Annotated in this window: 50 protein-coding genes and 3 tRNA genes (1 of these 53 cut by a window edge); 18 read left to right on the top strand and 35 right to left on the bottom strand. The window is 70.4% G+C overall.

Going from position 1 to position 56,659, the window contains the following annotated elements:
- Positions 1–1,536, bottom strand: partial view of a valine--tRNA ligase gene (locus tag ACH35V_RS40405; protein ID WP_395980183.1) — the 5' portion only. Its footprint begins 1,074 nt before the window's first position; only the first 1,536 of its 2,610 coding nucleotides appear in the window; it begins with the start codon at positions 1,534–1,536; the stop codon falls past the left edge of the window.
- A gap of 154 nt (positions 1,537–1,690) precedes the next feature.
- Between ACH35V_RS40405 and ACH35V_RS40400 the strand changes: the two genes are divergently transcribed.
- Positions 1,691–2,485, top strand: coding sequence for a sensor histidine kinase (locus ACH35V_RS40400; RefSeq protein ID WP_395980182.1), 795 nt, complete (start codon positions 1,691–1,693; stop codon positions 2,483–2,485).
- Positions 2,486–3,145 (top strand): response regulator, encoded by a 660-nt coding sequence (locus ACH35V_RS40395; protein WP_395980181.1) that lies wholly within the window; start codon positions 2,486–2,488, stop codon positions 3,143–3,145.
- A 55-nt stretch (positions 3,146–3,200) separates the two neighbouring features.
- Here ACH35V_RS40395 and clpX read toward each other — a convergent pair whose 3' ends face one another.
- The 4 genes from clpX to tig all read right to left on the bottom strand — a co-directional run bounded on the left by clpX (position 3,201) and on the right by tig (position 7,774).
- Positions 3,201–4,475: an ATP-dependent Clp protease ATP-binding subunit ClpX gene (clpX, locus tag ACH35V_RS40390; protein WP_395980180.1), complete on the bottom strand. Its 1,275-nt coding sequence runs from the start codon at positions 4,473–4,475 to the stop codon at positions 3,201–3,203.
- A 174-nt stretch (positions 4,476–4,649) separates the two neighbouring features.
- The gene (locus tag ACH35V_RS40385) at positions 4,650–5,324 is read right to left on the bottom strand and encodes an ATP-dependent Clp protease proteolytic subunit (protein ID WP_395980195.1); all 675 of its coding nucleotides are present in this window, start codon (positions 5,322–5,324) and stop codon (positions 4,650–4,652) included.
- Between the two features lie 66 nt (positions 5,325–5,390).
- The gene (locus ACH35V_RS40380) at positions 5,391–6,023 is read right to left on the bottom strand and encodes a ClpP family protease (protein WP_395980194.1); all 633 of its coding nucleotides are present in this window, start codon (positions 6,021–6,023) and stop codon (positions 5,391–5,393) included.
- 206 nt (positions 6,024–6,229) lie between these two features.
- Complete coding sequence (tig, locus tag ACH35V_RS40375) at positions 6,230–7,774, bottom strand: trigger factor (protein ID WP_395980179.1); 1,545 nt, start codon at positions 7,772–7,774, stop codon at positions 6,230–6,232.
- A 312-nt stretch (positions 7,775–8,086) separates the two neighbouring features.
- On the opposite strand from tig, the gene ACH35V_RS40370 reads away from it, so the two are divergent.
- Positions 8,087–9,283: a hypothetical protein gene (locus ACH35V_RS40370; protein WP_395980178.1), complete on the top strand. Its 1,197-nt coding sequence runs from the start codon at positions 8,087–8,089 to the stop codon at positions 9,281–9,283.
- Here ACH35V_RS40370 and ACH35V_RS40365 read toward each other — a convergent pair.
- Positions 9,280–11,814, bottom strand: a complete 2,535-nt coding sequence (locus ACH35V_RS40365) for a Tex family protein (protein WP_395980177.1) — start codon at positions 11,812–11,814, stop codon at positions 9,280–9,282. The genes ACH35V_RS40370 and ACH35V_RS40365 overlap by 4 nt on opposite strands.
- A 281-nt stretch (positions 11,815–12,095) precedes the next feature.
- Between ACH35V_RS40365 and ACH35V_RS40360 the strand changes: the two genes are divergently transcribed.
- Together ACH35V_RS40360 and ACH35V_RS40355 are read left to right on the top strand one after the other, a co-directional pair.
- Positions 12,096–13,406 (top strand): sensor histidine kinase, encoded by a 1,311-nt coding sequence (locus tag ACH35V_RS40360; RefSeq protein ID WP_395980176.1) that lies wholly within the window; start codon positions 12,096–12,098, stop codon positions 13,404–13,406.
- Positions 13,358–14,002, top strand: a complete 645-nt coding sequence (locus tag ACH35V_RS40355) for a LuxR C-terminal-related transcriptional regulator (protein WP_395980175.1) — start codon at positions 13,358–13,360, stop codon at positions 14,000–14,002. The genes ACH35V_RS40360 and ACH35V_RS40355 overlap by 49 nt, the downstream gene beginning before the upstream one ends.
- 5 nt (positions 14,003–14,007) lie before the next feature.
- Here ACH35V_RS40355 and ACH35V_RS40350 read toward each other — a convergent pair whose 3' ends face one another.
- A complete protein-coding gene (locus tag ACH35V_RS40350; RefSeq protein WP_395980174.1) occupies positions 14,008–14,427 on the bottom strand; it encodes a cupin domain-containing protein in 420 nt (139 codons plus the stop codon).
- A gap of 61 nt (positions 14,428–14,488) precedes the next feature.
- Between ACH35V_RS40350 and ACH35V_RS40345 the strand changes: the two genes are divergently transcribed.
- Both ACH35V_RS40345 and ACH35V_RS40340 read left to right on the top strand, forming a co-directional pair.
- Positions 14,489–14,995 carry a MarR family winged helix-turn-helix transcriptional regulator gene (locus tag ACH35V_RS40345; protein WP_395980173.1) on the top strand — a complete coding sequence of 169 codons (507 nt, stop codon included), beginning with the start codon at positions 14,489–14,491 and terminating at the stop codon, positions 14,993–14,995.
- A 191-nt stretch (positions 14,996–15,186) separates the two neighbouring features.
- Positions 15,187–16,998, top strand: coding sequence for a glycosyl hydrolase family 18 protein (locus ACH35V_RS40340; RefSeq protein WP_395980172.1), 1,812 nt, complete (start codon positions 15,187–15,189; stop codon positions 16,996–16,998).
- Positions 16,999–17,188: 190 nt separating this feature from the next.
- Here ACH35V_RS40340 and ACH35V_RS40335 read toward each other — a convergent pair whose 3' ends face one another.
- On the bottom strand, positions 17,189–19,741 hold the full coding sequence (locus ACH35V_RS40335) for an ATP-binding protein (protein WP_395980171.1): 2,553 nt from the start codon (positions 19,739–19,741) through the stop codon (positions 17,189–17,191).
- Between the two features lie 114 nt (positions 19,742–19,855).
- Entirely contained in the window at positions 19,856–20,434 is a 579-nt protein-coding gene (locus ACH35V_RS40330; protein ID WP_395980170.1) for a YceI family protein, read from the bottom strand.
- Between the two features lie 62 nt (positions 20,435–20,496).
- On the opposite strand from ACH35V_RS40330, the gene ACH35V_RS40325 reads away from it, so the two are divergent.
- Entirely contained in the window at positions 20,497–20,952 is a 456-nt protein-coding gene (locus tag ACH35V_RS40325) for a winged helix-turn-helix transcriptional regulator (protein ID WP_395980169.1), read from the top strand.
- 6 nt (positions 20,953–20,958) lie between these two features.
- Here ACH35V_RS40325 and ACH35V_RS40320 read toward each other — a convergent pair whose 3' ends face one another.
- A complete protein-coding gene (locus tag ACH35V_RS40320) occupies positions 20,959–21,408 on the bottom strand; it encodes a hypothetical protein (protein WP_395980168.1) in 450 nt (149 codons plus the stop codon).
- Positions 21,409–21,612: 204 nt separating this feature from the next.
- Here ACH35V_RS40320 and alaS point away from each other — a divergent pair, with 204 nt between their 5' ends.
- Complete coding sequence (gene alaS, locus ACH35V_RS40315) at positions 21,613–24,228, top strand: alanine--tRNA ligase (RefSeq protein ID WP_395980167.1); 2,616 nt, start codon at positions 21,613–21,615, stop codon at positions 24,226–24,228.
- Between the two features lie 212 nt (positions 24,229–24,440).
- On the opposite strand, the gene ACH35V_RS40310 is transcribed toward alaS, so the two are convergent.
- On the bottom strand, positions 24,441–26,030 hold the full coding sequence (locus ACH35V_RS40310) for a PQQ-binding-like beta-propeller repeat protein (RefSeq protein ID WP_395980166.1): 1,590 nt from the start codon (positions 26,028–26,030) through the stop codon (positions 24,441–24,443).
- A 529-nt stretch (positions 26,031–26,559) separates the two neighbouring features.
- Positions 26,560–26,633, bottom strand: a tRNA-Pro gene (locus tag ACH35V_RS40305).
- A gap of 139 nt (positions 26,634–26,772) precedes the next feature.
- Between ACH35V_RS40305 and ACH35V_RS40300 the strand changes: the two genes are divergently transcribed.
- A tRNA-Gly gene (locus ACH35V_RS40300) sits at positions 26,773–26,843 on the top strand.
- A gap of 123 nt (positions 26,844–26,966) precedes the next feature.
- Here ACH35V_RS40300 and ACH35V_RS40295 read toward each other — a convergent pair.
- Entirely contained in the window at positions 26,967–27,560 is a 594-nt protein-coding gene (locus ACH35V_RS40295; RefSeq protein WP_395980165.1) for a site-specific integrase, read from the bottom strand.
- 285 nt (positions 27,561–27,845) lie between these two features.
- Entirely contained in the window at positions 27,846–28,094 is a 249-nt protein-coding gene (locus ACH35V_RS40290) for an excisionase family DNA-binding protein (RefSeq protein WP_395980164.1), read from the bottom strand.
- A 457-nt stretch (positions 28,095–28,551) separates the two neighbouring features.
- Here ACH35V_RS40290 and ACH35V_RS40285 point away from each other — a divergent pair, with 457 nt between their 5' ends.
- From ACH35V_RS40285 to ACH35V_RS40275, 3 genes are all read left to right on the top strand, one after another.
- Positions 28,552–29,070 (top strand): hypothetical protein, encoded by a 519-nt coding sequence (locus tag ACH35V_RS40285; protein WP_395980163.1) that lies wholly within the window; start codon positions 28,552–28,554, stop codon positions 29,068–29,070.
- Between the two features lie 707 nt (positions 29,071–29,777).
- Positions 29,778–29,873, top strand: a tRNA-OTHER gene (locus tag ACH35V_RS40280).
- 692 nt (positions 29,874–30,565) lie between these two features.
- The gene (locus ACH35V_RS40275; RefSeq protein WP_395980162.1) at positions 30,566–31,654 is read left to right on the top strand and encodes an amidohydrolase family protein; all 1,089 of its coding nucleotides are present in this window, start codon (positions 30,566–30,568) and stop codon (positions 31,652–31,654) included.
- 313 nt (positions 31,655–31,967) lie between these two features.
- Here ACH35V_RS40275 and ACH35V_RS40270 read toward each other — a convergent pair whose 3' ends face one another.
- Genes ACH35V_RS40270 through ACH35V_RS40260 form a run of 3 tightly spaced genes read right to left on the bottom strand, consistent with a single transcriptional unit; the run spans position 31,968 to position 34,936 of the window.
- Positions 31,968–33,455: a tripartite tricarboxylate transporter permease gene (locus tag ACH35V_RS40270; RefSeq protein WP_395980161.1), complete on the bottom strand. Its 1,488-nt coding sequence runs from the start codon at positions 33,453–33,455 to the stop codon at positions 31,968–31,970.
- A gap of 3 nt (positions 33,456–33,458) precedes the next feature.
- Positions 33,459–33,950, bottom strand: a complete 492-nt coding sequence (locus ACH35V_RS40265) for a tripartite tricarboxylate transporter TctB family protein (RefSeq protein WP_395980160.1) — start codon at positions 33,948–33,950, stop codon at positions 33,459–33,461.
- A complete protein-coding gene (locus tag ACH35V_RS40260; protein ID WP_395980159.1) occupies positions 33,947–34,936 on the bottom strand; it encodes a Bug family tripartite tricarboxylate transporter substrate binding protein in 990 nt (329 codons plus the stop codon). The genes ACH35V_RS40265 and ACH35V_RS40260 overlap by 4 nt, the downstream gene beginning before the upstream one ends.
- 123 nt (positions 34,937–35,059) lie before the next feature.
- Between ACH35V_RS40260 and ACH35V_RS40255 the strand changes: the two genes are divergently transcribed.
- The gene (locus ACH35V_RS40255; RefSeq protein ID WP_395980158.1) at positions 35,060–36,646 is read left to right on the top strand and encodes an ATP-binding protein; all 1,587 of its coding nucleotides are present in this window, start codon (positions 35,060–35,062) and stop codon (positions 36,644–36,646) included.
- Positions 36,643–37,338: a response regulator gene (locus ACH35V_RS40250; protein WP_395980157.1), complete on the top strand. Its 696-nt coding sequence runs from the start codon at positions 36,643–36,645 to the stop codon at positions 37,336–37,338. The genes ACH35V_RS40255 and ACH35V_RS40250 overlap by 4 nt, the downstream gene beginning before the upstream one ends.
- On the opposite strand, the gene ACH35V_RS40245 is transcribed toward ACH35V_RS40250, so the two are convergent.
- From ACH35V_RS40245 to ACH35V_RS40205, 9 genes are read right to left on the bottom strand one after another with little or no spacing between them, the layout of a single operon-like run.
- Entirely contained in the window at positions 37,335–38,117 is a 783-nt protein-coding gene (locus tag ACH35V_RS40245) for an SAM-dependent methyltransferase (protein ID WP_395980156.1), read from the bottom strand. The genes ACH35V_RS40250 and ACH35V_RS40245 overlap by 4 nt on opposite strands.
- Positions 38,114–38,539: an ester cyclase gene (locus ACH35V_RS40240; RefSeq protein ID WP_395980155.1), complete on the bottom strand. Its 426-nt coding sequence runs from the start codon at positions 38,537–38,539 to the stop codon at positions 38,114–38,116. Before ACH35V_RS40240 ends, ACH35V_RS40245 begins: the two co-directional genes overlap by 4 nt.
- Positions 38,539–39,546, bottom strand: coding sequence for an ABC transporter substrate-binding protein (locus ACH35V_RS40235; RefSeq protein WP_395980154.1), 1,008 nt, complete (start codon positions 39,544–39,546; stop codon positions 38,539–38,541). Before ACH35V_RS40235 ends, ACH35V_RS40240 begins: the two co-directional genes overlap by 1 nt.
- Before the next feature lie 57 nt (positions 39,547–39,603).
- Complete coding sequence (locus ACH35V_RS40230) at positions 39,604–40,413, bottom strand: ABC transporter ATP-binding protein (RefSeq protein ID WP_395980153.1); 810 nt, start codon at positions 40,411–40,413, stop codon at positions 39,604–39,606.
- Positions 40,410–41,252, bottom strand: coding sequence for an ABC transporter permease (locus ACH35V_RS40225; protein ID WP_395980152.1), 843 nt, complete (start codon positions 41,250–41,252; stop codon positions 40,410–40,412). Before ACH35V_RS40225 ends, ACH35V_RS40230 begins: the two co-directional genes overlap by 4 nt.
- Complete coding sequence (locus ACH35V_RS40220; protein ID WP_395980151.1) at positions 41,249–42,079, bottom strand: ABC transporter permease; 831 nt, start codon at positions 42,077–42,079, stop codon at positions 41,249–41,251. Before ACH35V_RS40220 ends, ACH35V_RS40225 begins: the two co-directional genes overlap by 4 nt.
- Positions 42,076–42,597, bottom strand: a complete 522-nt coding sequence (locus ACH35V_RS40215) for a DoxX family protein (protein WP_395980150.1) — start codon at positions 42,595–42,597, stop codon at positions 42,076–42,078. The genes ACH35V_RS40220 and ACH35V_RS40215 overlap by 4 nt, the downstream gene beginning before the upstream one ends.
- A complete protein-coding gene (locus ACH35V_RS40210; protein ID WP_395980149.1) occupies positions 42,597–43,679 on the bottom strand; it encodes an LLM class flavin-dependent oxidoreductase in 1,083 nt (360 codons plus the stop codon). The genes ACH35V_RS40215 and ACH35V_RS40210 overlap by 1 nt, the downstream gene beginning before the upstream one ends.
- A gap of 40 nt (positions 43,680–43,719) precedes the next feature.
- Positions 43,720–44,529 (bottom strand): LLM class flavin-dependent oxidoreductase, encoded by an 810-nt coding sequence (locus tag ACH35V_RS40205; RefSeq protein WP_395980148.1) that lies wholly within the window; start codon positions 44,527–44,529, stop codon positions 43,720–43,722.
- 249 nt (positions 44,530–44,778) lie between these two features.
- On the opposite strand from ACH35V_RS40205, the gene ACH35V_RS40200 reads away from it, so the two are divergent.
- Positions 44,779–45,351 carry a flavin reductase family protein gene (locus ACH35V_RS40200; RefSeq protein WP_395980147.1) on the top strand — a complete coding sequence of 191 codons (573 nt, stop codon included), beginning with the start codon at positions 44,779–44,781 and terminating at the stop codon, positions 45,349–45,351.
- 40 nt (positions 45,352–45,391) lie between these two features.
- Here ACH35V_RS40200 and ACH35V_RS40195 read toward each other — a convergent pair whose 3' ends face one another.
- The 6 genes from ACH35V_RS40195 to ACH35V_RS40170 all read right to left on the bottom strand — a co-directional run bounded on the left by ACH35V_RS40195 (position 45,392) and on the right by ACH35V_RS40170 (position 51,898).
- On the bottom strand, positions 45,392–46,129 hold the full coding sequence (locus tag ACH35V_RS40195; RefSeq protein ID WP_395980146.1) for a Crp/Fnr family transcriptional regulator: 738 nt from the start codon (positions 46,127–46,129) through the stop codon (positions 45,392–45,394).
- Between the two features lie 169 nt (positions 46,130–46,298).
- Entirely contained in the window at positions 46,299–47,495 is a 1,197-nt protein-coding gene (locus ACH35V_RS40190; RefSeq protein WP_395980145.1) for a dihydrolipoamide acetyltransferase family protein, read from the bottom strand.
- An 8-nt stretch (positions 47,496–47,503) separates the two neighbouring features.
- Entirely contained in the window at positions 47,504–48,961 is a 1,458-nt protein-coding gene (locus ACH35V_RS40185; protein WP_395980144.1) for an NAD-dependent succinate-semialdehyde dehydrogenase, read from the bottom strand.
- Positions 48,958–49,935 (bottom strand): alpha-ketoacid dehydrogenase subunit beta, encoded by a 978-nt coding sequence (locus ACH35V_RS40180; protein WP_395980143.1) that lies wholly within the window; start codon positions 49,933–49,935, stop codon positions 48,958–48,960. The genes ACH35V_RS40185 and ACH35V_RS40180 overlap by 4 nt, the downstream gene beginning before the upstream one ends.
- Positions 49,923–50,912, bottom strand: a complete 990-nt coding sequence (locus tag ACH35V_RS40175; RefSeq protein WP_395980142.1) for a thiamine pyrophosphate-dependent dehydrogenase E1 component subunit alpha — start codon at positions 50,910–50,912, stop codon at positions 49,923–49,925. Before ACH35V_RS40175 ends, ACH35V_RS40180 begins: the two co-directional genes overlap by 13 nt.
- A 41-nt stretch (positions 50,913–50,953) precedes the next feature.
- A complete protein-coding gene (locus ACH35V_RS40170) occupies positions 50,954–51,898 on the bottom strand; it encodes an NAD(P)-dependent oxidoreductase (RefSeq protein ID WP_395980141.1) in 945 nt (314 codons plus the stop codon).
- Between the two features lie 177 nt (positions 51,899–52,075).
- Here ACH35V_RS40170 and ACH35V_RS40165 point away from each other — a divergent pair, with 177 nt between their 5' ends.
- Positions 52,076–52,981 (top strand): ABC transporter substrate-binding protein, encoded by a 906-nt coding sequence (locus ACH35V_RS40165; RefSeq protein WP_395980140.1) that lies wholly within the window; start codon positions 52,076–52,078, stop codon positions 52,979–52,981.
- A gap of 17 nt (positions 52,982–52,998) precedes the next feature.
- On the top strand, positions 52,999–54,246 hold the full coding sequence (locus ACH35V_RS40160) for a M24 family metallopeptidase (protein WP_395980139.1): 1,248 nt from the start codon (positions 52,999–53,001) through the stop codon (positions 54,244–54,246).
- Positions 54,247–54,480: 234 nt separating this feature from the next.
- Here the strand turns inward: ACH35V_RS40160 and ACH35V_RS40155 are convergent, their stop codons facing one another.
- The 3 genes from ACH35V_RS40155 to ACH35V_RS40145 all read right to left on the bottom strand — a co-directional run.
- A complete protein-coding gene (locus tag ACH35V_RS40155; RefSeq protein WP_395980138.1) occupies positions 54,481–54,942 on the bottom strand; it encodes an NUDIX domain-containing protein in 462 nt (153 codons plus the stop codon).
- Positions 54,943–55,648: 706 nt separating this feature from the next.
- Positions 55,649–56,218, bottom strand: a complete 570-nt coding sequence (locus ACH35V_RS40150; RefSeq protein WP_395980137.1) for a thiamine pyrophosphate-dependent enzyme — start codon at positions 56,216–56,218, stop codon at positions 55,649–55,651.
- The coding region (locus ACH35V_RS40145) for a thiamine pyrophosphate-binding protein (RefSeq protein WP_395980136.1) at positions 56,215–56,659 on the bottom strand (445 nt) is incomplete at its 5' end. The genes ACH35V_RS40145 and ACH35V_RS40150, both read right to left, overlap by 4 nt.

The raw sequence follows: 56,659 nt of genomic DNA, 5'->3' as shown, positions 1-56,659 counted from the left end.
CGGCTGGACGCCGTCCATCGCGTACAGCCCGAACATCATCATCCTGGCGACCCAGAAGAACAGGATGTCGTACCCGGTGACCAGCACGGACGTCGGGTAGAAGCGCTTCAGGTCCTCCGTCTCGTCGGGCCATCCCAGCGTCGAGAAGGGCCACAGCGCGGAGGAGAACCAGGTGTCCAAGACGTCGGTGTCCTGCGTCCAGCCGGCGGGCGGGTCCTCGTCCGCGGCCGGGCAGACGACCTCGCCGTCCGGCCCGTACCAGACGGGGATGCGGTGCCCCCACCACAGCTGCCGGCTGATGCACCAGTCGTGCATGTTGTCGACCCACTCGAAATAGCGGGCCGCCATCTCCGGCGGGTGGATCTTGACGCGGCCGTCGCGGACGGCGTCGCCCGCCTCCCGCGCCAGCGACTCGACCTTCACGAACCACTGCAGCGACACGCGCGGCTCGACGACCGTGGCGCACCGCTGGCAGTGCCCGACCGAATGCCCGTAGGGACGGACCTCCTTGACGATCCGGCCCTGCTCGCGCAGCGCGGCCACGACCGCCGGGCGCGCCTCGAACCGGTCGAGGCCCTCGAACGGCCCAGGCGCGGTGACGACGCCGCGCTCGTCCATGACCGACAGGGACGGCAGCGCGTGGCGCCGTCCGATCTCGAAGTCGTTGGGGTCGTGCGCGGGGGTCACCTTCACGGCGCCCGTCCCGAACTCGGGGTCGACGTGCTCGTCGGCGACGACGGGGATGCGGCGACCGGTCAGCGGCAGCTCGATCTCACGTCCGACCAGGTGCGCGTACCGGGCGTCCTCGGGGTGGACGGCCACCGCGGTGTCGCCGAGCATCGTCTCAGCCCGCGTAGTCGCGACGACGATCGCGTCATCGCCCGCCCCGTACCGGATGGAGACCAGCTCGCCGTCGACGTCCTCGTGCTCGACCTCGATGTCGGACAGGGCCGTCAGGCAGCGCGGGCACCAGTTGATGATGCGCTCCGCGCGGTAGATGAGCCCGTCGTCGAACAACCGCTTGAAGATCGTCCGGACGGCCCGGGCACGGTCGTCGTCCATCGTGAACGCCTCGCGCGTCCAGTCGACGCTGTCGCCGAGGCGGCGCATCTGGCCGAGGATCCGCCCGCCCGACTCCGCCTTCCACTGCCAGACCCGCTCCACGAACGCCTCGCGCCCGAGGTCGTGCCGCGACACGCCCTCCTTGGCCAGCTCGCGCTCCACGACGTTCTGGGTGGCGATGCCCGCGTGGTCCATGCCCGGGACCCACACCGTCGCGTGCCCCTGCATGCGGCGCCGCCGGACGAGCGTGTCCTGGATGGAGTGGTCGAGCGCGTGCCCCATGTGCAGCGAGCCGGTGACGTTCGGCGGCGGGATCACGATCGAGAACGGGGGCCCGTCCTGCCCCGCGGTGAACAGCCCCGCCGATACCCACTTCTCGTAGAGCCGGCCTTCCACGTCCGCCGGTCGGTACTGGGTGGGCAGGTCGACGTCTGCGGCGGCCCCCTGGCCGCGCTGAGTGCTGGGCTGTGTCACGGCTGACGATTCTACGGGGACCGGGGAGGCCGCCGTCCCGCGGTGGCAGGGCGTTTCCCGCCGGGATCGGGACACAGGTCACCTGACACCGGGTCGCCCTGCCGGAAAGGGTTGCCGGGAACACCCGAAACGGAGAGGCGAAGGGAGGGACGGGATGCGAACGGTACTGGCACGCGCAGCCGTGCTGGCCGGCGCGTTCACCGCGGGGGCCGTGGCGGCGCGTGCCGCGACCATCCCTCACCTCCGTCGCCTCACCGCCGACCTGCAGCGATCGCGGGAGCGGATCCTCGCCAGCCGGGAGGAGGAGCGGCGCCGGCTGCGGCACGACCTGCACGACGGGCTCGGGCCGACGCTCGCCAGCCTCGCCATGTCGCTAGACGCGGCCCGGATCACGCTGGCCTGCGAACCGGAACGTGCCGATCCGCTGCTCGCCGACGTCCGGGACCGGCTGGCCTCGGCCGTCGGCGAGATCCGCGACCTGGCGCACGGCCTGCGCCCGCCCGCCCTCGACGACCTCGGGCTCGTCGCGGCCATCCAGTCGTTCGCCGAGGGCTGCTGCGAGCGGGTGGACGTGCGGTTCGACGGCGAGCACCTGGAGCTGCCCGCCGCCGTGGAGGTCGCGGCGTACCGCATCGCTCAGGAGGCGCTGACGAACGTCCGGCTGCACGCGCCCGAGAGCACCGCGACGGTCCGGCTGACGCGGGACGCCGAACTGCACCTGATGGTGGCCGACACCGGCCCCGGCCTGCCCGACTCGTCCCGCAACGGCGCCCAGCAGCGGCGGCGCGGGATGGCGGCGATGAAGGAATGGGCCGCGGAGGTCGGCGGGAGCTGCGCGATCACCGCCCGGAACGGCGGCGGGACCCTCGTCACCGCCCATCTCCCGCTCGCCGCCGCGGCGGCTGCCGCCGGGTACCATCGTCCTTCCACGGGAAGAGGCGGGGCGTAGATGTCGGAGACGATCCGGGTCCTCATCACCGACGACCACCCGGTGTTCAGGCAGGGCCTGAAGGGCCTGCTGCAGGCGCTAGGCGTGGACGTCGTCGGCGAGGCGGAGAACGGTCCGGACGCGGTGCGGCTGTCGGCCGAGCTGCAGCCGGACGTCGTCGTGATGGACCTGCACATGCCCGGCGGCAACGGCATCGAGGCCACCCGCACCATCACCCGGACGAGCCCCCGCATCGGCGTCCTCGTCCTGACGATGTTCCGCGACGACGACTCCGTGTTCGCGGCGATGCGCGCCGGCGCCCGCGGCTACCTGCTGAAGGAGTCCGGCGCGGAGGAGATCGCCCGCGCGGTCCGGGCCGTCGCGGCCGGCGAGGCCATCTACGGCCCCGAGATCGCCCGCCGCGTTCTCACCTACTTCACCGACATGCCCGACCCGCGCCGCGCCGCGTTCCCCGAGCTCACCGAGCGGGAACGGGAGGTCCTCGGGCTGATCGCGCAGGGCCGCAGCAACGGCGACATCGCCGGGACGCTGTTCCTCAGCCAGAAGACCGTCCGCAACCACGTCTCGAACATCTTCATGAAGCTCCACGTCGCCGACCGCGCCCAGGCCATCGTCGTCGCCCGCGAGGCCGGCCTCGGCGAATCAACCACCCGCCACTGACCCCCGACACGCCGAACGCCCCCAACCTTGCGGTCGAGGGCGTTCCGCCGTTCGCCTAAGCCGACTTTTCGCGCGGTTCGCGCTTGGGGCGGTCGCGCGGGACGAGGGTCGGGTTGACGTGCTCCAGGACGGCCTCGCGGGTGATGACGACCCGGGCGACGTCCTGGCGGCTCGGCACCTCGTACATCACCGACAGCAGGACCTCCTCCATGATGGCGCGCAGGCCCCGGGCCCCGGTGCCGCGCAGGATGGCCTGGTCGGCGATGGCCTCCAGCGCGTCGTCGGTGAACTCCAGGTCGACGCCGTCGAGCTCGAAGAGGCGGTGGTACTGGCGGACCAGCGCGTTCTTCGGCTCGGTGAGGATGTTGATGAGCGCCTCGCGGTCGAGGTTGTGCACCGACGTCATGATCGGGAGCCGGCCGATGAACTCGGGGATCATGCCGAACTTCAGCAGGTCTTCCGGCATGACCTCGCCGAGGACGGCCGACGACACCTCGAAGTCGGACTTGGAGCGGATCTGGGCGCCGAAGCCCATGCCCTGCTTCCCGACCCGCGACTCGACGATCTTCTCCAGGCCGGCGAACGCGCCGCCGCAGATGAACAGCACGTTGGTGGTGTCGATCTGGATGAACTCCTGGTGCGGGTGCTTGCGGCCGCCCTGCGGCGGGACGCTCGCGGTGGTGCCCTCCAGGATCTTCAGCAGCGCCTGCTGGACGCCCTCGCCCGACACGTCCCGGGTGATCGACGGGTTCTCGCTCTTGCGGGCGACCTTGTCGACCTCGTCGATGTAGATGATGCCGGTCTCGGCCTTCTTGACGTCGTAGTCGGCCGCCTGGATGAGCTTGAGGAGGATGTTCTCGACGTCCTCCCCCACGTACCCGGCCTCCGTCAGCGCCGTCGCGTCCGCGATCGCGAACGGGACGTTGAGGAGTTTGGCGAGCGTCTGCGCGAGGAGCGTCTTGCCGGATCCGGTGGGGCCGAGCAGCAGGATGTTCGACTTGCCGATCTCGACCGGGTCGTCCCGGCCGGTCTCGCCCGACTGGATCCGCTTGTAGTGGTTGTAGACGGCGACGGACAGCGCCTTCTTCGCCGTCTCCTGCCCGATCACGTAGGAGTCGAGGAACTCGTAGATCTCCCGCGGTTTGGGCAGGTTGTCCCACTTGAGGTCGGAGGTCTCGGAGAGCTCCTCCTCGATGATCTCGTTACAGAGATCGATGCACTCGTCGCAGATGTACACGCCCGGACCCGCGATGAGCTTCTTGACCTGCTTCTGGCTCTTTCCACAGAACGAGCACTTCAGCAGGTCACCGCCGTCGCCGATGCGTGCCACCCAACTGTCTCCTTTTCGTGGGGCCGACCGCCATGCAGTTTGCGGCGCAGCTCGGTTGCGTCCCGAAGGCTCTCGACGTTGGTTTCGACGTTACCGCCTCCAACGGACTTGGGAAGCCCCTCGCCCGGAAGTGTGACGACCGGGCTCGGGGGTCTCCCTCGTCCTCGTGCCGTCTCAGGACGACACTACCTCGGCCTTGCGCTTCCTGCTGGCGAAGACGTCGTCGATGAGACCGTAGTCCTTCGCCTCCGCCGCCGTGAGGATCTTGTCGCGCTCGATGTCGCGGCGGACCTGCTCGATGGTCTTGCCGCTGTGCTCGGCCAGGATCGTCTCCAGCAGCTCCCGGATCCGCATGATCTCGCGGGCCTGGATCTCGATGTCGCTGGACTGGCCGTAGGTGCCCTCGGTCGCGGGCTGGTGGATCAGCATCCGCGAGTTGGGCAGCGCGGCGCGCTTGCCCGGCGTCCCCGCGGCGAGCAGCACCGCCGCGGCGGACGCGGCCTGGCCGATGCAGACCGTCTGGATGTCCGGCTTCACGAACTGCATCGTGTCGTAGATCGCCGTCATGGCGGTGAACGAGCCGCCCGGCGAGTTGATGTAGATGCTGATGTCGCGGTCGGGGTCGATCGACTCCAGCGTGATCAGCTGGGCCATCACGTCGTTGGCGGACGCGTCGTCGATCTGGATCCCGAGGAAGATGATCCGCTCCTCGAAGAGCTTGTTGTACGGGTTCATCTCCTTGACCCCGTACGTGGTGCGCTCGACGAACGAAGGGATGATGTACCGGCTCTCGACCGGCGCCGGGGACCCGCCCGCCTGGCCGCCGTCGCGGTGGACGCCCGGGACCAGATCGGTGAAGCCGGGTCGGATGAGGTCGCTCACTGTGTGCCTCCGATAAATGATCAGGTCGGGTCGTCAGGAGACCGTGCCCTGGGAGGGCACCTGGGTGGCGCTGAGCACCACGTGGTCCACCAGCCCGTAGTCCTTGGCCTCGTCGGCGGTGAACCAGCGGTCGCGGTCGGAGTCGCGCTCGATCTGGTCGAGCTGCTGGCCGGTGTGCTCGGCGATCTTCTCGGCGAGCGTCCGCTTGACGTACAGCATCTGCTCCGCCTGGATCTTGATGTCGGAGGCGGTGCCGCCGATGCCGCCGGACGGCTGGTGCATCATGATCCGCGCGTGCGGCAGGGCGTAGCGCTTGCCGCGCGTCCCCGCGCACAGCAGGAACTGCCCCATCGACGCGGCGAGGCCCATGCCGACCGTGACGATGTCGTTCGGGACGTACTGCATGATGTCGTAGATCGCCATGCCTGCGGTGACGGAGCCACCTGGCGAGTTGATGTAGAGCGTGATGTCGCGGCGGCCGTCCTCGGCCGACAGGAGCAGCAGCTCCGCGCTGATGCGGTTGGCGATGTCGTCGTCGACCTGCTGGCCGAGGAAGACGATCCGTTCGCGCAGCAGCCGCTGGAACAGCTGGTCGCCCAGAGCCAACATGGGCGCCTCGGCGACCCGCGCCTGGATCCGCGACGACTCGTCGAAAGTCGGAGGCATGCTCACCGGGTGTTCCTCCGGTCCTTTAATCGGTTCGGATGATTGGACATTAACGCGCTCACAGGCCCGGTTAAGCCCGTGGGGCCGCCTTTTCGCCAGGGGCGTACCCGGTCGCCGCGGCGTGTCACGGGAATACGCGACACGCCCCGCACCCGGTTTACGGATGCGGGGCGTGTCCTGTGCGGTGCAGAACGTCCAGTAGGTCCCTAGGAGGACTTGCCCTGGGCGTCCTCCGGCTCGGCGGCCGGGGACTCGTCAGCGGCGGCCTCAGCCGTCTCTTCGGCCGCCTCGTCGACCGCTGCCTCCGCCTGCTCGGTCTCGTCGGCCTGCTCGGCGGTCTCGGCTTCGACGGTCTCGGTCGTCTCGGCCTCGGTCGTCTCGGCCTCGGCGGTCTCGGTTTCGGCCTCGGCGGTCTCGGCGGTCTCGCCGTTCAGCTCGCGCTGGACGGCCTCGACGTCGATGACGTTGCCCGACTCGTCCTTGACGGTGACGTGCTCGACCACGAGGTTCAGCGCCTTGCTGCGCAGCACCTCCGAGACGATCGCCGGGAGCTGGTTGTTCTCGGTGAGGTACTGGGCGAGCTGCTGCGGCTGGACGCCCATCTGCATCGCCTGCGTGACGACGTACTCGCTGAGCTCCTCGTTCTCGACGTTCAGCTCCTCCTGGACGGCGAGCTGGTCGAGGACGAAGCCGCCCTTCACCGCGAGCCGGGCGGCGTCGGCGACCTCGGTGTCGAACTCCTCGGCGGACTTCTCCTCGTCCTTGAGGTAGTCGTCCCTGGTCATGCCGGCCATCTGGAGCTGCTGCTCCAGCTGCTGGTTGCGGCGGCCGACCTCCTCGTCCACGACCTTGTCGGGGAGCGGGATGTCGACCTTCTCCAGCAGCGCCTCGAGGGCCTTGTCGCGCGCGTCGGACAGCTGCTGCGCCTTCACCTGCCGGCCGAGCCGCGTCCGGACGTCCTCGCGGAGCTCGTCGATCGTGTCGAACTCGCTGGCCAGCTGGGCGAACTCGTCGTCCAGGTCCGGCAGGTTCTTGATCTTGACGCTCTGCACGGTGGCCGTGATCTCGGCCTCCTCGCCGGCGTGCTCGCCGCCGGTCAGGGCGCCGGTGAAGGTGGCCTCCTCGCCCGCGGCGAGGCCGACGAGCGCGTCGTCCAGGCCTTCGACGGACGACTTGCTGCCGACCTCGTAGGAGTAGCCGGGCGTGGACGCGTCCTCGACCTCCTCGCCGTCGATCCGCGCGACCAGGTCGACGGTGGCGAAGTCGCCGTCCTCGACGGCGCGCTCGGCGGTGGTCAGCGAGGCGAACCGCTCGCGCAGGTTGCCGAGGGTCTCCTCGACCTGCTCGTCGGTCACCTCGGCGTCGTCGACGACGACTTCGAGGCCGTCGTAGTCGGGCACCTCGAACTTCGGCCGGATGTCGACCTCGGCGGTGAACGCGAACTGGGTGCCGTCCTCCAGCTCGGTCACCTCGACGTCGGGCTGCCCGAGCACGAAGAGCTCGGACTCCTCGACGGCGCGGCCGTACAGCCCCGGAAGCGCGTCGTTGACCGCCTCCTGCAGCACCGCGCCCCGGCCGACGTACTTGTCGATCAGCGGGGCGGGGACCTTCCCGGGCCGGAAGCCCTTGATCCGCACCTGCTGCGAGATCTCCTTGTACGCCTTGTCGAGGTTCGGCTTGAGCTCGTCGAACGGAACCTCGACGGTGAGCTTGACCCGCGTGGGGGTCAGCTCCTCGACATCGGTCTTCACTGGGGTCGGTCTCCTTGATCGGGCGCTTTCTCGCCGCGGCGTTCGACGCGTGCTTCTGGGTGCTGCCTGCGAGGCCCTCGGCCCTGCGCGCGTACGGCCTGCGTCGTTTCGGCCCGTCCGCGTCGTCCATCGGCCGGTCAGTCTCTCAGCGGCGCGGGCACGCCGAACACGGCTCCGCGCCTTCGCGCGGCCAAGTCTATGGGGTAGCGGCGCCGGCTGCGGACATCGGACGCCCCCCGGACCGCCGAATCCGCGTCAGCAATACCGCACAGGCAGTGACATCCAGCACCAGAACCCCCATACTCATCCGGGATGAACGGGATAGCCGCGGCCTTCAGTGCGACCGGTCTCTACTACCTCGGGTTCGCCTTCTTCAAAGTCGCGGCGGACCGGATGGCCCCTCTCCGGGGCAACCGCATCCTGCACATGACCTGGACGATCGTCAGCAACTGGATCTTCCTGATCGCGCTCGCGTTCGTGCTCGGCGGGCTCAGCCTGCAGATCATGGCGCTGAGCAAGCTGCCGCTGTCCACGGCGGTGCCGATCTTCATGTCCGGCATGGTCCCGCTGCTGCTGATCGCGCTGGTGTTCTTCGGCGAGCGGCTCACCGCGCGGGAGTGGCTGAGCCTGCTGCTGATCGGCGGCGCCATCCTGCTGCTCACCGCCTCGCTCCGGGCGGACGAGCCGATCGGCTCGGCGGACGCCCCGCTGTGGAAGATCGCGGTCGTGGTGGGCCCGGCGATCGCGGTGCCGGTGCTGATCCTCGTCCTCGGCGACTACCGGCCGGACGGGCGGCACGCCCGTCCCGTCACCGGCATCGCCTACGGGCTGAGCTCGGGCTTCCCGGTCGGGACCGCCGAACTGGCGATCAAGGGGTGGAGCGACCACGCGGACGCCGCCCGGCCGGAGATCGTCCTGACGCCGTGGCCGTATCTGACGGTGTGCTCGGCGGCGATCGGGTTCGGGATCATGGTGATGGCGTTCCAGCGCTGCCGGGTCTCGATCGTGTCGACCGTGATGACGGTGACGGCCAAGACCTACCTGCTGACGATGGGAACGTTCCTGTACGCGGAGCAGTGGCCGCAGGACATGGCGCACTCCGGGATGCGGCTGGGCGCGCTGGCGCTCGGGGTGATCGCCGTCCTGCAGTTCCCGCGGCACCGTCCCATCGAGGACGAGCCGCGGGAGCCTTCCCATGCGGGCGCGCCGTCCACGCGGGATCCGTTGGGCTACCCGCCGGTCAGGGACCCCGCGCTCGGTGACCCCGCGCTCGGTGACGCGGCGGCCGGGGAGCGGGCGGTCGGCGGGCCGCTGTCGGGGCATGCCGGACAGGGGGTGCCGCATGCCGCGCCGGTGCCGCCGCAGCGCTCCCCGCACGCGCAGGACCTGCTCGGCCGGGGGCCCTACAACCGTCCGGAGCCGACGCCGCCGCGACGGCCCGTCCGCCCGCAGAATCCCGCGCCCACCGAGACGGGGGCGGACGGCCGCTGGCGCGGCTTCACCGACTAGCGCCCCTTGCGGCCCTTCCGGTCGTTGCCGGGGAGTCCCTTGTCGAGGCCGGCCCGGCGGAGTGCGTCGGCCATCGCGCCACCACCGCCGCCTCCGCCGCTGCCGCCGTCCTGGCCGCCACGGCTCTGGCCCCGCTGACCGCCCTGGCCGCGCTGACCGCCTTGACCGCCTTGACCGCGCTGACCGCCCTGGCCGCCCTGGCCGCCCTGGCCGCCCTGGCCGCGGCCGTCGCCGCGGGGTTTCTGGCCGCCGGTGTTCTGCTGTCCGCCGCGGTCGCGGCGCTCGGCCTGCCGGGGCCGCTGCCGTCCGCCGCCCTGCTGGTCGCGGCCGGGCTCGTCGTCCAGGCGGAGGGTCAGCGAGATGCGCTTGCGCTGCAGGTCGACGTCCATGACCTTCACGCGGACGATGTCGCCGGGCTTGACCACCTCGCGCGGGTCCGCGACGAACTTGTCGGACATCGCGGAGATGTGGACGAGCCCGTCCTGGTGGACGCCGACGTCCACGAACGCGCCGAACGCGGCGGCGTTGGTGACGACGCCCTCCAGGATCATGCCGGGTTCGAGGTCGCCGAGCTTGTCGACGCCCTCCTTGAACGTCGCGGTCTTGAACGCCGGGCGCGGGTCGCGGCCGGGCTTCTCCAGCTCGGCGAGGATGTCGGTGACGGTCGGCAGCCCGAACGTGTCGTCGACGAAGTCGGCGGGCTTCAGCGAGCGCAGCACGGCGCTGTTGCCGATCAGCCCCTTGGTGTCGGCGCCGGCGGCGGTCAGGATCCGGCGGACGACCGGGTACGCCTCCGGGTGCACGCTGGACGCGTCGAGCGGGTTGTCGCCGCCGGGGATGCGGAGGAATCCGGCGCACTGCTCGAACGCCTTCGGGCCGAGCCGCGGGACGTCCTTCAGCCCGCGGCGGCTGCGGAACGGGCCGTTGGCGTCGCGGTGCGCGACGATGTTCTCCGCGAGCCCCTCGCCGATGCCGGACACGCGGGTGAGCAGCGGCGCGGACGCGGTGTTCACGTCGACGCCGACGGCGTTCACGCAGTCCTCGACGACGGCGTCGAGCGAGCGGGACAGCTTCACCTCGGACACGTCGTGCTGGTACTGCCCGACCCCGATCGACTTCGGGTCGATCTTGACGAGTTCGGCGAGCGGGTCCTGGAGGCGGCGGGCGATGGAGACGGCGCCGCGCAGCGACACGTCCATGCCGGGCAGCTCGCGGCCCGCGTACTCCGACGCCGAGTACACCGACGCGCCCGCCTCCGACACCATGATCTTGGTGAGCGTGAGGTCGGGGTGCCGGGCGATCAGGTCGGCGGCGAGCTTGTCGGTCTCCCGGGACGCGGTGCCGTTCCCGATGGAGACGAGGTCGACGTCGTGCTCGCGGGCGAGGCGGGCGAGCGTCTCGATCGACTCGTCCCACTTCCGGCGGGGCTCGTGCGGGTAGATCGTGTCGGTGGCGACGACCTTGCCGGTGGCGTCCACGACCGCGACCTTGACGCCGGTGCGCAGGCCCGGGTCGAGGCCCATGGTGGAGCGGGTCCCGGCGGGCGCGGCGAGCAGCAGGTCGCGCAGGTTCGCGGCGAACACGCGGACGGCCTCGTCCTCGGCCTCCTGGCGGAGCCGCGTGCGCAGGTCGATGCCGAGGTGCACGAGGATCCGGGTGCGCCACGCCCAGCGGACCGCCTCTGACAGCCACTTGTCGGCCGGACGGCCCTGGTCGGTGATCTGGAACCGGCGCGCGATCTCCGCCTCGTAGGAGCTGCGCTCCCCCGGCTCCGGCTCGTCCTCGGGGACCAGGTCCAGGTCGAGGACCTCTTCCTTCTCGCCGCGGAACAGCGCGAGGACGCGGTGCGACGGCAGCTTCGCGAACGGCTCGGCGAACTCGAAGTAGTCGGAGAACTTCGCGCCCGACTCCTCCTTGCCGTCCCGGACGCGCGAGACCATCCGGCCGCGGTTCCACATGCGCTCGCGCAGCGCGCCGATGAGGTCGGCGTCCTCGGCGAAGCGCTCGACGAGGATGGCGCGGGCGCCCTCCAGCGCCGCGGTCTCGTCGGCGACGCCCTTGGCGGCGTCCACGTATCCGGCGGCCGCCGCCCGCGGGTCGTTCGACGGGTCGCCGAACAGCAGGTCGGCGAGGGGTTCGAGGCCGGCCTCGCGGGCGATCTGCGCCTTGGTGCGCCGCTTCGGCTTGTACGGCAGGTAGACGTCCTCGAGCCGCGCCTTAGAGTCGGCCGCCATGATCTGGGACCGCAGCTCGCCGGTGAGCTTGCCCTGCGACTCGATCGACTCCAGGATCGCGGCGCGGCGCTCGTCCAGCTCGCGCAGGTAGCGCAGCCGCTCCTCCAGGGCGCGGAGCTGCGCGTCGTCGAGCGTTCCGGTCGCCTCCTTGCGGTAGCGGGCGATGAACGGGACGGTCGCCCCGCCGTCGAGGAGTTCCACCGCGACCCGGACCTGCCCCTCCCCGACGCCGATCTCCTCGGCGATGCGCTGGGTGATGGGCGGCGGGCCGTCATGCCCGGCGGACGTCTGGCTCATGGTCGCTGTCACAGCTCGTTATTCGCTTTCAGTCTGAGTTGTCCCACACGAGGTTGTCCCGCACGAGGACCCCGGGTCCGTCCCGGGTGCGGACGGCGGCGGGCTCGTCGGCGCGCGGCACGCACTAGGGCAGGGTAGGTCTAAGTCCACCTCCGGCGCGGGCGAGAGGGGGCCTAACACCACCGAGCCGCGGCCGAAGGTCGACCACAATGGGGGCGGGGCCGGGATCTACCGGACAGAGGGGCCGGTATCCACCGGACAGAGCAGCCGTGGAGGTACAGGTGAGCGACCGCGAACTGGTCATCGGGCCGCGTCTCGGGGTGTACGGGCGGCGCGCCTTCACCAACCTCGTCCGCGGGGTCGTGCAGATCGTCGTGGCGTACGTGGCGAACCTGCCGCTGTTCATCCTCGCGGTGCTGTCGATCGCGTTCATCCCGCTGGGCGTCGGGGTCGTGCTCACGCCGGTGGTGATCCAGGCGATCCGCGGGATCGCCAACCAGCAGCGCCTGTGGGCGGCCGAGTGGTCGGGCGTGGAGATCGGCGTGCCGTACCGTCCTGAGCCGCCGGGCGGGCTCGGGCCGTTCGCGCGGCTGAAGTGGCTGTTCTCCGACCCGGCGACGTGGCGCGACCTGCTGTGGACGTTCCTGAACGTGCCCATCGCGCTCGTCCTCGGGATCCTCGCCGGGCTGCTGAGCCTCTACGGGCTGGAGGGCGTCCTCGTCGCGCCGTGGCTCGCGCAGATCACCACCTACGGGTGGGGCCCGTTCTGGCCGCTGGACGACTACGGCGTGTTCGGGATCGTCGCCACCGTCTTCCTGGGTGCGGTGATGCTGGTGGTGTCCGTCCCGGTGGGGCCGCTGTTCCTGAAGGCGCACGCGCTGTTCTGCCAGTCGCTGCTCGCGCCGACGCGGGCCGCGCTGACCGAGCGCGTCCAGCGGCTGACGGAGACGCGGCTGGAGACGGTGGACGCGTCCGCCGCCGAGCTGCGCCGCATCGAACGGGACCTGCACGACGGCGCGCAGGCCAGGCTCGTGGCGCTGAGCATGAACATCGGGCTCGCCGAGGAGATGATGAAGCACGACCCGGAGACCGCGCAGCAGCTCCTCGCCGAGGCCCGCGCCGCCAGCGGGACGGCGCTGACGGAGCTCCGCGACCTGGTGCGCGGGATCCATCCGCCGGTGCTGGCCGAGCGGGGGTTGGACGGGGCCGTCCGGGCGCTGGCGCTGGGGCTGCCGCTGCCGGTCGACGTCCATGCCGACCTGCCGGGACGCGCCGACGCGCCGGTCGAGTCGGCGGCGTACTTCGCGGTCGCGGAGATGTTCGCGAACGTCGTCAAGCACTCGGGCGCGCGGCGGGCCTGGCTGCAGATCGAGCATTCGGACGACCGGCTGCTCATGATCGTCGGTGACGATGGGGTGGGCGGCGCCGACCCCGCGCTGGGGTCCGGAATGCGCGGGATCGAGCGCAGGCTGGCCGCCTTCGATGGGACCATGGCCGTGACGAGCCCGCCCGGTGGGCCGACCGTCGTGACCATGGAGCTGCCGTGCGCGTTGTCATCGCCGAAGATCTCGCCCTCCTCAGAGACGGGCTGATCCGCCTGCTCGGCGCGTTCGGCTTCGAGGTCGTCGAGGCCGTGGACAACGGTCCTTCGCTGCGGCGGGCGCTGACCACGCACCGCCCGGACGTGGCGGTCGTGGACGTGCGGCTCCCGCCGACGTTCACCGACGAGGGGCTGCGGGCCGCGCTGGAGGCGCGCCGCGAGATCCCCGGCCTGCCGGTGCTGGTGCTGTCGCAGCACGTCGAGCAGCTGTACGCGCGGGAGCTGCTGTCCGACAGCACGGGCGGCATCGGCTACCTGCTGAAGGACCGGGTGTCGGACGTCAAGGTGTTCGTGGAGGCGGTCCGCCGGGTCGCGGACGGCGGCACCGCGCTCGACCCGGACGTCGTCGCGCAGCTGCTGACCCGGCACGCCCGCGAGGAGCCGCTGCAGCAGCTCACCCCCCGCGAGCGCGAGGTGCTCGGGCTGATGGCGGAGGGCCGGTCGAACGCGGCGATCGCGGCGAAGCTGTTCGTCACCGAGAAGGCGATCAGCAAGCACACGAACAGCATCTTCGCCAAGCTCGGGCTGCCGCAGTCCGAGGACGACAACCGGCGCGTCCTCGCGGTCCTCGCCTACCTGGGCGCTTGAGCCGACTATTTCGCCCAGGGCGGGACGAGCCGCTCGTCGCCTTGAGGGGCGATGTCGCATTTCGCGTCGTCCACGATGGCGTCCGGGTCGTAGGCGAGGCAGCCTGCGTGGGCGGCGACGACGGCGGTGAACCCGGCGTCCGGGCGGGAGGTCATCTGGCGCGGGACGTCGGCGGGCAGGACGACGGTGTCGCCGGGGCCCGCCTCCAGCTTGCGTCCGTCCAGGTCGATGGTGGCGGCGCCGTCCAGGAACGTCCAGATCTGCTCGGTGTCGAAGGCGTGCAGCGGCCCGGTCCGGCCGGGCGCCATGTCGACGCGCCAGAGTGCGATGCCTTCGGTGCCGCCCTGGGTGGGCGTCGCGAAGGTGGTCATGGTGCCGTTCGGCGTGTCGGTGCGGCGGCTTTCGGCGTCGCGGATGAGCGTCATGAGCCCCGATCCCCTAAGTTAGACAATGTGGTTGTCCTTATAGTCAACGAGGTTGTCTTTTATGTCAAGTGACGAGCACGGCGACGCCGGCGACGACGGGGCCGCGGACGCGCCCGGCTGGGAACTGCCGCTGCGGCTCTTCCTCGCCTTCCGCGTGATCGTCGACGAGGTGCACGCCGAGCTGGCCGAGCAGGGGCATCCCGGCCTGCGTCCGATGCACGGGTTCGTCTTCCAGGCCATCGGGCCGGACGGCACGACCGCGGTGGAGCTGGGCCGGCGGCTCGGGGTGAGCAAGCAGGCGGCGGGCAAGATGATCGAGTCGCTGGAGCGCGCCGGGTACGTGGAGCGCGGCGCGGACCCGTCCGACGCCCGGCGCAAGCTGGTGCGGCTGACCGCGCGCGGCGCCGACTCGCTGGCCAGGTCGGCGCGGATCTTCGACCGGATCCGGGACGACTGGGTCCGGCGGCTCGGCGCCGACCGCGTCCGGGCCCTGGAGCGGGACCTCCGCCGGGTCACGCCGGACGACCCGTGGCGGCTCGACGTCCCCGGCTGGTTCGGCTCGGCCTGAAAATTCTTCGACGGTTTGAACCCGTATGTGCCCAGGCAGCCGCTTAGACCACCTGCATTGACGCATCCGACCTGCCCGAAAGCCCTTGAACGCACCGTTCCACCCGGTTACGATCCACCCAATTCTTAGGAAAGTTTCCTAAGAATTGCGGGGATTCCTGTTTGCTTCGGGGGCCGAACGAACGGAGAATCATGTCAAGACCGGGCGGACGGCGGGCGATCGCGCTCGCCGGCGCGGCAATCCTGGCGGTCTCCACCGCCCTGGTGGCGGCGCCTCCGGCGTCGTCGGCCGGGACGGTCACCGCCGAGTGTAAGAAGACCCAGGACTGGGGCACCGGCTTTGGCGGCACGTGCACGATCACGAACGGGACCACTGCCCCCTTGAACGGCTGGAAGGTCGAAGGTGACCTGCCATCCGGGACGAGCGTGACGTCGGTTTGGAACGCCACCAAGACCGTTTCCGGTAACCACTACACCTTCACCAACCCGACGTGGAGCAACACCCTCGGGGCCAACACCACGGTGAGCTTCGGCTTCAACGGAACCGGCCCCGGTTTCTTCACCGGCTGCAAGGTCAACGGTGCGGCCTGCGACGGCGGCGGCACCGGCGAAGAGGACCTCGAGGCTCCCACCACCCCCGCGGGCCTCCGCCTCGTGAACAAGTCCGCGACGACCGTCGGCCTCGCGTGGAACCCCTCCACCGACGACGTGGGCGTCACCAGTTACGACGTCTTCCAGGGCACCACCAAGGTCGCTTCCGGAAGCGAGACCGGCGCCAACATCACGGGTCTCACTCCGAAGACCGCCTACACCTTCACGGTCAAGGCGAACGACGCCTCAGGGAAGAGCTCCCCGGCTTCCGCTCCCCTCCAGGTCACCACCGACGAAGGGGGCACCGGCACCGCCGGCAAGGTCATCGGCTACTTCGTCAACTGGGGCGTCTACCAGCGGAACTACCACGTCAAGAACATTGACACCAGTGGCTCCGCCCGCAAGCTGACCCACATCAACTACGCCTTCGGCAACGTCCAGGGCGGCCGGTGCACCATCGGCGACGGGTACGCCGACTACGAGAAGGCGTACGGCGCCGACCAGAGCGTCGACGGCGTCGCCGACACGTGGGACCAGCCCCTGCGCGGCAACTTCAACCAGCTCCGCAAGCTGAAGAAGAAGTACCCGAACCTCAAGGTGCTGTGGTCGTTCGGCGGCTGGACCTGGTCCGGCGGCTTCGGCCAGGCCGCGGCGAACCCGGCGGCCTTCGCCGAGTCCTGCTACAACCTGGTCGAGGACTCGCGCTGGGCGGACGTGTTCGACGGCATCGACATCGACTGGGAATACCCCAACGCCTGCGGTCTGACCTGCGACACCAGCGGCGCGGCCTCGTTCAAGAACCTCATGAGCGCGGTGCGGGCCAAGTTCGGGTCGAACAACCTCGTGACGGCCGCGATCACCGCGGACGCCAGCGCGGGCGGCAAGATGGACCTGGCCGACTACAAGGGCGCGTCCGAGTACGTCGACTGGTACCTGCCCATGACCTACGACTACTTCGGGGCATGGGACGCGCAGGGACCGACGGCGCCGCACTCGCCGCTCACGTCCTACCCGGGCATCCCGCATGAGGGCTTCAACACCTCGGACACCATCGCCAAGCTGAAGTCGATGGGGATCCCCGGCAGCAAGCTCCTGATGGGTCTCGGCTTCTACGGCCGCGGCTGGACGGGCGTCACGCAGAAGGAGCCCGGCGGCACGGCCACCGGACCCGCACCCGGCAAGTACGAGCAGGGCATCGAGGACTACAAGGACATCAAGGGACGATGCCCCTCGAACGGCACTGTCGCCGGGACTGCCTACGCCCACTGCGGCAACCAATGGTGGAGCTACGACACGCCTGCCACGATCGGCAGCAAGTCGGGCTGGGCCGGCTCCGAAGGACTCGGTGGCGCGTTCTTCTGGGAGCTCAGCGGCGACACCGCCAATGGCGAGCTCATCAACGCCATCCGCTAGCCGTCTCGGCTGAGCTGTTCGCAGAGGGGGTCCTCCCAGCCCCTTAGGCAGCCGAGACATCGGGCCCCTGACCAACCGGACGCCGGTCAGGGGCCCGCCCTTGACCGGACCCCGGTCGAGGCCCGGCCCTTTCCCGGCGCCCCCCGCCGCCGGGAAAGGGCCTTCATCGTTCTCCGCGATTGGCCCTGAGTCAGCTTTCGGTGCGGGCGAGGACGGCGCGGGCGCGGGCCTCGCCGGACGCGTTGCCGAGGCTGCGGTACAGGTCGAGGGCCTCGCGGGCGGGGGCGGCCGCCGGTTCGCGGCGGCCCGCGTCCAGGAGCACCTCGGCGAGGGTGCGGCGGCTCCGGGCCTGCCACCAGCGGTCGCCGAGCTCGTCGAACGCGTCCACCGCCCGCCGCAGCGCCTCCGCCGCCTCGTCGTGCCGTCCCAGCCGGCCGAGGGCGCGGCCCTCCGAGATGCGGGTGCGGGCGAGGCCCCACGTGTCGCCGAGCGTCTCCAGCGTCCGCGCGGACTCGCGGACGAACCTCAGCTCCCGCAGCCCGTTGCGCGGGTCGCCGGTCTCGCCGGCGGCGCGCAGGCAGCGGGCCGCCTCCCACTGCTCGCCGCGCAGCCGGAACGCCTCGATCGCCCGCTCCAGCGTCGGGCCCGCGAGGCTGTGCTTCACGTCGGCGGCCGCGGTGTCGCCGGATGCCCGGAGCGCCCGCGCCTCGGCGGCCAGGACCTCCCCCAGCGCCCGGAGCGTCTGCGCCTCCGAGTACCGGTTGCCATTGCGCTGGAAGACCCGCAGCGCCTGTTCGAGCAGGCCGCGGGCCTCCTCGTAGCGGCGCTGGGCGAGCCGCAGTTCCGCCAGGTTGCGCTGCGTCCTGGCCCGCCACCAGGCGTCGCCCTCGCCGGTGAACGCCTCGATCGCCTCGATGAGGTAGTCCTGGCCCTCGTCGACGTTGCCGGCGTCCCGCAGGCACATGCCCGCGGCCCGGAGAGCGCGTGCGCGCCACCACATCTCCCTGCCGCCGGTGAAGATCCGGAGGGCTTCGGACGCGTCGTTGTACGCGCTCTCCATGAACCCCTGGTTGCCCTGGACGGACGACCGTTCAAGCAAGGCGATCCCCACGGCCTGGTCGTCGTTCATGTGGGTGGCGACCGTGTAGGTCAGTTCGGCCGCCGCCCGCCACTCCGGCCAGAAGACGCGCAGCGAATGGAACAGCGAGCATGTGGCCCGGCCAAGGCGCCACACCAGACTCCACATTTCGTGCTCCGCGCCTTGGGCGAGCAGCGCGAGAAGGGCAGGACGCTCACTGGTCAGCCAGTCGAGCGCCGAGTACTCGGAAACGGGCGCCTCGCCCGCCCGCCGGTGCCAGTCCTGGGGCCAGCGGCTCGCGGCCACGCGCTCGGCGCGTTCGCGGTAACCGTCCAGGACGCGGTCAAGGGCGGCGTCGCGTTCGTGCTCCGCATCCTCCACCTCCGTCCGTTCCAGCGCATACAGGCGGACGAGGTCGTGCAGGCGGTACCGCATCCGCCCGGTCGCGTCCGTCCCGGAGCATTCGACGAGCTGGGCGTCCACCAGGGCCTCCAGCTGGTCGTCGCCCTCCAGGTCGGACACGCCGAGCAGCGCGCCCGCCGCCCACGCCTGCACGTCGGGCGCGTCCAGCATGGCCAGGGTCCGCAGCAGGCGGCGCTGCGTCCGGCTGCAGTCGTCGTAGCTCAGCGCCAGGCTCGCCCGGACGCTGGTGTCGATGTCGCGGGCGGTCTCCAGCTCGTCCAGCCGGCGGCGCCGCTCGTCCTGGAGCCGGTCGGCCATCGCGCGCGGCGTCCACGACTCGCGGGCGGCGAGGCGGCCGCCGCAGATGCCGATCGCGAGCGGCAGGTACCCGCACAGCTCGGCGATCTCGTCCGCCGCCCGCGGGTCGAGGGCGATCCGCTGCCGCCCGGCGAGCCGGCCGAGCAGCTCGACCGCGCTCTCGCCGGTGAACTCCCGCAGCCGCCGGTCGAAGGTGTTGCGCAGGTGCAGCGGCTGCCGCGACGTCACGATCACCGTGCAGCTCCCGACGGGCGGCAGCAGCGCCCGCACCTGCTCGGCGTCGCGGGCGTTGTCGAGCAGGACGAGGATCCGGCGGCCCTTCGTCCACGTCCACCACAGCTTCTGCAGCTCCGGCAGGCCGCCGGGGTCGGTGGTCAGCCGGACGCCCAGCGCCTGGAGGAACCCGATCAGCACCTCCCCCGGGGCGACCCGCGCGTCGCCCGCGCCGCGCAGGTCGAAGTACAGGCAGCCGTCCGGGTGGTCGGCGGCGATCTCGTGCGCGAACCGCGCGGCCAGCGACGACTTGCCCACCCCGGCCGGGCCGTGCAGCGACACCACCAGCGGCGACGCCGGGGAGCCCGTCCCGTCGGCGGCGGCGCGGCGCAGCTCGGCGAGCGATCCGTCCCGGCCGGTGAAATGCGCGATCACGGGCGGGAGCTGCGCCGGCGTGACGCCCTGCTCGGCCTCGTCCCGGCCGGCGGGGCCGTCGCCGGGGCCGCCCTGCTGCGTCCCCCACGCCGCGATCCCCGCCAGGAGGGCGACCCCGCTGGTGACGACGACCTGGACGGGGGCGGCGAGGTCCAGCGCGTCCAGGGACGTCGTCACCGCCGTGATGACCGCGGTGAGGCCGCCCACGATCCACGGCGCCGCCAGCCGGGCCCGCCTTGGTACCGGCCCCTGCGGCGAAGGCGCGCCGGTGGACGTCTCGTCCGGCATCCGGTCCATCCGGTCCCTCCGCCCTCCGTCACGCCCCAGACCCACGATCGAGGGGCGGCGGGCCCGTTACCGCCCCTTTACGAATGATCACTCATCCCGGGGAACGGAGGGTGAACGGATCGCTCAGCCGGTCTGCAGCGACGCCTGGATCTCCAGGACGATCTGGACCTTCTCCCCCAGCCCAAGCGCGCCGCCCGGGACGGTTGCGCGGTCGCCCACGCCGAAATCCAGCCGGTTGATCTCGCCGGTCGCTGTGAACCCGGCGCGGGCGCCCTTGAACGGGTCGTCCTCCCGGAACGGGTCGGGGCCGAAGCCTTCGACCTCCAGCCTCAGCGGGACCGGCCTGGTCGTCCCGCGCAGGGTCAGCTCGCCGTCCAGGACGAGATCGCCGCCGTCTCGACGCAGACCGGTGGAGCGGTAGGTCATGGTCGGGTGGGCGGCGACGTCCAGGAAGTCCGCCGACCTGACGTGCTCGTCGCGCTGCGCGTTCCCGGTGTCGATCGAGGCCAGGTCGACGGACGCGGTCACCGTCGAGCCGAGGGGGTCGTCGCCGGTCACGAGCGTGCCCTCGAACGTCCCGAAACGGCCGCGGACCTTGCTGACCATCAGATGCCTGATCGTGAAGCCGACGCCGGAGTGGACGGGGTCGACGGTCCAGGTGCCCGCGACGTAGCCGGGGACCTCGACAAGCTCGGTCGTCATCGTGTCTCCTAGGGTTATGAATCGTAAGGCGGTTCCGATCGGGAACCGTGGGAACCGCCTCCATGGTGCGGACACCCTCGGAGTCGGCACAAGAAGGCACTTTTTTCTGCCTCGGTCACCTGGAGAGAACCATGGGATTGCACCCGCACGCGGCGAGCTGCCGGGCCCGCGAGATCCTCGACCGGGTCGGCGACAAATGGTCGCTGCAGGTCATCGCGCTGCTCGGCGAGCGCACCAAGCGGTTCACCGAACTGAAGCGCGAGATCGAGGGCATCAGCCAGCGCATGCTCACCGTCACGCTGCGCGGCCTGGAACGCGACGGAATCGTCACCCGGACCGTGTATCCGGTGATGCCGCCGCGCGTCGACTATTCACTCACCCCGCTGGGCGCGACGCTGATGGACGCGGCCAACGCGCTCGTTTTCTGGGCCGAATCCCACCTCAACGAGATCGACGCCGCTCGGGCCGAATACGACTCTCGTGTAGCTGAGATCGATGCGCTGAAAAAGACGTCCTGACCTCGCTCATGGGTCTGCGAGATCTGTGTCGCAAAAGACGCAGACATAATGCTCGTCCTTGACGACGTTGAGTTCTCCGCATTCGGGGCAGTGCCGGAAAACGAATGCGGTGGTGAAGCCGTCCGGCCTTTCCAGACCGGCCCGATCGAGCGCGTCCGCCACCGCGGCCCAGGATTCCGCGCCGGGGCAATAACCGGTGGACTGGTTGCTGACTTCCGTGACGGCCGTGCCGTCGAAGGTGATTTCGCCAGCGGCCAGGACATTCCGCCCTCCAGCGCAGGCGACGTGCTCGCTGCGGCGCGGAGCGATCCGGAGCGTGCCGTCAAGACCGACGACATAGGTGAACGGCTCATCCTGCGGCAGCGCCCGCACGTCTGCCGGCGACGTGATGGGCTTGCCTTCCATGCCGGGCCGCACCCGACCGAGCAACTCGGCAGGCCCCACATAGGCGTACATACGATTCACGGTAGAACGTGGCGGTGCGCGGGCGCGACGCTAATTCCGTGTGCCTCCGCTCGCCGCGACGAGGTAGCGTAGTGGCGATGGACTTTCACGAGGTGGGACGGCGAGCTAGCCGCGCCGAGCTGGGGGACGAGCAGTCGTGCCCGGCCCGGCTCGGCGGTGTGCGCCGTCATCCCATCGACCTCGTGAGGCCGTCCCATGCGTTCGAGTGACATTCGTTCGACCTTTCTGGACTTCTTCCGCAAGCGCGACCATCGCGTCGTGCCGTCCAGTCCGCTCATCCCGTCAGATCCCACGCTTCTGCTGACGAATGCGGGCATGAACCAGTTCAAGCCGTACTTCCTCGGCGAGACGGCGCCGGAACACTCCCGGCTGATGTCCGTGCAGAAGTGCGCGCGGACGGTCGACATCGAGAACGTGGGCCGCACCACGCGGCACTCGACGTTCTTTGAAATGCTCGGCAACTTCTCCTTCGGCGACTACTTCCAGGCGGAGGCGATCTCCTGGGCGTGGGAGCTTTTCACCCGCCACTACAACCTCGACCCGGAACGCATCTGGGTCACCGTGTACCTGGACGACGACGAGGCCGAACGGCTCTGGCGCGGCGTCGGCGTGCCCTCGGAACGGATCCAGCGCCTCGGCATGGAGGACAACTACTGGTCGATGGGCGTGCCCGGCCCATGCGGACCGTCCTCCGAACTCCACTACGACCGCGGCCCGTCCTTCGGACGTGAAGGCGGACCGGCCGTAGACGGCGAGCGCTACCAGGAACTATGGAATCTCGTATTCATGCAGAACCTCCGCGGCGAGGGATCCGGTAAGGGCGGATACCCCATTCTCGGCGAGCTGCCCGCGAGGAACATCGACACCGGCCTCGGCCTCGACCGCCTCGCGGCGATTCTGCAGGACGTCGACACGGTCTGCGAGACGGATCTGCTGGCGCCGACGTTCCGGCTCGTCCAGGAAATGGCGGGCCGCCCCTACCCGGGACGCGACGGCAGCGACGATTCCACGTCCTTCCGCATCGTCGCGGAGCACTCACGCTCGATCGCGTTCCTCATCGCCGACGGCGTCCTGCCGTCGCGCGACGGCAGAGGCTACGTGCTGCGCCGCCTGATGCGCCGCGCCATCCGCCACGCCCGCAAACTAGGCGTGGACGACCTGAGCCTGCCGGCGCTGACGTCCAGCGTCATCGACAACCTCGGCGAAACATGGCCGGAACTGACACGACAATCCGACCTGATCCGCCAGGTCGTCACCGCCGAAGAAGAGAGCTTCGAACGCACACTCCGCCAGGGCTCCCAGATCCTCGAATCAGCGATCGGCCGTGCGACGACCACCATTCCCGGCCGCACCGCGTTCGAGCTGCACGACACCTACGGCTTCCCGATCGACCTGACCATCGACGCCGCGCGTTCAGCGGGCCTCACGGTCGACGAGAACGAATTCGCGGAACTCCTCGAAGAACAGCGCCGCCAAGCGCAACAAGCGGCCCGAGGCCGAAAGGGCGACGCAGTCGCACGCCAGGACACCTACCGCCAGATAGCCGCAGAGCACGGCCTCAGCACCTTCGTCGGCTACTCCTCAACAACAGCGGAAACAAAGATCCTCGCCCTCATCGGCGCCAACGGACATGCGCAAAGCGCGGTCCAGGGCGACGAAATCGAACTGATCCTGACGCGCACCCCGTTCTACGCGGAGTCAGGCGGCCAGGTAGGCGACACGGGCACCCTGCAAACCTCCAGCGCAACACTGGACGTCCTCGACACCCAACTGGGCCTGGACGGACTGCACGTCCACACCGTCCGCATACTCGACGGCGAAGTCCAACCCGGCGACGAGGCGGAGGCGACCGTCGACGCAGACCGCCGGGCGGCGACCGCAAGATCGCACAGCGCCACCCACGTCCTGCACGCGATGCTGCGCCGCCTCCTCGGCGATCACGCCGCCCAGCGCGGCTCACGCGTCGAGCCGGGACGCCTGCGCTTCGACTTCGCCCACTTCTCCCCCGTCGAAACGGTGCCCGTCCAGACCCTGGTCAACGACTACCTCCTCGACGACCCGGACGTCCGCGTCTGGGAGGCGTCCCGCGCCGACGCAGAATCAGCGGGCGCGTTCGCGCTGTTCGGCGAGAAGTACGGCGACGACGTCCGCATCGTGGACATCGGCGACGCGTCCCGCGAACTGTGCGGCGGCACCCACGTCGGCCACGGCTCGCAGGCGGGGCCCGTCCACATCGTCGGCGAGTCGTCCATCGGCACCGGCCTGCGCCGAATCGAGGCGCTAACCGGCGCGGACGCCCTGCGCCACTACGACCACCAACGCGACCTCCTGCACGAACTCGCAACCCTCCTCCACGTGTCTCCTGACCAAGCACCGTCCCGCCTACGGCAACGCCTGGAAACACTCGCGGAAACACAGCGGCACCTGGAAACCCTGCACCGCGCCGAACTGGACGCGCACGCGGACCGCCTCGCGTCCCAGGCCGAGAAACTACCCGGCGGCTGGCTGGTGGCGGAGATCGTCCCCGGCCTGACCAGCGCGGACCTCCGTACCGTCGCCACGACGATCCGCACCCGCCGCGGCCCCCGGGGCATCGTCGTATTGGGCACGGAATCGTCCGGCAAGGCAGCCCTGGTAGCAGCCGCCGACCCGGGCATCCAGGCCCGCGACCTCCTGACCTCCGCCGCACGCGAGGTCGGCGGCGGCGCGGGCGGCAAGGGCCCCATCGCGAACGCGGGCGGCCGTAACCCCGAAAACCTGCCGAACGCGATCCGCACCGCGGCCACCGAGGCCCGCGCCCTCCTCGGCTGACGAAGCCCGGCCGGCCCGGCTGATCTGGTCGGGCCGGCGGGATTCGACCCACGACCCCTGGCACCCAAAGCCGGCGCCGCCACCGCACCGGCATCCGGACCGGCCGCGGAGATGGAACGCACCCTCACCCGTCTGCTTGGGCCGCGCACCTCCGGCTCGTCCCCGTCCCGCCACGTCACCGCGGCGGGACGGGGACGCGCGCTGAGCCGGGCTCAGGGCAGGTCGAAGGCCAGCAGCACGTTTCCGCGATCATTCGGGTACATCGGCTCGTACCCGGTCTGGACGTAGAGCGTGCCGTGCGCGACCACCGCGCCGCCGTTGCCCGCGATCGAGCCGCCGCGCCCGGGAATCCCATTGACACCGGCAAAGTCCCGGACGGTGTCGTATTCCCACAGCACCGCACCGTTCCGCGCGGAGTACACCCGCATCTTGCCGTCGGTGCTGCCCTCGTAGACCAGCCCCGGACTCGACGTGACCGCCGGGGTGTGGGCCAGCACGCACTGCTCGGGATACTGCGCCGCGCCACCCCTGGTGCAGCCGTCGGCGGGGTTGGGCGTGGTCCACACCACCTTGCCGGTGGCCGGGTCCAGGGCGTTCAGCGTGCCGGGATTGGCGTAGTAGGTGGCCGCGTACAGGTGCGTGCCGTCGTAGCTGGCGCCCCACTGGATGCCGGTGGCTCCGCCCAGCGGTGACGGTACCGACAGCTGCCGCCGCCAGCGCACCTTTCCGGTCTGCGCGTCAAAGGCGTGGTAGACGCCGCTCTTCTGGCCGACCCCCACCAGCAGGCGGTCCCGCACCCGGAACAGGTTCGGCGTCGAGCCCAGGTCGAAGTCCAGCGCGGTGTTGTCCTTGAGGCCGGGGCAGTATCCCTCCCCGTCGGGGACGTTGCACAGATCGCGCCAGCTGTCCACGTCGGTGACCTGGTGCTTCCACCGCACCGCGCCGCTGACCGCGTCCAGTGCGAACAGGGTGTCGACGTCCCCGCCGTTCCCGGAGTAGTTCTGCCCGGTACCGACGTACAGCGTGCCGGTCGCCTCGTCGATGACCGGCGAGCCCCACACGCCCGCACCGGAGGGCTCGTACCGGGTCGCGCCGCTGGGCCAGGTTCCCACAGGCTTCGGTTCGGGAACCGTGTACCGGCGCCACACCAGCGCTCCGGTCGCGGCGTCGAGCGAATCGATGTGCCCGCGGAACGTGCAGCACGGGTAGTCCTTGCCGACACCGTGCTCGGCGCTGGACGCGCCAAGGTAGATCCTGCCCTGGTAGTACAGCGGCGAACTGGTATGCCAGCCGCGTGGATGGTCTTCGGTGTGCACCGCCCAGATCAGCTTTCCGGTGTGCTGATCTAGCGCGTACACGTAGCCGCGGCTGTCGCCGAAGAAGACCTTGCCCTCGGCGACCGCCGCCCCGGTCGCGCCGTTGAACGCGACCCCGTCCATCGGGGCGGGCCCCACCGAACCCAGGTCGAACCGCCATTTCGACTTCCCGGTCCTGGCGTCGACCGCGTAGAACATCCGGTCCGGACCACCGAAGAACACGTCGTTGCCGACCACCGCGGGCTGGCTCTTCACCCACGCCCCGGTCTTCGGGTAGGCGAACGCCCATTTGAGCTTCAGCCGCCCCACGGTGCGCGGGGTGAGACGGTGTTCGGCGCGGGCGAACCGCGATCCGGCGGGATCACCCTGCCAGCTCGGCCAGTCGCCGCGCGCGACACCGGCATCCTCGCCCGCGGTGGCGGCGGCCGTGCTGCCGAGCAGCACCACGAGACAGCACAAGGCCAGCAGACCACGTACACGATGCACGGAAACCACTCCCATATCGTGATTTTCCCACCAGCCTTACATGATCGCCGGACCGCGTCGATCCCCCTGTCGAGACGAGATCCGCGGCTTCCGCACCCCGCCGACCGGCCGCCGTCGTCTTCGCTGATCAATAGACGATGCTGTGCTGGGACAGGCGCCGCCAGGCGTCCATCGCCACCTCGATCCACGGCTCGGAGATGGCGTTGAGGACCCTGACGTGCATTTGGACGCGATTGCCGGTAGCGAACAAGTTCGGCGAGTTGGACGGCAGCGCCTTCGTCCTTGAGGACCCCAAGAGGCCCGCCGCGCCTGACATCTTGGCGCAGACGGCGTCTACCTCAACAAGGGGAAGGGAGCCAGGGCCGGGCGGCCGGTGCATGCCGGCCGCACCCACTCGCACATATCACCCTCGATGCGGGAGATGCTCAATGCCGCGCCGGGAGACGTACCGGGGCGTCTTCTCCCGAACGTCTCCCAATCATGCGAAAGACCCCACCCCGATGCGCCGGGAGAGGGTCTCTGACCTGCGTCGGGCTGGCGGGATTTGAACCCACGACCCCTGGCACCCAAAGCCAGTGCGCTACCAAACTGCGCTACAGCCCGCACGCCACCGCCGCAGGCGATGACGCGAGAAGTCTAGTCCCGATCAGCCCCGCTCCGCGCAACCCGGCATGACACGTCCGCCTCCGGGACCCTGTACGCTACGGGGTGGCTGATCGAGGGCCCGAACCCTCATCCGCTCGCGGGCGTAGCTCAATGGTAGAGCCCCAGTCTTCCAAACTGGCTACGCGGGTTCGATTCCCGTCGCCCGCTCCCACCACAAAGGCCCAGGCAGGAACCATGCTTCCCGTCCTGGGCCTTGTTGTTTCTCAAGATCGCTTACGCTTCCGTGCCCGCTGCGTGCCCGATGGTTTCGGCGTGCCCTTGTCACCCTTGTCAATGGCCCGAGCGACCTTGAACGCCTCGCCAAGCGCCGCCGCGATGACCTTGTCCCGATCTTGGCTGGCCTGTTTGGTAGATCAGAGCCGCCCGCGTCGAGGCGTGCCCCATCCTCGCCATCAGCTCTTTCAGACTCGCGCCGGTCGAGGCCGCAAGCGTGTTGCCGACATGGCGAAGATCGTGAAAGTGGAGGTCAGGGAGGCCGACGTCCGAGCGAACCTTGTTCCAGATGCGCCGGAAGCCGGAGCGACGAAGAGGCCCGCCCCGAGGCCCGACGAAGACTCGGCCGTCCGGACCGTCTTCGGCGAACTCGTCCAGGTGCGCTTGCAGATCCGGGATGATCTCCGCCGGAATCGACACCACGCGCCGACCGGCCCGGGACTTGGGCGTGTCCTCCACGAGCGTCCCGCCGTCCAGTTCGGCCAGTGACCCGACCACGCGCACTACCCCCGCGTCCAAGTCGAGATGTTGCCGCCGCAGCGCGGCCAGCTCCCCCCAACGCAGCCTGGCGAACGTGCCGAGCAGCACGAGGGCGCGGTAACGGTCGGGGATCTTGGTCAGGATCTCCAGCACCTTGGTCAGCGGGATCATCTGACGCTCTGGCGTGTCCGGAACGCCGGCGCCCTTGATCCGGCACGGGTTCCGTCGGATCAGCTCATCATCAACTGCCGTGTTCAGAATCGACTTGAGCAGTTGGTAGGACTTCGCGACCGTCGACTCCCAGCCGTTCCTTACGCCAGCGACGGACGTTAGCCTCTGTCTTGGTCCCGAAGGTGTTCGGTGCTGGACGGTCAATGCCGTCCGGTCCGGGATAGCGAGCCTGGAAACGCCCGGACGGGAGTTGCCGAACGCGGCCGAAGCGTCGCTTGCCAGCCATTACGCGACCCTCCTTGTGTATCGCCCGCGAAGCGTGACCGGCTCAACGAGACCGGCCGCGATGTACTCGTGAAGTGCGGATTCGGGGATGCGGACGAACCGTCCGACCTTGACGAAGCGGATGCGCCGTTCCTCCACCAGGCGACGCGGGAACCGCGGACTGGTGTTAAGCACCTCGGCTGCCTGATCGTAGGTCAGGAGCCGGTCCCCGACGTTGAGGGCCTTGCTCTGCTCACGTCTGCCGGTCACGCCGCCTCCGGAGTTGCCGAAAGTTCTGGGGTGGGGTTGTGGTCGCCGCGTCAAGGGGCGGCAGCGCTGGGCCGCGCGCCGCGCCACGTCCGCCGGCCCGTCCCGACCGCTTACCGCAGGGGCGCGCCGCCGCCCTGACCACTCGACGCCGGGCCTCCAAGCCCGTTCGGCGACGAGCACCGGCGTGACTGGGGTCGAGTTCCGTTGGAGTCGTCAGGGGCGATTGCCGGAAGATCGGTTGCGCGTGCGCTACTGGGGAACCCCGTGGTTCCCCAGACCCCTCCTGGAACCGGAGAGCACTCCCGCGCGAATCTGTCTGTCAGGGGTTGCACGCCGTTCGCGCGGGAGCGCCCTCCGGACTGGTCCGTTCGTCTGTTGAGGAGCGCGGGACGACGGCAGACGGGAAGATCTGTCAGCGTGGCGTACGTGCCTGGTCGCGCCATGGCATGGTGTTGCCGTGTCGTTTCCCTGGACGAACCTCATCACAGCCGGATCGACTCTGATCGCCGCTCTTGGCGGAGCTTCTCTGACAGCATTACTCAGTGGTCGGGCCGAAAGCCGTCGCCTCGCACATGAACGCCTGATGAACCGCGCTGATCAGCGGACCGAGGGGTACGCGGACTTCCTCCGCATCGCGCAAGCAGACGCCCGCCTCTTGGGCATTGCTGGCTTCCGTTTCTCTCACGGTGTTCCCGACGATGAAGAGGCACAGAAGATGATCGACGAGATGAGCGAGATCGTCGTCGCCTTCCAAGGAGCGTGTGCGCGAGTCGAGATCGTGGGCTCGGAGGCAGCGGCAAGCGCGGCCCGACGCGTCTCCGAGGCCGCCGCTCTGGTGGGCCAACGCCTTCGTATCTCCTACCTCTCAGGACAGCCCGTCGATCTGGACGCCGGGACTGCCGAGCACGCGGAACTGAAGCGCACGATCGACCAGTTCTCGCAACTGTGCCGTCAGGAACTCGCCGACGCGGATTGATCAACAACTCGTTGCGTGCCCGTTGCGTGTCCCATTGGATCGGACGATCATGGCGCGTCCTGTCGTCAACGGAGGGCTTGCGCAGATGCCGGTCAGCGACACCGCTAATAAACGTCGACTGTGGATGTGACTTCCCAAGCTGACAGCACCGACCCGAGGAAACCATGATCCGGAACATATGCGGAACGGTGGAGCGGGAAATGACGGCGAGTGGACGTCCATACGCAGGTTAGAGGCGTTCCTCGGGTTGATCAGGTACGCAGTCGCTTACCGACCCGTCGGTGTTGGCGCTCATCGAAGTCTCTTCGAGGAAGCCCACCTCATTCTGGCCGAGTGCGGCCATCATCATGTCAGCTTTGTCGCTGGCAGTCGCTGGCGCGTCCTTCTTGCTTTCCGCGAAGGCATACCGGCGAGGTAGACCGAGTCTCACAGTATCGGTATGGAAGCACGTGGTCGCGGGCCCCGAAGGCTCGACGAGGACCTTCACCGCAGTTGCCCATAACACAGGGCATCAAGCCATCACCGTCCGTGATGTTGGTCTGCAAGAAGAAGGTGCCGGCAACCGCCATTTGTCCGCCCGTCGTGCACGTGAGCGGGGGCAGTCAAGTGATCGGACCTTCGCTATCCATTCGTCTAGAAGGTCAGGACCTCCAGGAGTGGAGCTTCCTGGTGACCGGAAACCCGGCCATCGAATCTGCGGCGCGGTTGCGGGCATACGCCGAAGTCGGCCGCTCAAGCATTTCGGAGGAACACGCGCCGAAATCTTCCAACTGGCTACGCGGGTTCGATTCCCGTCGCCCGCTCCCAAGTTTCCCCAGCTCATCACCCTGTTTGCCGTGATCACGAGCGCCTTTCAAGATCTTCTATCGCTTGGCTCGTGCGCGATCATGATGGATGCCTTGCCTTGAGCCGACACGGGAAGCTACTCCGCGCAGCCCCCAAATTGGACATCAGCTCGCCGTCACGGTGACGTCGAGGGGCGGGTACCGGTGCCAGGTCCGGGTCGTTCGCCGGTGCGGGCAAGTACTCCAGCACGTCGATGGGCCCGAACCGCTTCACCACGTCCGCCAGGAGGTGGGCGAGTCCGGGCCGGTCGTGCCGTCGGCGGCGGACCTCGCGGCCGTGAAGCCGTCGCTCGCCGTTCCTTGACCAGGCCACGCGGGAGATCAGCGCGACGTCGAATCGCTCACGGCCGAACTGGCGGGCGATAGTCGACCCGAGTCGCCGAGCGCTCCCTGCCGAAGGCCGCGAACGCCTCGGGCACCCGCTCCACCGGGAAGATCTCGGTCACCGGGACCGGCGCAACGAGCCTATGCGGACCGCGACATGTCCGGCTTCAAACACAACCGACTGGCTCTACACCGGCAGTTCCCACGGGGCCGCGCCTGATCGTTGACAGGTGGCCATCGGCGCTCTAGTGTCCGCCAGTGCAAATGTTTGTGGCTTGACGATCGCGGTTCTCGGTGGCTCCCGTCACTGCGATCGAGGAGTCACCATGAGCGTGAACAGGCGAACCCTGCTCGCCGCAGGCGCCACTGCGGCCGCGTCGGCGGCGGTGTCGGCGTCCACCGGCGCGTCCGCGTCCGCCGATACGTCCGCCGCGGGACCCTTCCCCGGCATCGACGTCCATGCGCACTGTGTCCCCGACGGCCTGATCCCGGCGCTGAAGGCGCAGGGCGCGGCGCACGACATCGAGGTCATCGAATCGGGCGGGGAGACCAGGATCCGGCTCGGCTCCAGCACCACCGGCCCGCTCGACCCGCGCCTGTCCGACCTGCCCGCCCGGATCGCGACCATGAACGAGACCGGGGTCGAACGCCAGCTGGTGTCGCCGTTCATCGGGCTGACCGCCTACCACCTGCCGGAGGCGGCCGGACGCTGGTACAGCAGGCTGCACAACGAAACCATGGCGCAGACCGCCCGGACCGCGCCGCATCGATTCTCCCCCATGGCCACCGTCCCGCTGCAGTCGCCCGGCGCCGCGGCCGAACTGGCCTACGCCGTCGAGCAGCTGGGCATGGCCGGTGTGCAAATCGGCACAGACTCTGGTGCGGGCAACCTCGACGACGACAGCCTGGAGCCGTTCTGGGAAGCCGCCGAGAACCTGCGAGCGCTCGTCCTGATCCACCCGTCCGCGTCCGCCCGCGTCCAGCTGCCCTACCGGTTGGGCAACTTCGTCGGAAACCCCTCCGACACCACCGTCGCGATCGCCAGACTGATGTTCGGCGGTGTCATGGACCGCCACCCGGATCTGCGCATATGCCTGGTGCACGGCGGCGGATTCCTGCCCTATCAAGCCGGCCGACTCGAACGCGGATTCCGGGTCTACGGCGGAGACGGCATCAAGACCTCACCGCTGGAACTGCTCCGCCGCCTCTACTACGACACCGTGCTGCATTCGCCCACCAGGGTCCGCACTCTGGTCGACCTCGTCGGGATCGACCGCGTCATGCTGGGCACCGATTATCCCTTCGACATGGGCGATCCCGACCCACAAGGCACCCTCGCGAAGATTCCCGGCCTCCGTGACCGTGACCGCCTGCAGATCGCCCGAACCAACGCCGATCGCCTGATCGGCCGCTAGGAGGCCGCCGAATAGCGACGGACCGTCAGTCGGGAAAGTGGTAGCAGTGCTGGGGTGGGCCTGGCGCACATGTGGCGCGACCGAAACAGGCCGATCCGGTGTACGGCCGACTGGCTCCGCCCGGTGTCGGTGACGGCGGCGAGTGTCTCGTCGCCGTCACCGGCGCCGCCTCGATCCGCATCTGGCCCCGCGCCCCCAGTCACGGGACACGCTCTGGTAGCCGGGGAGGCGCTGTGGCATCCCAGGCCGAGAACGTCGCGCTGTACGTGGTGGTCCGCCACACGAGACCCGTCTTGATTGATCGGGACGTTGTTCACCTTGCCGAAAGGCCCTTCAGCTTGGCGATAAGGGGCCAGAGGAGCAGCACCGCGATGACGGCGTAGACCGTGACGGCCATCGGGGAGTTCACCAGGCCGGTCAGGTCGCCGTCGCTGATCTGCAGCGAGCGGCGCATCTGCTGTTCGGCGCCCGGGCCGAGGATGGCCCCGAGGACGGCCGGCAGCACCGGCAGCCCGTAGCGGCGCATGGCGAACCCGACGAGCCCGATGACCAGCAGCAGGACCAGGTCGAGCACGTCGCCGCCGACCGCGTACGCCCCGACGGCGGCGAAGAAGAGGATGCCCGAGTACAGGTACGGCCGCGGGACGCGCAGCAGCCTGGCCCACACGGGGGCGAGCGGCAGGTTGATCACCAGCAGCAGCACCGTGCCGATGAACAGGCTCGCGATCAGCCCCCACACCAGGTCGGGCTCTCGTTCGAACAGCAGCGGCCCGGGCTGGATCCCGTACTGCTGGAACGCCGCCAGCATCACCGAGGCGACCGCCGTGGTCGGCAGGCCGAGCGTCAGCATCGTCACCAGCGTGCCGGCGGCCGAGGCGCTGGCGGTCGACTCCGGCCCCGCGACCCCCTCGATGGCGCCGGTGCCGAACTCGTCCGGCTCTTTGGCGAGCCGCTTCTCTGTGACGTAGGACAGGAATGTGGGGATCTCCGCGCCGCCGGCCGGGATCGCCCCGAAGGGGAACCCGATGATCGGGCCGCGCAGCCACGGCTTCCACGTCCGCCGCAGGTCGGCCCGTGACAGCCAGGGGCGGCCGACGGGGATCGCCTCCGCCCGCCCCTGCCGCAGGTGCGCGGCCACCCATAGCGCTTCCCCGACCGCGAACAGCCCGACCGCCACGATCACTATGTCGACGCCGTCGGCCAGTCGCAGCGAGCCGAAGGTCAGCCGTGACTGCCCGGTCATCTCGTCCATCCCGATCAGCCCGATGGTCAGGCCGACCAGCAGCGCCGCGAAGCCGCGGAGCCGGGACGAGCCGAGCACGGAGGTCACCGCGACGAAGGCCAGCACCATGATCGCGAAGTAGTCGGGGGCGCCGATGTCCACTGCGAGGGAGGCGACGGTCGGGGCGAGCAGCACCAGCGCGGTGGTCCCCAGCATGCCGCCGACGAAGTGGCCGACGGCCGCGGCGGCCAGGGCCTGCGGGCCGCGGCCTCGGCGCGCCATCGGATGGCCCTCGATCGCCGTCACCACCGCCGCGGTCTCCCCGGGCATGTTCAGCAGGATGGAGGTGGTGGAGCCGCCGAACATCCCGCCGTAGTAGACCCCGGCGAACATGATGAACGCCGCGGTGGGCTCCAGCCCGTAGGTGACCGGCAGCAGCAGCGCGACGGCCATCGCCGGGCCGATGCCCGGCAGCACCCCGATCGCGGTCCCCAAGATGACGCCGATCGCGGCGAAGAACAGGTGCTCGGGCGCCAGCGCGGTGCCGAAGCCGTTCAGCAGGTCGTCGATCCCGTCCACGGGTCAGAACACCTCCATCAGCGGTCCGCCCGGCAGCGGCACCCCCAGCAGCTCGTCGAACACGAACCAGGTGGTCAGCGCGAGCACCACGGCGATCAGCGGGTCGAGCACGGCGTTGCGACTGCCCAGCACGGACGCCGCGCCCCAGAACATCGCCGCGGCCGACAGCGGGAACCCGATCGTCTCGATCAGCGCCGCGTTGCCCAGGAACACCGCGGACAGCAGGAGCACCGCCCGCCAGTCGACCGGCGCGTCCGGGTCGATGTCCTCGCCCGCCGCGGCCTCGCCCCGGCCGCCCCGCAGCACGTCGACGGCGAGCAGCACGGCGACGAGCGCGAGCAGCGAACCGACGCCGATCGGCACGGCCTTCGGGCCGACCGGGCCGCGCTGCGCGAAGTCGGTGGGCAGCCGCAGCGCGTCGGTGACGACGAGCACGCCCAGGACGAGCAGCAGCGCGCAGATGCCCAGTTCGGAGCGTTTGGCGTTCGCGTTCATGCCAGGCCCAGCTCCTTCAGCACAGCGGCGACCCGCTTGTTCTCCGCGTCCAGGAACGTCGCGAACCCGTCTCCGGCCTGGAAGGCGGGGGTCCACCCGTTGAGCCGCAGGGCTTCGCGCCACTGCGGGGTCTCCTGCAGCCGGGTGAACAACGTGATCAGCTTCTTCTCGGCGGTCTCGGACAGCCCGGGCGGCGCGACGATGCCGCGCCAGTTGGTGAAGTCGACGTTCACTCCGGCTTCGCGCAGCGTCGGCGCGTCGATGCCGGGGACCCGCCGCGCGCCGGTCACCGCCAGCGGCCGCAGCTCGCCCGCCGTGATCTGGTCGCGGGTCTCACCGACGCCGGAGACCCCGAAGCCGACCTTGCCGCCGAGCATGGCGGCGGTGAGCTCGCCGCCGCCGTCGTAGGGCACGTAGTTCACCGCGCGCGGCGCGATGCCGGCGGCCTTGGCCATGAGCATCGGGGCGAGATGGTCGGGGCCGCCGGGAGAGGAGCCGCCGCCGACCGGCACCCGGCCCGGCGAGGCCCGCCACGCCTCGATCAGCCGGCCGATCGTCCGGTACGGCGAGTTCTTGCCCACCACGACGATGTCGGACTCCTCGGTGAGCCGGGCGATCGGTGTGGTGTCCCGCAGGGTCGTGGGCGTCTTGTTGGTGTAGACCGCGCCGACCACGCCCAGCCCCATCGACATCGCCAGCCGGCCGTTGCCGCGCTCACCGACGATGCGGCCCAGCCCGACCGTGCCGCCCGCGCCGGGCAGGTTGAAGACCTCGACGTCGCCGTTGAGGTCGGCGGTCTCGATCGCCTTCGCGGCGGTGCGGGCGGTGATGTCGTAGCCGCCGCCCGGCGCGTTGGGCACCATGATCCGCAATCCGCGGATGCGGGCGCCGCCCGCGTCGTCGCCGCCGGCCGACACCAGCGGCGGCACCAGCAGGGCCAGCAGGACCGCGGCGGCGGCCGCGAGCCAGGCTCTCGGGTTCCTCATCGCGCCATCATGAGCGGCCGCGGGCCGGGCGGTCTCGCTTGTGCGCCTATCGGAACTTTTGCTCATTCTGGTCGCGTACGGGGCGTGCCATAGTGGTCCGCGTCACCCTGAGGAGGCACGCGTGTGAGCCCCACCAGATCACTCGCCGGGCAGCTTCTGGCCTGGCAGATGGTGATCGTGTTCGTGCTGCTCGGCTGCGTCGCGGGCTTCTCGGCGGTCCAGGCCGGCCGCGGTTTCGTCGACGCGGAGGGACGCAGGCTGCTGTCGGTCGCCGAGAACGTCGCGGCCACGCCCGGGGTGCGGACGAGCCTGGCCGACCCGGTGCGCCGCGACCCGCTGGCCACCTTCGCCGAGAGCGCCCGCACCCTGTCGGGCGCCGACGCCGTCCTCATCACCGGCCCCGACCGCCGCGTCCTCGCCTCGCCCGATCCGGGCCAGCTGCACACCACGCTGCCGCTCGGCGAGAGCACGGTGACGCGGGGCCGCGCCTGGGTCGGCGTGGTCGACGGACGGCTGGTCGCGCACGTTCCGGTCGTGGGCGCGCCGGGCGGCGGGCGCGGCCCGCACGTCGTCGGCATCGTGGCCGCGGTCGAGGCGATGCCCGGCCTGGCCGAGCGGCTCACCCACGCGCCGGGCCGCGCACTCCCCCTGCTGGGCATCGCCACCCTGCTCGGCATCGCCGGCTCGGTGCTGCTCACCTGGTGGGTCAAGCGGCAGACGCTCGGGCTGGAGCCGCGCGAGATCACCGGCCTGGTCGAGCACCGGGAGGCGCTCCTGCACGGGATCAAGGAGGGGGTGGTGGCGATGGACCCGCGGCACCGCGTCACGCTGCTCAACGACCAGGCTCGCGAGCTGCTGGCGCTGCCCGCCGGCTGCCTGGGCAGCGCGGTCGACGACCTGGAGGTCAACGAGCGGCTGCGGGACGTGCTCACCGGCCGGGCCGGCGGCGCCGACCAGATCGTGCTGCGCGCCGGCCGGGTGCTGGTGCTCAACCGGATGCCGGTCTCGCACGGCGGCCAGCGGCTCGGCGCCGTCGTGACCCTGCGCGACAGCACCGAGCTGACCGCGTTGCGCGAGGAGCTGGACACGGCCGCCCGCGCCACCGACACGCTGCGCGCCCAGGCGCACGAGTTCACCAACCGGCTGCACACGATCGCGGGGCTGGTGGAACTCGGCGAGTACGACGAGGTCCGCAACTACGTCGACCTGGTCGCCCGCACCCATCGCGACTGGCAGGAGCAGGTCACCGCGCGAATCGGCGACCCAGCGGTGGCGGCGCTGCTCATCGCCAAGGCCAGCCTGGCCGCCGAACGCGGCGTCGGGATGCGGCTGGCGGAGACCAGTGCTCTGCAGACGGTGGACGAGCGGCTGTCCGCCGACCTGGTCACCGTGGTCGGCAACCTCGTGGAGAACGCGCTGGACGCCCTCGCCGGAAGCGCCGGCGACTGGATCGAGGTGGCGGTCCACCAGGACGCCGGCGCGGTGTCGGTCGTGGTGCGCGACTCCGGCCCCGGGGTCGCCCCCGAGATCGCCACGGAGGTGTTCGCACACGGCTTCACCACCAAGGCCGCCGGATACGGGCGACGCGGCCTCGGGCTCGCGCTGACCCGGCAGGCATGCGTGCGGCGCGGCGGCTCGGTGCGGGTGCGCAACGCCGTCGGCGCCGAGTTCACCGCGGTGCTGCCGGTCGGGACGGAGGCGGCGCGGTGATCCGGGTGCTGGTGGTGGACGACGACTTCATGGTCGCCAAGATCCACAGCGGCTACGTCGAGCGGACCGAGGGTTTCACGGTGGCCGGTGTCGCGCACACCGGGGCCGACACGCTGCGCGCGGTCCGCGAACTGCGGCCCGACCTCGTCCTCCTCGACGTCTACCTGCCCGACATCGACGGCCTGACCGCACTGCGCGAGCTGCGCTCCGACCCGTCCGGCGCGGACGTCGACGTCGTGATGATCACGGCGGCGCACGACGTGGACACCATCCGGGGCGCGCTGCGCAGCGGCGCCCTGCACTATCTGATCAAACCGTTCTCCTATCCCGCGCTGCGCAGCCAGCTGGAGCACGTCGGGTCGCTGCACGACCGGCTGAACCGGCTCTCCCAGACGGGGACGGCCGGGCAGCGGGACGTGGACGACATGTTCGCCTCGCGGCCGCGCATCGCCCGGGGGCTGCCCAAGGGCCTGACCGAGCAGACCGCCGAGCTGGTGCGGCAGGCGCTGCGCGACCATCCCGGCGGCCTGTCGGCGAGCGAGTGCGCGCAGGTCACCGGGCTGTCCCGGCCGAGCAGCCGGCGCTATCTGGAGCAGTTCGCGGCGACGGGCGGCGCGGTGGTGCGGCTGCGCTACGGCAGGACGGGACGCCCGGAACGGCGCTATCACCTCCGGGGTCCCGGTCAGCCCTAGCCGGTCTTGACGGCCACGCCGCCGCTCATTTGCACGTGCTCGTCCTCGACGGCCGCGTCCTCCTCATCGGGTCGCCACCGGTGCACCAGCGTCACGCCCGGATCCACGAGGTCCAGGCCGCGGAACAGCGCCCGCACTTCGTCGTCGGTGCGCGCCTTCGCCGGGATTCCGCGGGCGGCGTATTCCTGGGCCGCTCTGACGGCCTGCGGATTGTGCGCGGTGACCGTTGAGAGGGCGAGGGCGCTACCGGTCGGCAAAGGCGCCATCAGTGCATCGATGATGCGGTGAATCTCGTCCTCGTCCACGACGAACTGGGCAATGGCGATCAGGCTCACCGCGACGGGCTGCGTTAAGTCCAGCGTGCGGGTCAGCTCCTCAGCGGACAGGATCGCCCGCACGTCGCGCAGGTCGGCGTGGATATAGGCGACGGCACCGTCGGGGAGGGTGTTGAGCAGGGCCCTGGCGTGCACCAGCACGATCGGGTCGTTGTCGACGTAAACCACCCGCGACTGGGGCGCCGCCTGCTGCACCACCTCGTGCAGATTCGGGGAAGTCGGGATACCCGTGCCGATGTCCAGGAACTGGCGGATGCCGCGCTCCCCGGCCAGGTAGCGGGCCGCTCGGACCATGTACCGCCGATTGACCCGCATCGACACCGGCATGCTGGGCGCCGCCTCCACGATCGAGGCCGCGGCTTCCCGGTCTGCCGCGAAGTTGTCCTTGCCGCCCAGCAGGTAGTCGTAGATCCGTGCCGCGTGCGGCCGGGGCGTGGAATTCATGCGCCCGCCACACCGAGGGCTGAGACGAGCGCGAGTTCGTCGGCGAAGAACCACGCCTCCTCCACCAGCCCGTCGGCCAGCCGCCAGACGCCGACCTCCAGGATCTCGATCGGCCGGCCGGTGGCCTCGACGCCGTAGAGGAGGCCGGTGTGGGTGCCGCGGATCGTCCAGATCGCCCACACCCGGTCGCCTTTGGCGATCATGTCTTCGATGTCGTCGGCGCGGTCGGCGATGGATTCCCGGGTGTAGCCGCCGCCCCGCTCGGCCAGGTGCGCCATTCCTCTGCGGTGGACCTTGTACCCAGGCGCCATGAAGCGTTTCCTGGCGTCGACCGGCGCTCGCCGCAGCTCGCGGATGATGTCGAGGTTGCGCCGTTCTTCGCGGGTGTATCCGCCCGGCTCGCCCGTCAGCAGGGATCGCATCATTCGCTTCCGAGGAAGTAGTCGTCGACGCTCATCTGCTTGTCGCTCATGCCGTAGGCGTGCATGGCGTCGGCGATCCGCTGGACGCGCTCCTGGACGGTCTGGGCGTCACCGGCTTCGACGTACCTGTTGATGATCACGTGCTGGGCGACCTCCGGTTCGATCGTCGTGAACTTCGGCAGCGCCTCCTTGACTGCGGCCGGGTTGGCGTTGGCGTACTGGGTCGCCTTGTACAGGGCCCGCTGGAAACCGGCCAGGGCCTCGGCGTTCTCCTTGGCGAACTTCTCGGAGACGATGTAGCCGCCGACCGGGTAGCCCGCGAGTTCGCCGCTCGACGTCTCGAACACGGAACGGGCGCCCAGTTCGTCGATCATGAGCGCGCGGAACGGGTCGCTGGTGCAGGTCGCGGCCACCTCTCCCGACGACAGCACGTTGGCGTGTTCCGGGGGTGAGACGGGGGTGAACTGGATGCTGTCCTCGGGCAGGCCCTGTGCCTTGAGCGCCGCCTTGACGATGAGGATGCAGATGGTGTTCGGCGACAGGACCGCCATCTTCTTGCCCTTGAGGTCGGCGAGGGTCTTCGCCGGGGAGTCCTTCTTGACGAGCACCTGCTGCGAGCCGGTCACGGCCATGTCGGTGACGGCGACCAGTTTGAGGTCGAAGCCCTTGGTGTAGAGGGTCAGGCCGCCCACGGAGTTGGTCCAGGCCATGTCGACCTGCCCGCCGACGACGGCTTCGGCGGTGCTGCCCGAGCCGAGGTCGATGTCGGCCTTGATGTTGAGGTTCTCGGCCTTGAAGAACCCCTTGTCCATGGCGATGTGCAGGGGGACGTTGCTGACGTTCGCGGGGTTGCTGACCTTGAACGTCGTCGTGCCGTCCGGTTCCTGGGTGGCCGATTCGGAACCGCCGCAGGCGGCGGGCAGGGTCAGCGTGGCGGCGACGGCGGCCGCGATGAGGGCTCGGGCGGGCCAGGGGGATCTCGCGCTGCGGAGCGGCTTGCCGAACATGAATTCTCTCCTTCGGGTCGTGACATTGCGCCGACCCCCGTGTCGGCCGGTTACGGATCAGCGGGTCGCCGGGCTCCGGCTTCCGGCGGCGTCGCCGAGCGCGGCCGCCTCCTGGATGCGCGCGGCGACCAGGCCGCGCTGCCGCACGAACGCGGGAAGCGACTTGGTGCCGATCTGGTCCCGTTCCTCGGGGAGATCGACGGAGATCTCCGTGAGGACGGTGCCGGGAGACCTGCGCACGACGATGACGCGATCGGCGAGGTAGACCGACTCGTCGATGTCGTGGGTGATGAACAGGATGGTCATCGCGAACTCCCGGCGGACCCTCCTGGTGAGGTCCTCCAGCCCGGCCCGGGTCTGGGCGTCGACGGAGGCGAACGGCTCGTCCATGAGCAGCACCCGGGGCCGGCACGCCAGGGCGCGGGCGATGGCGACCCGCTGCTGCATGCCGCCCGACAGCTGCCAGGGGTAGAGGCGGCCCTTGTCGGCCAGGCCGACGGCGGCGAGCGACTCCTCGACCCGCCGGCGGCGTTCGGTCTTGGGGAGCCCTTGGGCCTGCAGCGGGAACTCGACGTTGCGTCCCACCCGCATCCACGGGAACAGCGATCGGCTGTAGTCCTGGAAGACGACGGCGAGGCCCTCGGGGACTCCCATGATCGGCTTGTCGAACAGCCGGACCAGTCCCGACGTGGGCCGCACGAGCCCGGCGACGCACTTCAGGAGGGTCGTCTTGCCGCACCCGGACGGCCCGACGACCGACAGCAGCTCGCCCTCCCGCACGACGAAGTTGATGTCGCGCAGGGCCGTGTGGGCGGCCTCGCCCTCGCCGTAGGTCTTGGTGAGACTGCGCGCCTCGAGAATGCTCATGGTCGTCCTCCGGACGAGACGTTGCGGTGCCAGGCGAGGACCCGGCGCTCGGTGGCGAGGAACAGGACGTTGAGCCCGTATCCGAGGAGTCCGAGCAGGACGATGGCGGCCCATACGTCGATCACCTCGAACGTTCGCTGGGCGTTGATGAGGAAGTGGCCCAGTCCCGAGTCCGCGAGCAGCCATTCCGACAGGACCATGAGGATCAGGGACAGCGACAGCGTGACCCGCATGCCCGCGACGATCTTCGGTAGCGCCGCGGGGATGATGACGCGGGCGAGCCGCGTCCGCGCCGGGATACGGAAGGCGCTCACCGTCTGCAGGTACATGGGGTCGACCGACCGCACTCCCTGCATGGTGTTGAGCAGCACGGGCCAGATGCACCCGAAGGTGATCATGCCGATGCGCATGGCGTCGCCGGCCCCGAAGACCAGCAGGAACACCGGGACGAGCGCCGGTTTCGGCAGCGAGCGCAGGAAGTTCACGGGCGGGTCGACGTACCCGGCGGCGCGGGTGGAACGGCCGGCGATCAGGCCGAACGCGACCCCGATGGCCGCGCCCAGCAGCCAGCCGCTCAGCGCGCGCATGAGGCTCGGCCCGGTGTCGCTCCAGAACCGGCCGGTCAGCAGGCCGTCGGACACGGGTGCGCTGAACCAGAGTTCCCGCATCCGCACGACGATGTCGGCCGGAGGCGGAAAGAACGGCGAAGCGGCGCGTACCGTGGCCACCTGCCACAGCAGGATGACGACCGCGACCGGGGCGATCCGCAGCAGGGCGCCCTGGGAGAATCCGGTGATCGCGCGGGACCGTCCGTGCGGAAGTGCGGCGCTGTGGCTCATGACGGCCTCGCTTCGTCCCACGCCACGAGGCGCGCGGTGAGCGCTGTGGTGATCAGGTTCAGGGCATAGCCGAGGACGCCCGCCAGCACGACCGCGCCGAACACGGTGTCGGCGTTGAAGCCCGCGTAGCTGGCCCGCAGGATGAAGTAGCCGACGCCGTCCTGCGTGCCGACCGCGATCTCGGCGGCGATGGCGACGGTCAGCCCGGTGGCGAGCGCCAGCCGCAGCCCGGTGAGCATCAGCGGCAGCGCGCTCGGCAGGACGACCCGCCACCACAGCATCAGCGTCGGCACCCGGAAGCTCCGGGCCGTCTCCACCGCGACGCGGTCGACCGCCTGGACCCCGTACATGGTGTTGAACAGCAGCGGCCACGCCGTCACGAACACGACGATCGTCACCTTCATCTGCAGCCCCTGGCCCATGACCAGCACGAGCAGCGGGATGATCGCGATGCCGGGGATCGATCGGAGCGAGTCGATGAGCGGAGTGAAGGCCGCGCCCAGCAGGCGGTACGAGCCGAGCAGCACGCCCGCCGGCACCGCGACGGCGGCCGCGACCGCGATCCCCAGGAGGACGGCCGACAGCGTGGCCCAGACCTCGCCGAGGAACGCCGGATCGACCAGCAGTTCCAGCGCTCTCGGCATGATGACGCTGGCCGGCGGGAGCAGCCGCGGGTCGACGAGTTCGAGCCGCGCGAACCCCTCGAACGCGAGCGTGAGCACGGCGGCCCCGGCGAAGCCGCGTCCCAGCGCGGAGATCCTGCCGTTGCGGCGCTTGCGGTCCGCCCGGTGCCGCGGGAGCCGGAGCGCGGTGCCGGGGGCGGTCATCCCGCCTCCGCTCGTACGGTCCGCGAGCCTGGGCGGCGCGAGCGGGCGCGGCTGGCGGAGACCGCGAGGCCCGACAGCACCCCGATCGCCGTCACCGCCCCGCCCCAGCCGGCGCCGTTGAGGTCGAGCCCGAGCGCCCCGTCGGCCGCCGCCGTGCCCGGCCCGGTGAAGGCGATGCAGCAGGTGGCGGCCATGAGCACGAGCTCGTACTCGCATCCGTTGCGGCGCCGGGACAGGCCGTTGGGCAGGTGCAGGATCATGATGTTGACGAAGACGCCGATCAGCATGACCGCGCCGAGCGGGGTGAGCAGCCCGGCGGCCAGCAGCAGGCCGCCCGCCGATTCGGTCAGCCCGGCGACGGCGGCGGTGAGGCGCGGGGCCCGGTATCCCTGCCGGCCGAAGAACTCCGCGGCGCCGCCGACGCCCTCGCCGCCCCACCAGCCGAAGAGCTTCTCGGTCCCGTGGTAGAACATGATCACCCCCACGGCGACCCGGATGATGAGCAACCCGGCTTCCATCAGACGGCTCCCTTCGTCTTCTCGGTGGTGAACTCCGGCAGCACCTCGTCGATGAACAGGCGCAGCGACCGGTCGGAGGTCTCGGCGGACATGAAGCCGTAGTTGAACAGCAGCGCCATGTGCCGGATCCCCGCCGCCTCGTACTCGCGGATCTGGTCCCGGACGGACGCTGGGTCGCCGATCAGCATCGCGTGGTCGAGGAACTCGTCCGGCTTCTGCGGCGAGACGCCGACCACGCTCTTCATGTGGGCGGCGTCGCGGAGGTCCTTGACGAGGCCGAAGCTGCGGCGCTGGTGCTCGGCCATGTGGACCAGCCGCTCCCTGGTCTCCCGCTCGGCCTGCTCGCTGGTGTCAGCGAGGTAGACCTGCTTCTGCACCAGGCTCCAGTCGAGGCGTTCCCGCACCTGATCGTCGTCCAGGCCGCCTTCGCGCAGCGCCCGCTCGTAGAGGCGCCACCGTTCGCCGAGGGCCCGCGGCTTGTCGCGGGCGGTGAACAGGTACCAGCCCTTGCGTCCCGTCCACTCGGCGCCTTCGTCGCTCTGGGCCGCGCGCGCGAAGGACGGGCGGGAACGGTGGAACCCCGAGGGCATGATGCGGGTGTGGAGCGTTCCGTGCTCGAACGCGGTCCGCCACTCCAGGGGCGGGTCATCGGGGGTCTTGGCGAGCGCCGCTTCGAGGATCTCCAGGTTGTGGAGCATCTGCGCGTGCCGCTCCCCCGGGTCCCGGCCCATGCCCGCGTACTCGACGGGTGATCCGCCGGCGGCGAACCCGACGATGAGCTCGCCGCGGGTGAGGACGTCGAGCAGGTTGCACTTCTGCGCCAGCCGCATCGGGTTGTGCAGCGGAGGCACGGCCACGGCGAGCAGGAACCGTGTTCCGGGCCGTACGCGGGCGGCGAGGTGGGCGCCGAACATGAAGTTGTCGCCGTAGGTGTTGTAACCGGAGAAATGATGTTCGGTGAGCGCGATTCCCCCGAACCCGGCGTCCGTGGCCTCAAGGGCCTGGCGGGCGAGCGTGTCAATGATCTCCACGTCTTCATGGGCGCCTCGCGTCTGGGCGTTCAGGTAAATGGAGAAGCGCATCGTGGTCCTTAGTCCTCAGAATTCTGCGGAGCGGTGGGGATCAGCCCTGGGCGATGGCCGAGGCCGCGAGGCTCTCGGCCGCCTGGACGGGATGGGTGAAGCGCGGGAGGACCTCGTCGATGAAGCACCGCAGCGAGCGGCCCGCCAGCGCCGGATTCAGCCGCCCGAACCGGAACGACAGCAGCAGGTGGCCGATGCCCGCGGCCCGATGCTCCTCGATGGCGCGCGCGACCGTGTCGGGGCCGCCAACGATCATGGTGCGAGCGGGCTCCGCGGACATCCAGGGCACCTCGTCGGCGGCGGACGCGTCCGTGTCGCCGACGTACACCAGTGCCCGCGCCATCGTCCAGGTCCGCGCGAAGGCCGTGGTGGTCTCGGGGTGGCCCGCGCGGTCGAACGCGGCGTTGTACAGGACCCATGCCCGAGCCGTCTCCCCGACCGTTCCGCAATGGGTCAGCAGCGCCCGCCCGTCCCGCGCCGTGGCGATGATGGCTTCGTCCGAGTCGCCCTCCCGCAGCGTGGTGCCCTCCAGAGAGCCCGCCGCGGGCCCGCCGATCAGGCAGCCCCCGCGGGTCAGCAGATCCAGCGTCGCCCTGGACCTGGCGCACCGGATCCGGTCCCGCAGCGTGGGCTCGGCAAGCCTCAGCACGAGCTGCGCCTGGTAGATCTGCGGCGCGAGAAAGGCGGCGAACAGGAACGGATCGCCGCCGCCCCCGGCATGCTCGCCGATGCAGACGCCCGCGAACCCGTGCTGGTCGGCGAGCACGGCCTGGGCCGTGGTGGTGTCGATGGTGTCAAGGTCGTCATCAGGTCCCGGCAGCCCGGTGTTCAGATAAATCGAAAAACGCACTGTTGCCCCCTCGTCGGGCGGAGGGCGCTGCGAGGTGTATTCGCACTCTCACGGCCCTTGATTTGAAAGTCCAGTGCACCGAAAGGCTCAGGTCAACGGATTGTGCAATCCTGCACAGCCGCGGGACCTGGCACGGGAATGCGGGGCGGCCGGCACGAATTCCAATGGCTGTTCAAAACCGCACAAAGTATTGCGGCGCCGCCGGGGCCGCTCGCAGGGTATGGATTGTCACCTGCCAGGGAGGTCTCCGTGACGAGCGAGCACGACCCGGTCATCGGCCGCCTGTCGGTCTCGCGGCCGCCCGATCCGACCGGATACGGGGTCCCGGAGGACGTCTTCCGGGCGCTGGCGGGGTCGATCCCGACCGGCGTCAGCGTGGTGACGACATGCGACGACGACGGCCGCCCGGTCGGGCTGACCTCCAGTGCGGTGTGCGGCCTGTCCTGCGTCCCGCCGCTGATGCTGGTCTGCATCGACCGGCGTTCCCGCACGCTTCGGCACATCCTCGGGCGGGGCGTGTTCTGCGTGAACGTCCTGGACGCCGGGTCCGCCGGCCTCGCGGACCGCTTCGCCGGGAGCGGCGACGCCAAGTTCGCCGGGATCCCCTGGACCATGGACGCCTGCGGTGTTCCCGTCCTGGACGGTGGCACGGCGGCGCACGCGGTCTGCGACGTGAGCGATGTCCTGGACGGCGGCGACCACATGATCGTGATCGGCCTGGTCGCCGGCGGAACCGAGACGCCGGGCGCCGTGCCGCTGCTCTATCACCGCAGGCGGTACGCGGGCTTCCCCGAATCGGCCCCCAGCCGCCCGGACGCCTGAGCCGCCTGAGCCGCTTGAGCCGCCTGAGCCGGACTCCCGTTCAGCCGGAGGAAGCCTTGCGGCGCAGCCGGTCGAGATCGACGATCACCACGCTTCGTGACTCCATCCGGATCACGCCGCGGTCGGCCAGGTCGCCGAGCGCCCGGTTGACGCTCTCCCGCGACGCCCCGACGTGGTGCGCGAGCTGCTCCTGGGTGAGGTCGTGGTGGACCCGGACCCCGTCCGAGATCCGCTGGCCGAAGTGGTCGGCCATCTCCAGCAGCACCCGGGCGACCCGCCGTGGGACGTCGGAGTACAGCAGGTTCTCCACCACGTCGTTGACGCGCCGCAGCCGCCGGGCCAGGAAGCGCAGCAGATGCCACGCGGCGTCCGGCTCGGTCGACAGCCATCGCCGCATGGCCGCCGAGTCGATGCACCGCAGGTCGACGTCGGTGAGGGCCCGGGCCGTCGCCTTGCGCGGGGCCGGGTCGAACATCGTCAGCTCGCCGAAGAGGTCACCCGGGCCGAGCAGGGTGAGCAGGTGCTCCTTGCCGCCGCCCGCGGGCCGTCCCATCCGGACCTTGCCGTGCACGATCAGGAACATCGAGTCGCCTGGATCGTCCAGGGCGAAGATGACCTCGCCGCGTGCGCGCCGCATCGGCGTGGCCGCGTCGATGAGCGCCCGCGACGGTTCCGGCGGAAGGCCGGCGATACGCGGGACCTGCGAGCCGGCCGCCCGGCCGCCGAGGCCCGGCTGGGCCCGGCCACCGGGTCCCGGCTGGGCCATGTAGATCGTCATGGTGGCGTCTCCTGTCCTGACGGCACCGTTCCTTACGGCATCGGCACGTGGCGGCGCCCTTCACGGCACGCCCCGACCTCCGTTGCGGATGCCGTTACCGCGAGTATCTCCGATGGGCCATCCGATGAGAACCCCCCGAAAGCCGTGTGACCTGCGATAAGTCCGCCGGTCAGAGCTCGGCCGACCAGTCCCGGCGTTCGAGGATCTCCCTGATCCGCGCCAGGAAACGGGCCGCGTACGCCCCGTCGACGGCGCGGTGATCGAAACTCAGCGCGAGGTTGCCGACCGGGTGCACGGCGAGCGCATGGGTCCCGTCCGGCTGCGCGACGGCCACCGGACGCGGCCGGACGGCGTCGGTCGCGAGGACGGCCACCTGCGGCTGGTTGATGATCGCGCCGGTCAGCGACGTCCCATAGGGTCCGGGGTTGCTGATCGTGAACGTGCCGCCGGACAGGTCATCGGCGGTGAGGGCACGCGCCCGCGCCCGGTCCGCGAGATCACGGACGGCGCGGGCGATGCCGCGAAGCCGCCGTTCGGCGGCGCCCCTGATGACCGGCACCACGAGGCCGTCCCCGTCGAGGTCCACGGCGATGCCCAGATGGACCTGCGGATGCACCAGCAGCTCGTCGTCGCCGACCGAGGCGTTCAGGTGCGGGAAGTCGGCGAGCGCGTCGGTGACGGCCCGCGCGACGAAGGGCAGGTAGGTCAGGCCGAAGCCCTCCGCGTCCCGCCAGCGCCGCCGCTCCTTGCCGCGCACGGCATCGACCGCGCTGTAGTCCGCCTCGACGGCCATCAGCGTGTGCGGCGCCGTCGCCTTGGAGCGGACCATGTGCTCGGCCGTCCGCCGCCGGATCGCGGTGAACGGTATCCGCGTCACCTCGTCCCGATCCGGGACGGCGGGCCGAGCCGGGGCCGGACGATCCGCACGCTCGGCGATCGTGGCCATCACGTCGGCGCGGGTGATCCGCCCGTGCGTACCGCTGCCGGTGACCTCCGCCTCCGTCAAGCCGTGTTCGGCGAGCAGCCGCCGGATCAGCGGGGTGAGCGGACGGCGGCCGCCTTCCGGCTCGGACCCACCTTCCGGCTCGGCCCCATCAGATGTCGCTTCGTCCGCCGCGGGCTCCTCGGTGGAATCGGTGATGACCGCGAGCGTCGTGCCGACCGGGACGGTCTCGCCGGCCTTGACCAGGATCTCGGCGAGTATCCCGGAGGCGGGCGCCGCGACCTCGGTGTCGACCTTGTCGGTGGAGACCTCGAAGAGCGGCTCGCCCTCGGCGATCGGCGCGCCGGAGTCCTTGAGCCATTGCGAGAGCACGCCCTCGCTGACCGTCTCGCCGAGCTGGGGCATGGTGACGTTCGTTCTCACGGCCCTCCTCACCAGGCCACGGCGATGTACTTGGACTCGGTGAACTCCAGCAGCCCCTCGTGCCCGCCCTCCCGGCCGAGCCCGCTCTGCTTGGCGCCGCCGAACGGGGCGGCGGGATCGGAGACCAGACCGCGGTTGAGCCCGACCATCCCGGTGTCCAGGGCCTCCGCCACGCGAAGGCCGCGGGCCAGGTCTGCGGTGTAGACGTAGGAGACCAGCCCGTACTCGGTGTCGTTGGCGTGCCGGACGGCCTCCTCCTCGGTGTCGAACTCGACGATCGGCGCGACCGGGCCGAAGATCTCCTCGGTGAGGACCGGGGCGGCGGCGGGGACGTCGGCCAGCACGGTCGGCGGGTAGAAGAACCCGTCGCCCGCGGGCGTCCTGCCGCCGGTGAGGACGCGGGCGCCAAGCTTCACGGTCTGGTCGACCAGCTCCGCGACCTTGTCGCGGGCGTCGGCGTTGACCAGCGGGCCGAGATGCACGGAATCGTCCGTCCCAGGGCCCATCCGCACCGCGCGCATCGCCTCGGTGAACCGGCGGGAGAACTCCGGGGCGATGCCGCGCTGCACGTAGAAGCGGTTCGCCGCGGTGCACGCCTCACCGCCGTTGCGCATCTTGGCCTGCATCGCCCCGACGACGGCGGCGTCGACGTCGGCGTCGTCGAAGACCAGGAACGGCGCGTTGCCGCCGAGCTCCATCGAGCAGCTCACCACCGTGTCGGCGGCGGCCGTGAGCAGGCGGCGGCCGACCTCGGTCGACCCGGTGAACGACAGCTTGCGCACGCGGGGATCGGCCAGCATCGCGGCGACCACGCTCCCCGAGCGCGACGACGGCACCACGTTGATGACCCCGGCGGGGATTTCCGCCTCCTCGATGAGCGCACCGATCGCGAGCGCGGTCAGCGGCGTCGCGCTGGCGGGCTTGAGCACCACGGCGCATCCCGCGGCCAGCGCCGGCCCGATCTTGCGGGTGGCCATTGCCGCGGGGAAGTTCCAGGGCGTGACCAGCACCGCGACACCGATCGGCGGACGCGTGACCAGGATGCGGTTGGCGCCGTTCGGCGCCGTCTGCACCGTGCCGGCCACCCGGACGGCCTCCTCCGCGTACCAGCGGAAGAACTCGGCTGCGTAGGCGACCTCGGCACGGGCGTCCTGAAGCGTCTTGCCGTTCTCCGCCACGATCAGTCCGGCCAGGTCTTCGGCGCGTTCGGTCATGCGGTCGAAGACCGTTCGCAGCAGCTCGGCACGGCGGCGCGGAGCGGTCGCCGCCCAGCCCGGCTGGGCAGCGGCGGCCGCGCCGACGGCCGCCAGCCCGTCGTCGCGGGTCCCGTCGGCCACCGCGGCGATCGCCTCCCCCGTGGCGGGATCGCACACCGTGATCCGCGCGCCGTCTCCCGAGGGCCGCCAGTGCCCGCCGATCAGCAGGTCGCGGGGGACGTCCTTGATGAAGCCGTTGAGGTCGCTCATGAGTTCATCGCCTTCTCCACGGTGGCGGCGATGCGATCGACCGAGGGCAGGGCCAGGTCTTCGAGCGCGTCGGCGGCGGGAAGCGGAATGTGCGGCGTGGTGATCCGGACGATCGGCCCGTCGAGGTCGAAGAAGATCTCCTCGCCCGCCAGGGAGACGATCTCGGCGCCCCACCCGCACAGCCGCGGGTTCTCCTCGACCGTGAACAGCCGGCCGGTCTTGGAGATCTCGCCGAGGACGGTCCGGGTGTCCAGCGGCACCAGCGACCGGACGTCGACCACGGTGCAGTCGATGCCCGCCGCGGCCAGCTGCTCCGCCGCCTCCAGGGTGCGCGGCACCATGCTTCCCAGCGTGACGAGCGTGGCGTCCCCGCCCTGCCGCAGGACGTTCGCACGGCCGAGCTCGTCGACGAGCTCCCCGTCGGGGACGTCCTGCTTGGCGGAGTAGAGCGCCTTCTGCTCCAGCACGACGACCGGGTCGGAGTCGCGGATCGCGGCGGCCAGCAGCCCGACGACGTCGCGCGGCGTGGCCGGGACGACGACCTTGAGTCCCGGCACCGCCATCACCCAGTTCTCCACGCTCTGCGAATGCTGCGCGCCGAACCGCAGCCCGCCGCCGTTCCCGGCCCGGATCACCAGCGGGAACGTCACCTGCCCGTTGGTCATGTAGCGGCTCTTGGCGATCTCGTTGACGACGATGTCCCAGCAGACGGCGAAGAAGTCGCTGAACATGATCTCGGCGATCGGGCGCAGGCCCGTCATCGCCGCGCCCATCGCCGCCCCCAGGATCGCCTGCTCGCTGATCGGGGTGTCGCGGACCCGGCGCGGGCCGAACTCGTCCAGCAGCCCGGCCGTGCCCTTGAACACGCCGCCGGCGGCGGCGACGTCCTCGCCGAGGAACACCACCCGCTCGTCCCGGCGCATCTCCTGCGCGATCCCCCGGGCGACCGCGGCCCGGTAGGTCAGTTCCGCCATGACGCGCCTCCGTCCGCCCACACGTCCGTCATCAGCAGGTCCTCGCCGGGCGGCGCACCGGCCTTGGCCGCCGCGGTCGCCGCTTCGACGGCGGCGGCAGCGGCCGCCTCGATCTCCACCAGATCCGCCTCCGGGACCCCGTCGCCCACCAGCCGCTCGCGGTATGCGGGCACCGGGTCGCGGGCCAGCCACGCGTCCACCTCGGCCTGCGGCCGGTACTTGCCGGGGTCGGCGCGGGAATGCCCGCCGTGCCGGTACGTCAGCGCCTCGATCAGGCTCGGCCCGCCGCCGTCCCTGGCCCGTGCCAAGGCGCTCGTCGCGACCTCGTACACCGCGTCGGCGTCGTTGCCGTCCACGACGATCGGCTCCAGCCCGTAGGCCGAAGCACGGTCGGCCGCCGGCCGCGCGACGGCCGTCACGTCACCGATCGGGGTGTACTCCATGTAGAGGTTGTTCTCGCAGACGAACACCACCGGCAGCGTCCAGACCGCGGCGAAGTTCAGCGCCTCGTGGAAGGCACCGATGTTAGTGGTGCCGTCGCCGAAGAAGCAGACCGCGACCTGCCCGCTCTCCCGGTACTGGGCGCTCCAGGCGGCGCCGCACGCGATCGGCAGATGCGCCCCGATGATCGCGTACGAGCCCATCACGCCGTGGTCGACGCTGGTCAGATGCATCGAACCGCCCTTGCCCGCCATCAGGCCGTTCGCCCGCCCGAGCAGCTCGGCCAGCACCGGCGTCATCGGCACCCCGCGGGCCAGGGTGTGCGCATGCCCGCGATAGGTGGCGAACGTGTAGTCGTCCGGCCGCATCGCGACGCCGAACGCGGCCGCGATCGCCTCCTGGCCGAGCGACAGGTGGCTGGTGCCCTTGACCAGGTTCTGCAGGAACAAGTCGTAGGCCCGGCGCTCGAACGTTCGCAGCTCGACCAGCGACCGGTAGATCTCCCGCCGGTGCGGGCTCGCCGTCGATGTCGCCATGGTGTCCCCCTCGGCTCCTTGACGTGGTCTCGTCGCGGACATCACGCGTCCAGCCCGTCGTCGACCACGGCGTCCTCGGGGACGAGCTTGATCCCGGAGCGGCGGGCCTGCTCCAGGATCAGCGTCGCGAAGTCCTCGTCCCGGTGCCCGGCGCCGACGGCCGAGGCCACGAGCTGCGCGGTCGCGGCCGCGACCGGCATCGGCACCTCCAGCTCGCGGGCCGCGTCCAGGCCGAGGTCGAAGTCCTTGCGCAGCAGCGGCATCGTGAACGTCGGCGTGAAGTCGAGGTTGACCAGCGCCGGCGTCTTGTAGCGGGTGAACACCGATCCCATGACCGAGTTGTTGAGGAAGTCGAGGAACCCGGCGCGGTCGCCGCCACCCCGCTCCGCCAGCACGACGATCTCCGCCAGGGCCTGCGTCACCACGCCGAGGAAGACGTTGTGGCAGATCTTCACCAGCCGCGCGGTCTCCTCCTCGCCGACGTACGTCACGCCGCGGCCGAGCGGCTCCAGCACCGGACGCATCCGGTCGAACACCGGACGCGGCCCGGAGACCGCCAGCGTGAGCAGCCCGGACTCCACCACCTTCGGATTGCCGCTCACCGGCGCGGCGAGGAACCCGGCGCCGCGCTTGGCCACCGCGCGCCGCACGTCCGCCGAGGCGGCGGACGACACCGTCGAGGAGTCGACCAGCACGCTCGGGACACGCTCCGGATCAGTCAGCAGACCGCCGTCCCCGGTCGTCACCGCCACCAGGTCCGCCGAGGCGGCCACCATGGTGAAGACCACGTCCCGGCCGGCGAGCTCGACCGGGCGGTCCACGACCGTGGCCCCCGCTTCGGCCAGCGGCACGGCCTTGGCCCGGGTCCGGTTGTAGACGGCGACGTCGTACCCGGCAGCCAGCAGCCTGCGGGCCATCGCCGCGCCCATCCTGCCCGCGCCGATCCACCCGATCTTCATCGAGGGCGCATCACCGGAAGAGGTCATCGGAACACCTTTTTCATCGGATGAGTGGGGGATTGCGAAATCGTCACCACAACACCCTCATCAGGTCAATGCATCTACCGATTACTGTGCAGAACCGCACAATTCATTCCGCCGGGTTCCGGTGAAGCGGCAGCATCGAGGCATATTGCGGCCACACAGTTCGATCGTTGGGGTGTCATGAACCGTCGCGTCCGGCCAATTCGGATCGGCACGCTGAGCCCGCCGGTATTCCTCGACGTCGCCATCGGCCTCGGCGAAACCGCCGAGGCGGGCCTGGAGGTGGAAACGGTCTCAGGACCGTCCTCCGCGGACCAGTTCGCGGCGCTGCTGCGGGGCGAACTCGACGCCGTGATCACCAGTGCGGACAACGTGGTGACCTACCGGTGCGTCCCCGGCAACCCGCTCGGCATGACGGCCGATGTGCGGATCGCCGCCGCGATCGACCGGGGGCTGGGACTTTCGCTGTTCGCCGCACCCGGGATACGCGCCGCCGAGGACCTGAACGGGGGCGTGCTCGGCGTCGACGTGCCGGTCTCGGGCTTCGCGTTCACCGCGTACGAACTGCTCGCGCGCCTCGGCCTGTCCGCGGGTTCCGACCTGACCGTCGAGCAGCTCGGGCCGACACCGCTGCGGGCCCGCGCCCTGGCCGCCGGCACGTGCACGGCCACCGTGCTCAACGCGGGCAGCGACCTGCGCGCCGAGGAACAGGGCTGCCGCCGGCTCGCCCGCGCCACCGCGCTCGGGCCGTACCTCGGCGCCGTCCTGGCCTCCACGGGCCGGACGATCGACGCCGACGACGGCCGGCTGCGCTCCCTCGTGCGGATCCTGACGCACACGAGCGCACGGCTGACGTCCGGCGAACTGCGCGAGGAGACCGTGCGGGCCGCGGTCGAGCGTCTCGGACTGTCCGTCCCGGCCGCCCGCCGCTACGCCGACACACTGGCCGACCCCGACGAGGGCCTGATCCCCCAGGGACGGGTGCCCGCGGCCGCGCTGGAAACCCTGCTCACACTCCGGCGCCGGCACGCACCGGCCACGTCCTGCGTCCCGGACTCCGGGCTGATCGACGACCGCTTTCTGTAACGACGAGGGAGACGACATTGAACGCTCTGCCGGCACCGGCCGCACCCGGGCGCATGGCGGTCGACTTCGAGGAACGGGTCGACTTCCGGCGCCTGCACGACTACCGGCTGCGCCGGGCTCGGCAGGCACTGGAGGACACGGACCTCGGCGCCGTCCTGTGCTTCGACGTCAACAACATCCGGTACCTGACCAGCACGATGATCGGCGAGTGGGCGCGCGACAAGGTCTGCCGGTACACGCTGCTCACCCGGGGCGGCGCCGAGCCCGTCCTGTGGGACTTCGGCTCAGCCGCCCGGCACCACCGCCTCCACGCCCCATGGCTGCCGCCGGAGAACTCCCGGGCGGGGATGCTCGGACTACGCGGCTCGGTCGCACCGGACGCCGGACTGTTCGAACGCGCCGTAACCGAGATCAAGGACCTGCTCGCCCAGGCCGGACTCGCCAATGCCCCCCTCGGCGTGGACATCGTCGAGCCGCCCATGCTCTTCGAACTCGCCCGGCAAGGCCTGGACGTACGGGACGGCCAGCAGGTCATGCTCGACGCCCGGCAGATCAAGTCCCCCGACGAGATCATGCTGCTGTCGACGGCGGCGGCCATGGTGGACGGGGTGTACACCGACATCGCCGAGGCGCTAAAGCCCGGCATCCGCGAGAACGAGATCGTCGCCCTGGCCAACCGGCGGCTCTACGAGATGGGATCCGACGACGTCGAAGCCGTCAACGCGGTCTCCGGCGAACGCTGCAACCCGCATCCGCACAACTTCTCCGACCGCATCATCCGCCCCGGCGACCAGGCGTTCTTCGACATCATCCAGTCCTTCAACGGCTACCGCACCTGCTACTACCGCACCTTCGGCGTCGGCCGGGCCACAACGTCACAGCACGACGCGTACACCCGCGCCCGCGAATGGATCGACGCCGCCATCGCCCTGGTCAAACCCGGTACCACCACCGACGAAATAGCCCGCGCCTGGCCGAAGGCGACCGACTTCGGCTTCGCCGACGAGTACGAGGCATTCGGCCTGCAGTTCGGCCACGGCCTCGGCCTCGCTCTGCATGAGCGGCCGATCATTTCCCGTCTCAATTCCCTCGACCACCCGGTAGAACTCAAAGAGGGAATGGTCTTCGCACTGGAAACCTACTGCCCGGCCAACGACGGCTACTCCGCCGCCCGCATCGAAGAAGAGGTCGTGGTCACCCCCGACGGACCACGCATTCTCACACTTTTCCCAGCCGACCGACTCTTCGTCGCAAACGCCTACTGACAACCGAACAGCACCTCCGACAGCTCAGTGATCGGTGCCACCGGGATACGGACGGCGCAGCCGTCGCTCACCCGCTCGGGCACTGGACGTCCTTGAGGAGACGGCGATGCGTTCCGCCCTGCCGTCCGGGACGAGATAGGGCCCCGCGTGGAACTGATGATGGCACGTTGTGACGGAATGGCACCTGCGCCATCGAGAGGCTCGTCGTACTTCACGTTCGACTTCAGGAACGGGTCAATTGGCCTTCTGGGTGTTGCTGTCCCAGCCGTGGGTGGTGAAGGTGGTGCCGTTCAGGTAGGCGCGGATGCCGGTGGCGGGATAGGGGATGGTGTTGGAGGGCAGGAGCTGGGGGTCGCACCAGTGGAGCTTGCCGCATTTGTGGGGTTCGGCGTTATAGGGGTCTCCGGTCCAGCGGGTTGTGGCGAAGAACAGGCCGAGTCGGGCGTGGTCGGGGTGTCGGCGGTGGTGGACGACGGTGGTCAGCACGAGGTCGGCGGGATCGATGCGCACACCGACCTCCTCGTAGGCCTCTCGGGCGGCGCCGTGGTGGGCGGGTTCGCCTTCGTCGAGGTGGCCTGAGGGGAGGTGCAGCATGCCGTCGCAGTAGCCGGTGCCCTGGCGTTCCAGCAGGAGGATCTCGTCGCCGCGTTCGAGGATGACGTGGACGTCCACGATGGATCGGTAGCGGTCGGTCATGCTGCCCCTTCGGCGCCGGGTGGTGCGGGTCAGGAAGGGGCTGACAGTAGTGGCAGTGCTGTAGTGACCACGCGGGATGCGAGTGATTCGGTGGTGGTTGCGGTCGAGTCGAGTTCCAGGATGCAGATCCCCTGGGCGGCGTAGAGGGCGGAGACGGTCTGAACCGGAACGCGGTGACGCCGTGGGCGGTTCGCAGGTCGGTCATTTCTTCGATGATGTTGGCGGGGGTGCGGGTGCGGGTCGTGATGTCGGGGTTGGCGGAAACGGCGGCTCCGCAGAATGAGCAGTCGGACGGGCAACCACGGGTTCCATCCACATCACGCTGGGCAGCTCGGTCCATGCGTGGTGGTCGTCCAGCAGGCGGCGACGCGCGTTTCGGCCTTGCCCAGCACGAGGGCTTGGCGGCGGCGCATCCGTGGGTCAGTGAGCATCCGGGCGGGCATCGCCTTGGCCTGGTGCCCGCCGACCATCACTTTGACGGCGTGGTCAAGCCGGTCGGCGATATGCGCGGAGACCTCGTAAGTGGGGTCTCCACAGCCGACTTGGGTGGTACACGATCACGTCATCGTTCAGGGCCGTCGTGAAATGGCGTTGAGGATTGAGCCTGAATCGTTCCTCCAAACTGGCTACGCGGGTTCGATTCCCGTCGCCCGCTCCCATGAAGAAGACCCCTGGGTGTCCGGTTTCCCGGCAGGACGGGGCGGGCTCAGGTGGGTGTCTTTGTCCAGTGGCGGAAGCGGGTGGTGAAATCGGTCATGGTGAGCGCGGAGCGGGGGGCGGGTGGGTCGCCCATGGCGCCGATGACGTGGATGAGGGTCGGGCCGTCCGTGTTCGCCGCGCTGGTCAGGGCTTCCTGTAGGGCGGCGGGGTCGTCCACGGTCTCTGTGGTGGCGTAGCCGAAGGTCGCGCCGACGTCGTGTGCGCAGCCGGGGTCGACGACGCGCTGGCCCCCGGTGCTCTCCCATCCGCCGTTCCAGTGCACGATGTGGGTCAGGGGGATTCCGGCGAGTCCGATCGTCGCGGTGCCCGACAGGCCCATGAGGTGGTTGCCGTCGCCTTCGAGCGCGGCGGCGGGACGGCCGGCGAGTGTCATGCCCGCCGCCACGGCCGGGGCCAGGCCCATCCCGGCCAGCAGGTGGACGACATGGTCGCCGTCCCCGGCGGCCACGACCTCGCGGGACAGGAAGCCGTTCCCCACGACGAGGGGGCGGCCGGTGTCGGCCGTCCAGGCGAGCACGGCGGAGGCGAGGGCCGCTCGGGAGACGTGGCGGGTCACGGCTTCACCAGAAGGGCGTAAGGGCGGCGCTTCGTACGGCATTCGGCCGCCCTCGTCCGGCATCGGGACGGGTCGGCGCCGTCCTGGGGCACTATGTCGTGTTCGATGCCGACCGCGGTCAGCAGGGGCAATGTCCGGTCGCCCATCACCGTGTGGTGGGGCAGCTTGTCCGTCCCGGCGCCTGCCCAGCCTATGACGAGGGTGAGCGGGACGCCGGCGCCGATGGCGAGCGAGACGATCGCGTCGAGGGACGTGCCCAAGCCGGCGTTCTTCATGAAGACGGCGTAGCGCTCGCCGGCCAGGTCCGCGCCGACCGCCATGGCGACGGCCACGTCCTCGCGGGCGGTGAACGTCACCGGCATCCGCTCGGACATCGCGTCCAGGACGGCGGCGAGCTGGGAGTCGGGGACGCCGACGGCGCGCCGGATCCCGGCGTGCTCC

Source organism: Actinomadura sp. 1N219 (assembly GCF_044326405.1).
In the GTDB taxonomy this organism is placed as follows: domain Bacteria; phylum Actinomycetota; class Actinomycetes; order Streptosporangiales; family Streptosporangiaceae; genus Spirillospora.
This window is presented reverse-complemented; position numbering and strand designations above follow the sequence as displayed.

What these genes read in the sequence shown, in the direction of transcription:
- ACH35V_RS40400 (WP_395980182.1), top strand. Translation starts at nt 1,691, where the DNA reads ATGCGAACGGTACTGGCACGCGCAGCCGTGCTGGCCGGCGCGTTCACC.
- ACH35V_RS40395 (WP_395980181.1), top strand. Translation starts at nt 2,486, where the DNA reads ATGTCGGAGACGATCCGGGTCCTCATCACCGACGACCACCCGGTGTTC.
- ACH35V_RS40380 (WP_395980194.1), bottom strand. Translation starts at nt 6,023, where the DNA reads ATGCCTCCGACTTTCGACGAGTCGTCGCGGATCCAGGCGCGGGTCGCC.
- ACH35V_RS40370 (WP_395980178.1), top strand. Translation starts at nt 8,087, where the DNA reads ATGAACGGGATAGCCGCGGCCTTCAGTGCGACCGGTCTCTACTACCTC.
- ACH35V_RS40365 (WP_395980177.1), bottom strand. Translation starts at nt 11,814, where the DNA reads ATGAGCCAGACGTCCGCCGGGCATGACGGCCCGCCGCCCATCACCCAG.
- ACH35V_RS40350 (WP_395980174.1), bottom strand. Translation starts at nt 14,427, where the DNA reads ATGACGCTCATCCGCGACGCCGAAAGCCGCCGCACCGACACGCCGAAC.
- ACH35V_RS40345 (WP_395980173.1), top strand. Translation starts at nt 14,489, where the DNA reads ATGTCAAGTGACGAGCACGGCGACGCCGGCGACGACGGGGCCGCGGAC.
- ACH35V_RS40340 (WP_395980172.1), top strand. Translation starts at nt 15,187, where the DNA reads ATGTCAAGACCGGGCGGACGGCGGGCGATCGCGCTCGCCGGCGCGGCA.
- ACH35V_RS40335 (WP_395980171.1), bottom strand. Translation starts at nt 19,741, where the DNA reads ATGGACCGGATGCCGGACGAGACGTCCACCGGCGCGCCTTCGCCGCAG.
- ACH35V_RS40330 (WP_395980170.1), bottom strand. Translation starts at nt 20,434, where the DNA reads ATGACGACCGAGCTTGTCGAGGTCCCCGGCTACGTCGCGGGCACCTGG.
- ACH35V_RS40325 (WP_395980169.1), top strand. Translation starts at nt 20,497, where the DNA reads ATGGTGCGGACACCCTCGGAGTCGGCACAAGAAGGCACTTTTTTCTGC.
- ACH35V_RS40320 (WP_395980168.1), bottom strand. Translation starts at nt 21,408, where the DNA reads ATGTACGCCTATGTGGGGCCTGCCGAGTTGCTCGGTCGGGTGCGGCCC.
- alaS (WP_395980167.1), top strand. Translation starts at nt 21,613, where the DNA reads ATGCGTTCGAGTGACATTCGTTCGACCTTTCTGGACTTCTTCCGCAAG.
- ACH35V_RS40295 (WP_395980165.1), bottom strand. Translation starts at nt 27,560, where the DNA reads ATGATCCCGCTGACCAAGGTGCTGGAGATCCTGACCAAGATCCCCGAC.
- ACH35V_RS40275 (WP_395980162.1), top strand. Translation starts at nt 30,566, where the DNA reads ATGAGCGTGAACAGGCGAACCCTGCTCGCCGCAGGCGCCACTGCGGCC.
- ACH35V_RS40265 (WP_395980160.1), bottom strand. Translation starts at nt 33,950, where the DNA reads ATGAACGCGAACGCCAAACGCTCCGAACTGGGCATCTGCGCGCTGCTG.
- ACH35V_RS40260 (WP_395980159.1), bottom strand. Translation starts at nt 34,936, where the DNA reads ATGAGGAACCCGAGAGCCTGGCTCGCGGCCGCCGCCGCGGTCCTGCTG.
- ACH35V_RS40245 (WP_395980156.1), bottom strand. Translation starts at nt 38,117, where the DNA reads ATGAATTCCACGCCCCGGCCGCACGCGGCACGGATCTACGACTACCTG.
- ACH35V_RS40240 (WP_395980155.1), bottom strand. Translation starts at nt 38,539, where the DNA reads ATGCGATCCCTGCTGACGGGCGAGCCGGGCGGATACACCCGCGAAGAA.
- ACH35V_RS40235 (WP_395980154.1), bottom strand. Translation starts at nt 39,546, where the DNA reads ATGTTCGGCAAGCCGCTCCGCAGCGCGAGATCCCCCTGGCCCGCCCGA.
- ACH35V_RS40230 (WP_395980153.1), bottom strand. Translation starts at nt 40,413, where the DNA reads ATGAGCATTCTCGAGGCGCGCAGTCTCACCAAGACCTACGGCGAGGGC.
- ACH35V_RS40225 (WP_395980152.1), bottom strand. Translation starts at nt 41,252, where the DNA reads ATGAGCCACAGCGCCGCACTTCCGCACGGACGGTCCCGCGCGATCACC.
- ACH35V_RS40220 (WP_395980151.1), bottom strand. Translation starts at nt 42,079, where the DNA reads ATGACCGCCCCCGGCACCGCGCTCCGGCTCCCGCGGCACCGGGCGGAC.
- ACH35V_RS40215 (WP_395980150.1), bottom strand. Translation starts at nt 42,597, where the DNA reads ATGGAAGCCGGGTTGCTCATCATCCGGGTCGCCGTGGGGGTGATCATG.
- ACH35V_RS40210 (WP_395980149.1), bottom strand. Translation starts at nt 43,679, where the DNA reads ATGCGCTTCTCCATTTACCTGAACGCCCAGACGCGAGGCGCCCATGAA.
- ACH35V_RS40195 (WP_395980146.1), bottom strand. Translation starts at nt 46,129, where the DNA reads ATGACGATCTACATGGCCCAGCCGGGACCCGGTGGCCGGGCCCAGCCG.
- ACH35V_RS40185 (WP_395980144.1), bottom strand. Translation starts at nt 48,961, where the DNA reads ATGAGCGACCTCAACGGCTTCATCAAGGACGTCCCCCGCGACCTGCTG.
- ACH35V_RS40180 (WP_395980143.1), bottom strand. Translation starts at nt 49,935, where the DNA reads ATGGCGGAACTGACCTACCGGGCCGCGGTCGCCCGGGGGATCGCGCAG.
- ACH35V_RS40175 (WP_395980142.1), bottom strand. Translation starts at nt 50,912, where the DNA reads ATGGCGACATCGACGGCGAGCCCGCACCGGCGGGAGATCTACCGGTCG.
- ACH35V_RS40170 (WP_395980141.1), bottom strand. Translation starts at nt 51,898, where the DNA reads ATGACCTCTTCCGGTGATGCGCCCTCGATGAAGATCGGGTGGATCGGC.
- ACH35V_RS40165 (WP_395980140.1), top strand. Translation starts at nt 52,076, where the DNA reads ATGAACCGTCGCGTCCGGCCAATTCGGATCGGCACGCTGAGCCCGCCG.
- ACH35V_RS40155 (WP_395980138.1), bottom strand. Translation starts at nt 54,942, where the DNA reads ATGACCGACCGCTACCGATCCATCGTGGACGTCCACGTCATCCTCGAA.